A 55,782-nucleotide genomic window follows, 5' to 3' on the forward strand; every position below is an offset into this window, starting at 1 on the left:
GGTCAACGTGGCGTGTCCGAGAGTGACCGAGCGGATCTTCGGCGGGTCGGCCGAGGGCGAGGGCGCCCCCGAGTCCGCCGAGGAGATCGTCGACGCGGCGTTGGCCTATCGTGCGATCGCGTTGTGAGCCCGGACCTGCGGTTCGGTTCGGCTCGGCTCGGGTCGGAACATCGTGTTGTCGTTCGCGGCGGTTTCCCGGATCGGCCGGATGACGTCCCGAACCCGTGGCTCGCGCGGCTGGTCGACGTCGCGACGCAGGTGGCGGCGGGGACGGAGGCCCGGGGGCTCGGTGGGGGCGGGTCTTCCCGTGGGCCGACCCGGGTAGGGCGCGACGTCAGCCGGTTCGGGGCGGCGATGCGCCGGCGGCCAGGAGCGCGGCCACGGTTTCCGGATAGGGGCCCCGCATCGCCCAGTCGATCGGGGCGTGACCCGTGCCGTGGTCCTCGCGCAGATGGGGATCGGCGCCGTGTGCGAGCAGTTCGCGGACGGTCTCGGTGTGGCCCCAGCAGGCCGCCGCGCACAGCGGGGTGCCCTCGGAGCCGGATCCGCTCTCGGTGTCGGGGGCCGCGCCGGCCCGCAACAGGAGTGCGACCACGTCCGCGGCCCCGTGGACCGAGGCCGCGTACAACGGCGTGGTCCCGTACTGGTCCGGCTGTTCGGGATCGGCCCCGGCCCGAAGTGCCGCGGCCGTCTCGGCGAGGCGGCCCAGGCCGGCCGCGCCCACGAGCAGCCTCGACAGTCGTTTGCGCTCACGATGGTTCACGCCGCAGAGGGTAGTGGGCCGGTCGCGAACGTGCGCGGGGATTTGCGGGCGGTACGCGTCGAGGGCGGGGCGGCGGCCGGTCGCGCCGCCGGCCGGTGGAGCGGGAGTGGGCCGGGGAGGGGCCGGCGGCGGGCGCGGCGGACCGGGCGGGCGCGGTGCCTCGGGTGTACGGGTCAGTAGGTCGTGTCGGCCGCGCCGCCGGGTTGGTTTCGGCGGGCGGCGCGGGCGGCGGTGATCCTGGCCGAGACGTCCACCCACGTGCTCCCGTAGTCGCGGTCGAGGCGGTCGCGCTCCTCCGGGGAGAGGTGCTCCAGGGCGGGCAGCAGGTCGCGTTGCTCGTGGACCAGCAGGCCGTCCATCGCGGACGCGGCGTCCTGCGCCTCGTCCTGGAAGCCCGGGCCGTCCGGGCCGAGCCGCTCGGCCGAGTCCAGGAAGCCCTCGATCCGGCGCGCCTGCGCGATGGCGTCGTCGACATGTCCGCTGCGGTGCACGTCGGCGTCCCGGACCGCCGGATACAACACCCGTTCCTTGGTCGCGATGGTCGCCCGGATCGCGTTGTCTGCCTCGTCGAACAGGGCGACGGTGGTCTGCGGGGTGGCCCGCCACCGGCGGATCAGCTCACGAAGGTTGCGGTTGTCCAGCACGGCTGTCTCCTTGCGCGTCGACTCGGCTCACGCGGCCGCTCGGCGCGGACCGGCCACGACCACACCCCGTGCCACTGCCCTTTTCGGGACGGATCATCCCTTGGTCGACATCCGCAAGGCGGGCCCGTACGAGGCGGTCGGGACCACGAAGTCGGGGCCTGCCGGGGGTTGCCGCGGCGGCCGGCCGCGGGCGGGGCCGAGTGCACCGGGAGCGGCTCGACCCGTTCGGCGGGATGCGCGGCGGTCCCGGGTGAAGTGCCGGCCGATCTCCGCCCCGCGCCGATCAGCGAGCCGGCATCGTGGGGCGGGTGACTGAGCCCTCGCGCACCCGACTCGCCCGAACCTTCCTCGCGACGGCCGCGGCGGCCGTATTGCTGACCGCGGCGGGCTGTTCATCGGACGACCCGGTCCGGTTCAAGGACGGCGACCGGTCCGATTCCGTCGACGGGGTGCTCGGCCGGGACTTCGCCGATGTCACATTGACCCCGGAAGGTCCGTTGGACGCACGGCAGTTGTCCGCCTCGGCGGACATCATGCGCAAACGCGCGGCGACGAGCGGCCTGTCGGTGAAGGACGTGACGGTGCGGGACGGCACGTTGGTGCTGCGGGTCTCGCTGACCGAGTACGGCGCCGAGACGAAGCAGCGGATCGCGGCGATCGCCCGAACCGGGCAACTGACGGTGCGTTCGGTGACCAGCGCGACGCCGTTCCAGGCGACCGCACCCGGGCAGCCGGGAGCGTCGGCGCCCGCGGGTCCACCCGAGTGCGCGGACCCGGCGACGCCTCGGGCGGACGTACCCGGCTCGCAACTGGTGGCCTGCGACGCCAAGTCGATGGAGAAGTACGTCCTGGCGCCCGCCGTGATCACCGGCACCGACGTTTCCGGGGCCGAGGCCCAACCGCCCCGGAACGGCTCGCCGAGCTGGGACGTGGAGATCGAGTGGACGGCCAAGGGCCAGGACGCCTTCACCCGGGTCACCTCCGAGGCCGCCGGCGGCCGACTGCCCACCAACCGGATCGCGATCGTCTGCGACGGCCGACTGCTGATCGCACCGACCGTGCAGTCCGCGATCCCGGGCGCCGCGGTGATCAACGGGACCTACAACGAGGCCGAGGCCCGACAACTGGCCGCGACGATCGGCGCGGGAACGCTGCCGGCGGGATTCACGGTCGGCGCGTACGTCGAGGGCAGGTAGCGGGAGCGGCGCCACCGCCGGCGCGCATGTCGACGGCACGTGGTGAAAGCGGCGCGTGAACGCCCGGCGGGGGATTGAAGACACGCCCTAGGCCCACAGGCTCGCCCAGGCGTGGGCGGCGTGGGCGAGGGCTTCCGCGCCCCAGACGCCGTCGGCCGCTTCCTCGTCCCAGCGGCGGGCCTCGGCCAGCGTGAAGGCGCGTACGCCGTCCGGGGTCGCGTCGCGCCATCCCGGGGCCCGGGACACCCAGGCGCGGGCCTGTTCGGGAGTGTGGCCACCGGCGGAGACCAGGCGCAGGCCCCATAAGGCCGCGTCGATCCACGCCGGGCCGAGCGCGGGCCAGGCCCAGTCGACCAGGCGGGCCCGGGCGCCGTCGACGAGCACGTTGCAGGCCGCCGGATCGGTGTGCAGCAGGCACGTCCCGGTCAGCAGGTGCCGTTGGGTCGGGTTGCACCAGTACCCCCAGCGATCCCACGCGCTCGGCAACCGCAGTCCCGGCACCGGGCACCCGCCCAACTCGGCGAGCGCGTCCACCACCAGGGCCAGGTCCGGCGACCCGGGAGCGTAGTCCGCATGCCGACCGTCGACGCCCTCGAACGCCAACAGGTGCCACCCCGCGACCTCCAGCCGCCACAACACACGCGGAGCGCTCGCGGGAAGGAACGCGTTCACCCGTTCCTCCTGGTCGAGTTCGTCGACCGGCTCCCAATGTGATCCCCACCATCCGGACACCTCGCCGGCGGGGGCGCCGACGAGCACGGGAGCGGGCACGCGTTCGCGCTCGCGCTGTGCCTTGACGAAGACGGTCCGCCCGTCGGGAAGCGTCAACAGCGCCGAGGCGCCGCAGTTCGCGCCGCCCACGGTGTCCGCCACCGCGGGTTGCGCGCCCAGCCGGCCGCGCACCGCCTCGCGCACCCGCACCGGAAGTCGATCCCACGCCACGTGGGCGATCGCCACGTCAGGGCGCCGGCGGCGGCGGATGCTCCGGCGGCGCCGGCGGGTTCTTGTCCGGCGACCTGGGCCCGGGCGGACGCCCCGGGTTGTCCGGCGTCGACGGCCCTCGCGGAGACGTACGCCCCTGACGCATCATGCGTCGCAGCGTAGACCCGGGTGCCGACCCGCGAACAGTGCCCGGGCACGGTGATCGTCACCTCGGTCCACAGGAAACCGCCTGGCGCGGAGGTTGCCGTCCCGGCATGCTGGGGCGATGTTGATCAGGGAAGCAGGCGCGGCCGACTGGGCGGGCATCTGGCCGTTCTTCCACGAGATCGTCGCCGCCGGTGAGACGTTCACCTACCCGCTCGATCTCGGTGTGGACGAGGCCCGCGAGTGGTGGCTCCTGGCCGCGCCGTTTCGGACCGTGGTGGCGGTCGACGAGGACGGGGCGATTCTCGGTACGGCGAAGATGAATCGCAACCACATGGGCAACGGTTCGCACATCGCCAGTGCGAGCTACATGGTCGATCCCGCACGCTCGGGCCGGGGCGTCGGCCGGGCGTTGTGCGAGTACTCGATCGCGTGGGCCCGGGCCGAGGGGTATCGGGCGATGCAGTTCAACGCGGTCGTCGAGACGAACGTGAACGCGGTACGGCTCTACCGCAACCTCGGCTTCGAGGTGATCGGGACGCTGCCGGAGGGCTTTCGGCATCCCGAGCACGGATACGTCGGGCTGCACATCATGCATCTCGCGCTCTGAGCGGGCTTCGTGCGCCGGTCGGGGTCGGTTCCCGACCGGCTCCCCATCGGCCCCTCACCGGCCCCTCACCGGCTCGCGGTCGGTTCGGGGCGCGGTCCGCGGCAGGCGACGGGCGCGCCCCGCAAGGCACCTGATCGGCCGTCAGGCCCGGAGAGCGGTGCGGAGCCAGGACAGGCGCAGGCCGTCCTGGAAGGCGCCACCGCCCTCGTGGCCGTTGAACGGATAGACCTCCATGCGCTTCGCCGCCGGGTAGTGGTTGTAGGCGGCGAACACCGTGGACGGGGGACAGGTGGTGTCCATCAGGGCCACGCTGAACAGGGCCGGCGCGGTCGCGCGGGCGACGTGGTTGACCGCGTCGAAGTAGCCGAGCGTACGGAACGCCGCGTCGACGTGGTCGCGGTGCGCCGCGAGGTAGCGGGTGAGTTCGCCGAACGGGCCGGTCGTGGCGATCTCGGCGCCGCGGCGAAATTGGCACAGGAACGGCACCTCGGCCACCACGGCGGTCAGGTCGGGAATCAGGCCGGACATCGCGAGCGCGATGCCGCCGCCCTGGCTCTCGCCGACCATCGCGATCCGGGTCGGGTCGACGGCCGGGTGGCTGCGGGCCGTCGCGACGGCGCGGACCGCGTCCACGAACACGCGGCGGTAGAAGTACAGGTCCGGATCGGTGATGCCGCGGGTCATGAAACCCGGGTGGGTGGGGCCACCGCCCGCCGGGGCGTCGTCGCCGGTGCCGCCGCTGCGCCACACGCTGCCCTGGCCGCGCACGTCCACCACGAGATGCGCGAACCCGGCTGCGGCGTACAGGAGTTGCTCGTGCGGGAGGCCGCGCCCGCCACCGTATCCGGGGAACTCGACCACGCACGGCAGCGGGCCGTCGCGGTGGGCGGGCAGGACCAGCCAGGCGTGCACGCGCTGACCGGCGTACCCGGCGAAGGACACGTCGAGGACGTCCACCGCGGTCAGCGGGCCGGCCTCGGGCGCGAAGGTCGGGTCGAGCGGGTGCGCGGCGGCCTCGGCGAGCGTACGCGCCCAGAAAGCGTCGAAATCATCCGGCTCGGCGCGGATCGGTCGAAAGCCTTCCAATTCCGCCAACGGCAGGTCGCTCAAGGGCATGCCATGCTCCTCGTTCCTGTTCGGGTGTGGTCGATCGAGTGCCCGGGGATCGAGTGCCGGCGATCGTTTCGTCGGCCAATTCTGCACACCGGCGGATCGGTGTGGTCAATTGGGGCGACGCGGCCGACGCGAGTGCCCGGACGTCCCCGAACCCCCGCCGTCCCCTCGGGCTTGACACTCCGCCCGCGGTCGATCGAGGATCGTGCGCGGCATCGAACGTCGGCACCGATCGGGTGCGGCGCACGAGGTGCCGGGGTAATGCCTTGGAGGCATGCCACCGTGTCCATTCGCTTGAACCACACCATCGTCCTGTCCCGTGACCGGCGGATCTCCGCCGAGTTCACCGCCGGGATCCTCGGCCTCGAAGTCGGCTCACCACTGGGGCCCTTTCTGCCGGTCACCGTCGCCAACGGCGTGACATTGGACTTCGCGACCGTCGACCCCGAGACGATCTCCCCGCAGCACTACGCGTTCCTGGTCTCCGAGGCCGAGTTCGACACGATCTTCGAACGACTGCTCGCCGCCGGCGTCCGCTACCACGCCGATCCGCGACTGAGCGAACCGGACGCGATCAACCGGCACGACGGTGGTCGGGGCGCCTACTTCCTCGACCCGAGCGGCCACTACCTGGAGATCATCACGCGCCCCTACGGCGGCGGCGGGGCGGACGCGGAGGGCTGAGCGGCCGAGCATGTCGCGTCCGCGCGCGCTGCGTTCGGTCGGCGGCGTCCCCGACCCGAACCCTGAGGCGCAACGCTTCCCATAGGCGTACGTATCCGTCGGGGTAGGCGCGAGGGCGTACTTTCGTCCTCCTGTTCGTGCGCCGTCGGGAGTAGTACCCCTAGGGGCGGGTCCTCCCAAAGCAGTAACGGCAGTACCTACACACGACTGATTCGCAACCTGTTGATCGCCCCTAGATTCTGACGAAGACGAGGATTCGGCCGCAGGGTCGCAGAGTCGAAGATGAGAAATCGGGGACACCATGAGCGCCGCAACCAGGTCGGGGACAGTAGCCGCGTTCATGCGCTTCGTCTTCTTCGGCGGTGGTACCGGACTGGCGTCGAGCGCCGCGCTCGTGGCCCTGTCCGATCACCTGTCGATCGCCGTCGCCAACGCCGTGGTCACCGTGGTCTTCACGCTGCTGGCCACCGAGTTGCACAGCCGGTTCACCTTCGGCGCGGGTCGGGCCCGCGGCCGGGTCCACGTCCAGTCGGCGCTGTCGGCCGCGGTCTCCTACCTGTTCACCACCGGCGCGATGCTCGCGCTGCACGCGGTGCAGTCGACTCCGGGGGTGCTCAAGGAGCAGGCGGTGTACCTGACCGCCTCCGGCGCGGCCGGGATCGCCCGCTTCCTGTTCCTGCGGTTCGTCGTGACGGGCAAGGAGGCGAGTGCCCCGGGCGTCGCGAAGGGCGCGCCGACGACGGTGGCCGTTTCCGTTCCGACCGCCGTCGCCGCGCCCGCCGTCGCCGTTCCCGCCGTCGTCGCGGTTCCGGTGCCGGCCCCGGCCCGGGTCGTGCTTCCCGCCTGGTCGGCCATCGTCACGGTGGCCCTGCCGGCTGCCGCGGCACGGTCCGTGCCCACCCGCGCGTCACTCGTCGCGACGGCCTAGCAAGATGTTCCTGCCGACAGGAGTACCCGGATGACCCGCGCCGCCGCCGAGCACTACGAGCGACTCCTCGCCGAGAACTACACCTGGATGCTGGGCGGCGACCTGGCGCCGATCGTGGCTCGGCAGGCCGAGTTGCTCACCGGGTTGGGTGTCGCCCCGACCGAGACGTCCGCGACCTCGGTGGATCTGGGCTGCGGGCCGGGCAATCAGAGCCTGGCCCTGGCCGGACTGGGCTTCGACCGGGTCCTCGCGGTCGACACGAGCCGAACACTGCTGGACGAACTCGCCGGACACGCCGCCGATCTGCCGGCGATCGAGCCGGTGCACGCGGACATCCGCACCGTCCTGCCGGGGCTGGTCGCGCCGGAGGAGGTCGCGGCCGTGGTGTGCATGGGCGACACCCTCACCCACCTGCCCACGAAGGACGACGTGAGCGCGCTGCTCGCGGACGTCGCCCGGGCTCTCGCACCCGGCGGCCGGCTCGTCGTCACCTACCGCGACCTCACCGAAACCCTGCACGGTATCGACCGGTTCATCCCGGTACGCAGCACCCGTGACCGGGTGTTCACGTGCTTCCTGGAGTACCCGGACGAGGACACGGTCCTGGTTCACGACCTGCTGCACATCCACGACGGCAGCACCTGGACCCAGCACGTCGGCAGCTACCCCAAGCTCCGGATCGCGTCGACCTGGCTTGCCGACCGCTGCGACGACGTCGGCCTGAAGGTCGAACACAACGAACCCGGACCACGCGGCATCCAGGTCCTGGCGGCGCACAAGGGGTGACGGCCGCACGGGGGTCACGGCGGCTGCACGGGGGTCACGGCCCGGCGGTCCGAGGATATTCGCGTGCGGTTCGCACGTTCGCCGTGATACCCCAGGCTCCCATGGAAGATCTCGAAACCGAGCGCCTGGTGCTGCATCCACTGACCGTCGCGGAGGTGGAGCGCGTGGTGGCCGGCACCCCCGGTGAGGACGCGCTCTGGGCGCCGGGGTATCCGACGCGGGGCGATGTGGTCGGAGGCCGACGCTTCCTGGACACGTGCGCGGGCAGCGGCGATCCGGGTGTGTTCGGCAATTACGAGATCCGGCGCCGGGAGGACGGGCGGGCCGTCGGTGGGCTCGGTTTTCACGGGGCGCCGGACGCCGACGGGACGGTCACCATCGGCTACGGCCTGATCCCGGACGCCCGGGGCCACGGCTACGCGACCGAGGCCCTGCGCGAACTCCTGCGCTTCGCCCGGGCGGCGGGCGCCACCCGCGTGCTGGGTGACACCGCGTCGGACAACATCGCGTCCCAGCGGGTGATGGCGGCCGTCGGCATGCGGCTCACCAAGGAGGACGCCGACCTGAAGCACTACGCGATCACGTGGCCGAAGCACCACGAGGACCCCGACGACCCCGGCCGGCACCCCGACGCCACGCGACCTCGGGCCACCACGGAGTTTTGAGACCAGCCGCCGTGCCGGACCCGCCTATCGGGTTCGGGCGACGCGCGCCGCCACGGGCGGTCGGTCGTGGTGCGGGCGTGGGGTGACGCGTCAGGTGCCGGGGACCGCGGTGCGGCGGTAGGCGTCCGGGGTTTGGCCGGTCCAGCGTTGGAAGGCGCGGCGCAGGGCGCGGGCGTCGGTGTAGCCCAGCCGGCCGGCTATCGATTGCACCGGCAGTTCGGTCTCGCGCAGCAGCGCGGCGGCGCGCTCGTGGCGCACGGACTCGATCTCGTCGCGCCAGGTGGTCTCCAGGTCGCTCAGCCGGCGCTGCAGGGTGCGCGGGCTCATCGTCATGCGCTGCGCGACCAGTTCCAGGCTGAGCTCCTCGCCCAGCGCGCCGGCGACCACGGATCGGAACGTGCCGTGCCAGCCCGCCGCGGGTCGGGCGTTCTCCAGCAGGTTGTCCGCGTACCGGCGCAGGATCAGCGCGAGTTCGTCGTCCGGGCCGGGCGGGCGGCGCGGTTGTGCGTCCAGGTCGAGGAAGGTCATCGAGTTCGCGCGGGCGCCGAAGTCGATGGCCCGCGTACCGAACGCCTCGATCAGGTGCCGGTGATCCTTGGGCGCCTCGTGCGCGAGGGCGACGTGCACCGGGACCACCGACGGCCCCCTCGCGTCCCGCGCCCGCCTGAGCATGAGCGCCATCGCGAACTCGTCGATCGCGGTCACCGCCGCCGGTGAGTACTTCGCGATGCCGTAGGTGATGGTCAGCCGTCGGTCGTCCTCGACCACCGTCATGTCGACCCCGGGGTCGGTCATGGTGGGGAGGTAGCGGGCGGCGTCGCGGCAGCCGTCGGCGAACGTACCGGCGGTGGTGAACAGGTAGTCCCACACGTGCAGCCGCCCCTGTGCGGCCGTCTCCGCGGCCCGGATGCCGGCACCCGTCGGGCCGGCGTGCGTGATCAGTTCCCATACCCGGATCAGGCTCGCGGTGGGTACCCGCAGCAGCGGGTCCGCCAGCGTCTCCGGTTCGAAGCCCGGCAGAAACGCGAGTTCGCTCCGGGCCACCCCGGCCCGCAGGGCGGCATCCCGCACCACGCGCGCCATGTGTGAGGAAACCGTGTAGTCGATCACTGCCGGAGCATATCCGGGCGGTCAATCGCAATGCCGATCCGGGATCTGTCGCGGATGGTCCCCTGGTCGGCGCGAAGTGTCCCCCTTCCCGGCGTGGAGTGTCCCCCTCGCCGGCACGGGGTGCCCCCCTCCCGGGCGTGGAGTGTCCTGTCCCCCTTCCCGGCACGGGGGTGCCCCCGGTTCGGGCAGCCGGGTACGACTCGGCGGCGGTCGGAATCCGTGTGCGGGACACGGATCCGGCCGCCGCCGAGGGGAGCCGGCCGTCGTCGGCCGGTGGGTCAGGGGCCGACCGTGCCGTCGATGCCCTCGCGGAGGAGGTCGGCATGGCCGTTGTGCCGGGCGTATTCGTGGATCAGGTGGAACATGACCAGACGCAGCGACACGTCCTCGCCGGATTTGGCGTTGTGGCCGGTGACGTCGAGGGACTCGGCGGCGGTCTCGATCCGGCGCGCGTGCTCGATCTCGGTCTCCCAGGCGGTGAAGGCTTCCGCGCGGGTGGACGTACTCGCGTCGTAGGCCACCTGGAAGTCGCCCCGGTCCGACCACACCAGCGGGATGTCCTCGCCGTTGATCACCCGGCGGAACCAGGCCCGTTCCACCTCGGCCATGTGCCGGACCAGGCCGAGCAGGGAGAGCGTCGAGGGCGGCATGGACCGGCGGCGCAGGTCCTCGTCGGAGAGGTCGTCGCACTTCATCGCGAGCGTGGCCCGGTGGTAGTCGAGGAAGGCGCGGATCATCTCGCGCTCGTCGGCGATCACGGGCGGGGCGGGGCGTTCGGTGGGCATGGTGCTCGCCTTCGATCGGTGGTGGGTGGCGCGTGGGTGTGCGCGCGACCAGCCATCATGCCCCCTTCTCCGGGGCTATCGATCGAAAGCGTTGCGCGTCATCGGGTCGGCCGTCGGCGGGAGCCGGTGGGGCAGCGCGTATCCCTGGCCGAAGTTGCGCAGGACGCGTGCGACGGCGCGGCGGGCGTAGGTGTCGGGGGCGGCTGTGCTCGCGTCGGAACCCGCACCGCCCGCCGGCAGGCCCCGCAGCACTTCGGCCGCCTCCGCTCGCAGGTGCGGGCCGAGCATGCCGAGCGCGGTCGCGGTCCGCCTGGTCGCGGCGGGGGTCGCGGCGGGGTCGGCCAGGAGGGAGCGCAGTTCGGCTGCCGCGTCGTCGATGAACCTGGCGCTGAGCTCACCGAGCTGCCGGGCCGCGCGGGTGCGGGCGTACCGGCTCATGTCGGCCCGGGACAGGGCGGCGCGGACGACCTCGGCGGCTTCCCGGAGGTGGCGGGGGCTCAGGAGGCCCAGCCGTCGGGCGATGTCCACGCGGTCGGCGGCGCCGGCCTCGGCGGAGTGGAGCAGGTCGTGCAGCGCGACGATGCCCTCGGTCCGGTAGCCCTGCCCCAGCTCCGCCAGACATTCCGCCGCGACACCGCGTGCGCAAGGTGGGAAGTCGGGGGCGGCGATCAGGGCGCGCAGGTGCTCGGCGCCCTCGGCGACGTAGCCCGGGCCGAGTTCGCCGAGGGTGCGGGCCGCGAGCGTGCGGACGGCGGGCGTTTCGGCGCGGACGGCCAGGATCGAGCGAAGGATGTCGGCGACGTCGGTGGTGTGGCCGGCATGCACGGTCAGGAGCACGCGGGCCGCGTCCAGGCGTTCCTTCGCGGGTCTGTCGCGTGCGGTGACGATGGCTTCGAGTACGCGCGCGGCCTCGTCGAGGTATCCCGGGCCGACCAGGGCCAGCGTCTGTGCGGCGTCGATGCGGGCGCCGACGGCGGCACGCGTTTCGTCGATCATGGTCCGGAGGAGGGACACGGCATCGGGAGCGTACCCGTCACCGAGGTCGCCGAGGCGGCTCGCGGCGCCTGTCCGGGCGCGCGGATCCGTTCCGGGCGAGGTGGCCAGGGCACGCAGCCGCGTCGCGGCTTCCTCGACGTATCCCTGTCCCAGGTAATCCAGTGCACCGGCCGCCGACACCCGCTCCCGCGCGTTCGCCCCGGCCGAGTCGGCGATCGACCGAAGTGTGGCGGCGACTTCGTCCCGGTATTCCCGGCCCAGATGGGACATGGCGATGGCCGTTCGCGCGCATTCCAAGGCGGTGCCGTCGGGCGCGGCGAGAGCGGCTCGGAACGCCTCGGCCGCCTCACCCGTGAAGTGCCTTCCTTGGAAGGAAAGACAGCGTGCGGCCTCCCCCTTCAGCTCCGCACCGACATCCGGTGCTTCGATGAAGGCGCGCAGGATCGTGCACACCTCGGACTCGTACTCGACACCGAGTCCCTGCAGGGCCTGTGCGGCGCCGAATCGTACGCCGTGCCGGACATCGGGATCGGCGATGATCGATCGAAGCGTGGCCGCGGACGCGGTGGTCCACTCGGCCGAGAGGTGGGCCAGCGCCTGCGCGGCCCTGGTGCGTACGCCGTGGTCGGAGCCGGGATCGTCCCGCGATCGGTGTAGTACCTCGATGGTCTCGACCGGATCTCCCGCCCCGAGCCGGACGAGCGCGCGGGCGGCCGCGACCCCCATGAAGGCGTTCGTATCCGAGGCCGCCAGCACGGCACGCAGCGCGGCCATCGCCGCCGGGACGTGGCCGGGCCCCAGGTCGGCCAGGTTGGTTGCCGCGGTGTATCGGTCACCGGCGTCCGCGTCGGGTGCGTCGAGCGTGGCGCGCAGGACCCGGGCGGCCTCCGCGACGTGGTCGGGACCCAGATTGGCAAGCCTCACGGCGGCGCGATTGCGCCATGAGGGATGCGTCTTCGGGTCGTTCGCCATCGCACGCAGTGCGGCGGCGGCCTCGACGATGTACTTCGGGTCGATCCGGGCCAGCGTTTCGTTGATGGAACAGCGGTTGAAGAGACTGGTGTTCGGCGCGACGAGGAGTCGACGCAGGGCGACGACGGCCTCGACCGCGTATTCCGGGGCGACCTTGGCCAACGCCGCCGCGCATTCCTCCTTGGTGCCGGCCGTGGAGTCGGGGGCGACGAGTTCCGCGCGCAGGATCCGCACGGCCTCCGGTACGAGGTCGGGGCTCAGCTCGGCCAGGATCAGCGCGGCCTGGTAGCGGTCGTAGGGATGGGCGTGCGGTGCGGTGAACTCCGACCGCAACGCCGCTCGGGCGACCGGGAGCAGACCGGGATCGAGTTCGACCAACCGCGGTGCGCCTCTCCGTCGATCGCTGCCGGAGGCGTCCGAGGCGGCGCAGATCGCGCGGAGCGCCCGGGTGGCCTGGGGGATGAACGCCCGGTCGATCTCGCGCAACGCCAGGGCGGCCTGCCCGCGATCGTCGATGTCGGCGTCCTCGGCGGTGAGAATCGCCACCAGGGCCTCGACACCCGGCGCCGTGTGTTCCCCGCCCAGCCGGACGCGGATCGACGCCGCGTCCGCGCGTACGTGGGCGGGAGCGCGGTCGCAGGACAGCACGGCGCGCGTGAGGTCGGCGACCTCGCCCGCGTGTTGTGGTCCGAGGTCGGCGAGTGCGCGGATCGCCGCGACGCGGGTCGCCGAAGGACCGCTCTCGGCGCTCAGCACGCCGCGCAGGATGCCGAGCGCGGCATCGGGATCGTGGATGGCGAGCGCCTGCGCGATTTCCACGCGCAGGTCGTCGCGGCGGTGGCAACCGCCCACGTACTCCTCGAGCGCGGCGCGGACGCTCGGCTGCGGGGCCAGGATCGCGGCGTCCCGGATGGCGTGTTGCAAGGACTTCGGCCTGTCCTCGTTGGACAGCGTCAACAGCAGGTGCGCCACGAACGAGTCGGTATGTGCTGCCGAGGCCGGAATCCCGCCGGCGAGCAACACCCCGGCGAGCGCCGTGTAGTCGCCGGTGCCCCGATTCAACCAGCCCAGGATCGTGTCCCCCGTGCCATGCAGATGGGCGTGGTGGGCGAGCACGGCGTGGGCGAACAGGTCACCGTCGATCGCGCGATGCACGACGTACGCCCAGTCGGCCTCGGCGGCGTCGAAGTGCCTGGGCAACTCGTTCGCGCGGGCGCTCGCCGCGATGTGTTCGGCGAAGCTGTAGTGGGTGAAGCGCAGGAAGTCGGCGTGGTGGGTGAAGACGCCGGCCGTGCCGAGGACCGAGGTGACCAGGCTGCTCCATTCCGGGACGCCGCGGCGGGTGGGTCGGCAGCCGTGTTCGTCGAGCCGGTCGAGGGCGAGGTCCAGGAGGGTTCGGGTGGCGGCGGCCGGGTCGGTGACCACGGTGACGGCCAGGTGCTCCACGAGTTCGTCCCGGTGTTCGAACAGGAAGGCCACGCTTGCCCGGTGGGCGGCCGAGCGTGGCAGCCAGCGGTGCAGGACGGTTTGTTGCTGCTCGTGTACCTCCTCCAGGTGCGCGTCGGCCAGCAGCGTGAAGTAGTCGCAGTAGAGGGTGAATCGACTCCCGGGCAGCGGGGTGCCGGGTTGCTTGCGGTAGACGAGCGCGGCGACGGTGGCCAGGAGCGGGACCCGGACCAGGTCGCGGATCCCGGCCGCCTCGGTGTGTCGCAGGAAGCCGTCGGCCAACTCCGGCCCGTCCGCGTGGTCGTGGAACCAGCGGTGGGCGAATTCGCGCAACTGCTCGCGGTCGAACGGTTCCAGCGTGTACGTCCCGGTCGCCGCGTGCTGGAGCGGGGCCAGTTCGTCGTTGGGCAACGGGCGGGTGGTGATCAGCAGTCGGAACCGCCCGTCCGGATTGCGGACCCGGCCGGCCAACTCGGCGACCAGGCCGCGCCGCCGCTCGGGATCGGTGATCTCGTCGAGACCGTCGACGATCAGCAGGCACGTGGTGCCCTCGGGCAGGTGGTCGAGCAGGTCGTTTGGGAGGGGGTGGTCCAGATGCGGGGCCAGTTCGGCGGAGAGGATGCGGACCAGGCGGGGGACGAGCGCGCCGCGGTCGGCGGCGAGGCGCCCGGCAGTGACGCGGAGCGGCAACAGGCGTTCGGGGTAGGCGTCTTGGCCCGATCGAGCTTGGTAGGTGGTGGACAGGGACGCGGCCAGTTGCAGGCTCAGCGTGGACTTGCCCTGGCCCGCGCCGCCGGTGATCAGGACGTGGCGGTGCAGGTCGAGGGTCTCCTCGGCGGCGCGCGCGGGGGCCACCGGTTGCACCGTCGACTCCATGGTCGAGTCCACGGGCACGAAGTGCCGCTTGCGCCGCTCCTCGTCGTGTCGGTGCCGGTGCGGGTGCCGCTCGTGGTCGCGGAACTCCTCGCGTGGCTCGGCCGGTTTCGTGGTCGGCGCGCCGCGCGCCTGTTGGCGGACGTACACGGTGGCCAGGCCGTCGAGCGGCGCGTCGTACAGGCGATAGGTGAAGTTGCGCGCAGCGACGGTCTGGGCGTGCAGCAACTCCCTTAGGTGCGGGGATAATGAGGGTGTGGTGTCGACGGCCGAGGGATGCCGGTTCCAGCCGAGGACGATGCGCGCGCCGTGGTCGTCGATGCGCTGTTGCGGTGGTGGGAAGCCCAGTTCGGGCAGGACGCGGTGCAGGTGGGTGTGTACGGTGGCCAGATCCAATGCCTTCGGGCCACCGGGGACGCCGTGTTCCAGGATGTCGATCAACCGACCGGTGAAGGCGGTGTATCGGCCGCCGATGGGTGCGACCGCTTGTCGGGTGGCGGAGGCCGCGGCGAGGACGTAGGTGCCTTCCACGCGGGACATCTCGGCGAGTCGGCCGTCTTGGGGCACGTGCGGGGCGCTCGGGCTCGGAGGTCGCGATCTCGGGTCGGTCGTGTCCGGACTCATCGCGTCGGACCCCACGGCGTCGGACCCCATGGCGTCGGGTCCTGTCGCGTCCGATCCCATCGCGCCGGCGAGGGCTCGGCCGGCGAAACAGCAGTCCAGGAGTACGGCCTTGGCGGGGACTCGACGGGCCGAGCGCAGCACGTGGCGGACGTCCTGGAAGGGCAGCGCGGTGTACGCCCGGTCGGGTCGGCACCGGGGGAGGGACAGGAGCAGGTCCTCGGTGTCCGGCGAGATCAGGCCGTGACCGGCGTAGTACAGGAGTACCAGGTCGGTCGCGGCGCCGGCCGCGCTCAGCGCGTCGAGGACCTGGTCCCGGTGCTCGGGCTGCTCGATCACCACGCAGTTTCGCGCGGGCAGGCCCCACACCCGCGGATCGGTCAGCAACTCCCGTAAACGCACCAGGTTTCGGGCCACGGCCGGGAGCGGCGCGAGATGCTCGAAGTCGTACGCGCCGACCAGGACCACGCGCGATCCCTGCGGGTCGTGCGGCCCGGCGCTCGTGCCACTCACGTCGCTCCGTCTCGGGTCGCCGGCTCGCCGACGAACTGCACACGCATCCATCCCCCTTGGCCTGCCGAGCAGTTCAGCGTAGTGGGGTCGGGGGGCGGGGGAGGAGCGCTCGGGTGTGTGGGCTCGCCGGACGGCTTCGTGGGTCGGCCTCGTCGTTCGGCCTCGTCGTTCGGCTCGGTGGTTCACTCGTGTGGGTGATCCCTCCACGAGTCGGTCGCACGTCGGAACGCATCCGGGAGAGGGTGACTGCGGCCGGCCCGGATGGGGTGCGGAAAGCCGGCCGACCGGTGCCTTCGCGGGCCCGTCGCGGGTGTGTCCCAGGCGTGCTGCGGGCGGGTCACAGGCATGACCGAGGCGTGACGTGCGTTCGGCGGCGGTCGTTTCTCCCATCGAACGCGGAGCCGCGAGAGGCTCTTGTCCCCGTTCGAGTTGGAGGCCGTCGTGTGTGGTTCCCAGGTACCCGGACCCCGCCCGTTCGCCGCGTCGACGTGGCCGGAACGGTACGCACATCCGGACCCGAAGGCGAGCTGTCCGATGTGCCGCAAGGATTTCACCGCACCCGACATCGGGTGGGGATTGTTGCTCAAGCGCGGTGTGTACGGCAACGCGTACCTGTGGCGCGCCGGCCGGGTGCGTGGATACATCGTGGTGGTGTGGACCGGTGGACACGTCGCTCGGCTGACGGCGCTGTCCCCCCGTCAACTCGCGGGCTTCATGGCCGAGGTGATCTCGGCGGGGCGCGCGATCGAGGCGCACTATCGGCCGGTACCCAAGCTCAACGTGTCCCTGTTGGAGAACGACATCCCGCACCTGCACGCACATCTGATCCCACGTCACCCCACCGAACCCACACCGGAGCACCCGCCGCCCTTCGCCCACCTCGACCACGGCCACCAGGACGAGACCCGCATCCAATCCGACGCCGCGGCCCTGCGTGCCCTCCTCGCCTACACGGGCGCGACCTACGCCGCGGAAACGGGCGAGGGCGGCCCATGAGCGCCGCTCCGAGAAACGACAACCAGCCACAACCGAAGGAGTGCCGGCGGGGCGTCCGGGACGGGGTGCGCGGTCCTTGGGAGGCGGGTGGCCGAGGTTGGGTGTCGCGCCGGCGGGTGGGGTGGGAAATGCGTTGGGTGGTGCTTCGGGGGCCGGCATCATCGGCGGATGTCGGGTTCGTTGATCGGTTCGTTGTTCGGTTCGTTTCTCGGTTCGTCGTCCGATTCGGTGTCGTCGGCCGGGTTCGGGCCGACGGAGGATGTGGTGCGTGGGCTCGTCGACGCCGTGCTCGGTCGGGACGGGGCGCGGGTTGTTCGGCCGATCGACGAGGGTGGTGAGCATTCCTCGTGGTGGATCGGCACGGACCAGGTGCTGCGGCTCGCGCGGGACGAGGACACGTCGCGGCGTCAACGGCGGGAACTCGCGTTGCGCGATCTCGTCCGTCCCTTCGTCGGCGTCGCGCTGCCGATGAGCGTGGCGGCCGGGGAATGGGCCGACGGCCTCGCGTTCACCGTCGACACCCGACTGCGCGGGGTGTCCGCCGAGTTGCGCACACTCTCGCGGCGCGGCGAACTGGACCTGGCCGAGACGATGGCCGGTCTGCGGAACCTCCCACCGGCCGACGCGATCGCGCTCGGCCTGCCGGTGACCGAGCCCAGGTCGATGGCGGAACTGCGCGCGTCCGCCGCAGCCGCCGCCGCGCGGCTCACCGCCGACGGTGAGTTCGACGGCGCGCCGCTGCGTGGCCCGAGCGCCGACCCCGCGTCGCGCGTGGTGCTGCACAACGACCTCAAGGGGGAGCACCTCCTGGTCGGCAGCGGAGGTCGGCTCCGTGGCGTGCTCGACTGGACGGACGCGGTGATCGGTGATCCGGCCGAGGACATCGCCGGGATCGTCATCGCCGTGGGTGCCGCAGCGGCCGTCCGCGTGGCCGCCGCCGCGGGCTACGGCCCCGAAGCATGGGCCCGTGGCGTCGCGCTCGCCCGACACGACACGTTGATCCGCCTCGGCCGACCGCCTCTACGGCACCGACGACAGTCCGCTTCCATTGCTGCGCGCCCAACGAGACCGCGCCTGGCAACCATCCGCACCGGACCACCGACCCGAGGAGACCTGGACCTCGACCTCGCACGCGCCCGACACACCCGGCGAACCCACCGAAGCCGCACCCCCCGAGGGCGTCCCTCGACGCCGAGGGCTTCCTCGTACGGATCAGCCGCGGTCCCGCCCCTGAGCACCTCTCGACGCGTGCACCGCACGGGACCGTTCGGAGTCGTGATCTCGTGGCCGGGAAATGATTGGACGGGGTGATAGTCGGGCTTGTAGCTTGCAGTCGACCTTGACACCACCCGAGGAGGTGAGACCCATGAACGCAGTAGCGATGTGGGTGCTCCCCCTTCCCGTCAGGGTCGGGCGATTGATGTAGGTGTCGCCGGGAGCGCCTCGCCAACCAGGCACTCCCGAAAGGCAACACCGATGCAACCTACGCATTTCACCGCCGAGCCGTCGTCGAACGATACGGCCGAGCGCGACTCCACCGTGGGCGACGTCCCCGGACTCCGGTCGCAGCCCTCCGGCGGCGATCGCGTGCCCCTCGCGTTCGACGTGATCATCGCCGGGTGCGGGCCGACCGGCGCGATGCTGGCCGCCGAACTGCGGCTGCACGACGTGCGGGTACTCGTGGTGGAGAAGGAAACCGAGCCCGTGTCGTTCGTCCGCATCGTCGGTCTGCATATTCGCAGTATCGAGTTGATGGCAATGCGCGGACTGCTGGAGCGCATCCTCGAACACGGAAGACAACGTCCGGCTGCCGGATTCTTCGCCGCCATCACCAAACCCGTGCCCCAGGGCCTGGATTCCGCGCACGCCTATCTGCTGGGCATCCCACAGCCGGTCATCGTCCGCCTGCTCGAAGAACACGCGATCGCACTGGGCGCGCAGGTCCGACACGGTTGTGCAATCGCCGATTTCGAGCAGGACGACGAGGGTGTGACCGTCGAACTGGCCGACGGCGAACGGCTGCGTTCGCGCTTTCTCGTCGGCTGTGACGGCGCGCGCAGTACGGTGCGCAAGCTGCTCGGCGTCGGCTTCCCCGGCGAGCCCTCGCGAACCGACACGCTGATGGGCGAGATGGAAGTGGGTGTGCCACAGGAGGAGATCACCGCCGCGGTGGCCGAAATCAACAAGGCCGACAAGCGATTCGGCATCCAGCCCTTCGGCGCAGGGATCCATCGCGTCGTAGTCCCCGGCGCGGCGGTCGGCGATCGCGCGGAACCGCCCACCCTCGAGGATTTCAAACAACAGCTGCGCACCATCGCCGGCACCGATTTCGGCGTGCATTCCCCGCGCTGGTTGTCCCGCTTCGGGGATGCCACCCGGCTGGCCGAACGCTATCGGGTCGGGCGGGTGTTGCTGGCCGGCGACGCGGCACACATCCATCCACCCATCGGCGGGCAAGGCCTCAACCTGGGCGTTCAGGACGCATTCAACCTCGGCTGGAAACTGGCCGCACAGATCCGCGGCTGGGCGCCGGAAACACTCCTGGACACCTATCAGGCCGAACGCCATCCCGTCGCAGAGGACGTGCTGGACAACACCCGCGCCCAGATGGAACTGCTGTCCGCCGAACCGGGCCCGCAGGCCGTGCGCAGGCTGCTCACCGAACTGATGGACTTCGACGAGGTGAACCGCCATCTGATCGAGAAGATCTCCGCGATCGGCATCCGCTACGACTTCGGTGCGGGCCCCGACCTGCTCGGCCACCGCCTGCGCGACATCGACACGAAGCACGGCCACCTCTACGGTCTGCTGCATCGCGGCCGCGCCCTGCTCCTGGACCGCACCGAACGCCTGACCGTCGGCGGCTGGTCGGACCGCGTCGACCACCTCGCGGATCCCACCGCGGCACTGGACGCCCCGTGCGTCCTGCTACGCCCCGACGGCCACGTCGCCTGGATCGGCGACGATCAACAGGACTTGGACGGCCACCTCTCCCGCTGGTTCGGCAAGCCCGCCGACTGATTTCGCCCGGGCAACCGACAAGGCCCGTGGGAAGGATCGGAACGGCCGGTGGCGACCGACCACCGGAAGACCGGAGGCAACATCAGCCGCGGTGCTCTGACGCCGGGGTCGGCGTGCTCGCAGGGTTGGCCTCCGAGCGACGACCGGAAGTCGGCGGAAGAGCACCGCGGGGTGGATCGGCGCGGACGTCCGCGCGATGCATGGAAGGGGTGTCACCGAGATACGTCGGAACGCGGCCATGGTGATCCTGGTCGCCGTTCGGCGCGGGAATCTTGGAGGTGGTCTCCCATCCGCCGAGGCCGTGGGGGCTACGCGGCCGGCGTCGCGTTCGCCGGGATCTCGAAGATGATCTCGAATCCGTCGCGTTCGTTTCCCCGTTCGCCGACGCGCGTGAAACCGAAGCCCGCGATGGTGGCGAGGGACGCGTCGTTGTCGGACCTGATGGTGGCCCGCACGGTCCGGACATCGGGTTCCGCGGCGGCCCTGGCGAGTAGCTCCGTCAGCATGGCGCGGGCGTAGCCCTGGCGGCGGTACCCGGGCGCGACGGTGTAGCCGATCTCGACCATGCCGGCCTCGTCCGGCGGCCCGTGGAACCCGCCGTCGCCGACGACGGACCCGTCCGGCTCGGACACCGCGGCTCGGGTGATCCAGGGTGCGGCGGCCGGATCCTTGGCGAGCTGGTCGGCGCGATAGCCGAAGATCCAGCGGGCCCGGTCGCCGACGAAGTACTCGTCGAGAGGGACCCCGGCTTCGGCGCTGCCGCCGGCGAGGTCTCCGTCGGCAAGCGCGCGCAGCGCTTTTGCGCCGAGCTCGACGAAGCGGACGCGTTTGGGGGTGGAGGGAGGTTCGTTGTTCATCGCGGAGATGCTGGCGTGGAACCGGAAAGTTGTCCACCGCTTTAGGTCTCGGTGGAAGGCTGCGTCGAGTCCCCGCCAGGGTGTGCGGGCTGTGCGCGACCATCAACCCGCGACCCGCGACCCGCGACCGGCCCCGCTGTCCGGTGCCCGGGGTGCGGACGTGCGGCCGACCGTGCACACCCGGCAACTCGCCGCGATGGTGGGCGGGCTGCGCGTATTCGCCGGGCGGGCTGCCGGTTCCGGGACCGGACCCGCCCATGGCGTCGTCACCGCGGATACCGATACTCTCGCCGCCGGATTCGAGTCGCGCGGCGCACGAGGATGGCGACCTGCGGGCGCGGCTGGTCCGACCGCTCGGATCACCCGGATTCGGTCGTGGCCCTCGCTTCCGTCGTCGCGAACCACCTGATCACGCGACTGGAGTGCGGGCAGTGGGCGATCGATTCAACAGGTTCCGCTTCCGGATGACGCGCAAGGCGCGAGCAGCGCCGGAGCCCGAGGGCGCCGGCGGCGGGGCGGAGAACCATCCATGGGTGCGGTCCGCGGCTCGGATGCCCGTGGCGGACTATCCGCCCATGCCCACCACCGCGCCGCTCCTGGGTGGAGCGCAGGCTCCCGTCGGCACATCCGAGGGGCCCAGGTCGGGTGTCACGCCAGAGGACGCCACATACCGGGAAATCAAGGAGGCCACCTCCTTGGAGGCGGTCGGCGAGTCACCCGCGTGGGATCACTCATTGCCTATCGGTCGTGCCGGCGCCTTTCCGCTCCCCGCGCCGACCTCGCCGCCGCTCCGAACCTCGCTCCGATCCCCGCCCCGATCCCCGCCCCGGTCCCCGTTTCGAGGAGCCGCGCCCGTACCGGCGGTGCGCACGAGGCCACGCACCATGGCGATGCCCACCGCCACCGCGAGCGCGTGCAGGACCGCCGCGAACGCGAGGTCCTCCGGCAGCGTGGTCCCGGCCGGCTGCGCGAGCGCGACGTAGAGCGTGAGCGGCAACTTCCAACCGCTCCACGCGAACAGCGAGCCCGACCCGATCCAGCCGAGGGCCGCCGGGAGCCAACGCGGCAGCCGGGCCGGCCGGCCCCACCCGAGCAGCCGGCCGGCGATCGCCGCCACGAGGGCCCAACCGCCCCAGATACCGGTCAGGATCCGCCAATGGGCGTCGCGTGCCTCCGGGTGCGCGACGCCCAGCGTGCCGCCGATCGCCCAGTACAGCCACACTGCCCCGAGCACGGCGCCGCCGACCGCCGACCACGGGACCCGACGGTGATCGGGCCCCATGGCCGTGCTTCGATCACCGACGCGTCCGGCGAACACGTCCGGCCGACGCCGCAACAGGTACGCGGGCAGCGCGAGGGCCAGACCCAGCCCCATCCCGACGAAGCCGATCTGGACCAGCGCCGCCTCCCAACCCGGCATCGACGCGTCCTCCGCGCCCGTGCCGCCGCCGGTCGCCTCCGCGCCCGCATCCCCACCCGCCTCGGCGCCCGAATCCGACTCGCCGCCCGATGTCCACACCGAACTCAGCACCGCGTAGGGCAACATCGGCACCAGGAACCCGGTGCCCACCCACGCGCAGAACGCCACAGGAGTGCCGGGAATCCGCATCCCCCACGGCCGGACGAGGGCGAGCGCGACGGCGATCCCGATGGCCGCCATACCCACCGTCGCCGTGTTGAGCACCACCCACTCGGTCAGCCCGAAGCCCGAGCCGATCGGCAACACCCCGACGAGGGAACCGACCACCCACGACACCTTGATCAGCAGATACGGCGTCAACGCGAGCGCCGCCCCGTACGCACCGACCCGGCCCGATCGATCCCACCAGCGCACCGGAACTCCCCTTTCATCGCCAGGAGTTCCAGCCTTCGTCGACGCCCCGCCACGCACATCGGTCGAGCGGCGGGGCGCCCGTCCCCCGATCGGGGGACGGGAAGGGTGAACCCGGGAGCGAGAGGGGCCGAGGAGCGAGCCCGCGGACCGACGAGCAGGACCGGCCCGTGCGTCGGCTACGTCCGGGGCGCGCCGTACCAGCGCCACGTGGTGCGGCGCGCCCGGCCCGGGAGTGCGGCGCGCCCGGTGGCCCACAGCAGCGTCGGCCACGGGTCCGTGTCCTGGGGTACGTCGGGGAAGAGCCGGGCGAGGACGCGTGCGCACAGGTCGGCGGGCGGCGTCCAGGGCAGTGCGAGGCCCTCGGCCAGGTCGTGGGTGTGCACCAGGGTTTCCACGATGCCCATCGCGGCGAAGCCCTCGGGGTCCGAGGCACCGTGGCCGTGGTGGGCACGCACGCTCGACGGCGTGGTTCGGGCCATCGCGACGAGGAGTGCGCCGCTCGCCTCCAACACCTGCAACAGGCCGTCCGCGCCCGCCGCACGATCCGCGTGGATCACGTTCTTCGGTCCGCCGGGCCGTCGACTCCACCACACGAACGGCACCTCGCCCGCCATGGGCGGGACGGCGGGGCCCAGTTGCGCGGCGTAGGCGAAGAGGTCGTCGCTCAGGTGCTCGACCGTTTCCCAACAGTCCCACTCCAGCGAACCGGCCTTCGCGTCCCAGGCCTCGGTGGGCACTCCCCGGAGCGCGGCCACCGCGAGTCGTACGGCCAGATGCAGGTCGTCCGGCGTTACCGGCCCCGGCGTCACGGGCCCCGGTGTCACCGGCCCCGCTGACGCGGACGCGGCGTCCGAGGAGGGTTGGGCCGTGGCCTCTTCAGGTGATTGGCGCATGGATCGACCGTATCGCCACACCTTCGCGAACCCGAGGAGCACCCTGCCGCGCCCCGGCGCCGGTCGGCCGGGCAGGCACCCGCGTCGGCCACGCCGGCGACCGTGCGGCCGAAAACGCCGCCATCCGCTACCGACGCGCCTCGAACCACGTGATCGTGACGTCGTTGGAAAACGACTCGCGGGTGGTCACGGCGAACCGCGTAGGGTCGAACTCCCCGTCGAACAGCGGGGTTCCGCCTCCCGCCACGACGGGGTAGCTCTTGATGATCAGCTCGTCGAGCTCGGGCAGCAACACACCCGCGAGCCGGCCCCCGCCGCACAACCAGATGTCCCGACCGGCCTCTCGCTTGAGTTCGCGGACCAGTGCGAGCGGGTCGCCGTCGACCACGGTGACGGCCGGATCGGGGGATTGCGCGAGGCTGCGGGCGACCACGTACTGGCGCAGGTGCGCGTACGGGCTCGGCAGGCCGTGTTCGAGGGCGGGGCGATAGGTGCCGTGGCCCAGAACGACCGTGTCGAAGCGCAGATTCGGCGCGTCCGCGAGGCCCGCCCCCGCGCGCATGGCGGTGGGCACGGTCTCCGGGTATCGCGCGTTGACCCACGCGGCGTAGTCGGCGGCCTGCCCCTCGTCGCCCACGGGGTAGAAGTCGACCTGCCCCGCCGGGCCGGCGATGTAGCCGTCGATGGAGACTCCGATGTAGTAGACGAGCTTCCGCATGCAATGAACTCCAGGCGTAGTACTATTCTTGAAGTGGTCAGAACGTAGTACTACGACTGGAGTGGTGTCAATGGTTCGCAGGAACGCCGAGCGTCGGGCGGCGCTTGTCGATGCCGCCATCGAGGTGCTGGCGAAGGAAGGCGCCCGTGGGCTGACCTTTCGGGCGGTGGACGTCGAGGCGGGGGTGCCGACGGGCACGGCCTCCAACTACTTCGCCAGTCGCGACGAGCTGCTCACCCAGGCGGGCGCCCGGGTCTACGAACGGCTCCAGCCCGACGAGGCACTGATCGCGCGACAGCGGGCGAGTACGCCGGAGAAGGAGGCGTACACGGTGCTGATGCGGGAGGTGGTCGGTCGGGTCAGCGCCTTTCGGACCGGCTATCTGGCCCTGCTCGAACTGCGCCTGGAGGCCACCCGGCGGCCGGAGCTGCGCTCGGTGCTCACCGAGCGGGTCCGTGCCGACGTGGCCGCCAACGTCGCCTACCACGAGCAGTCCGGGCTGCCCGGCGACGCGACCGCCGTCCGCCTGCTCTACCTGGCGTTCAACTGGCTCATCGTCGAACAGCTCACGCTGCCGGGGGTGTTCCCGGAGGCCGAGCGCGAACACCTCATTGCCGCGGCGGTCGAGCGCATCGTGAACCCCTGACCGACCCGGACGGCGCGGACCGCGCCGGGAGCGGCCGTTCGGGTACGGCGCGGAGCCGCGGCGGCGTGTCGGCCGCCGTGCACCCGACCGCCGTCCGGGCCGGGTTCGGGCGTGACGTCCCTCCGCTGCCGGTCGTTGGTCCGGACAAAGGTGCGTCCCGGCGCGCACGGGTCGGGTCCCAGTGCCCGGTGTGCGGTGGCCGCGGACGCCACCGCGTACCGGGGGCCGACGCCCGAAGCTCCCGGATCGACCATGGGGAGAGCGACACTTGAGCGACCACCGCCACAACGCCATCGCCTACGCCGCCATCATCCTCGAACGCGCCGACGGGGCCGTGCTGTTCATGGAGCGCAAGGACACCGGCTTCGCCGACGGCCTGCTCGCCCTGCCGGGCGGCCTGGCCGACCCGGGCGAACTCCTCATCGAGGCGTGCGCCCGGGAGGCCAAGGAGGAGATCGCCACCGACGTGGCCACGGCGGACCTGCGCACGGCGTACGTGTCCCAGGTCCTCGGCGAGAACGGTGCTCCGGTGATCGGGTGGTACTTCCACACCACCGCCTGGTCGGGCGTCCCGAGCAACGCCGAACCCGACCAGTGCGCCCGGCTGGCCTGGCTCGACCCGGCCGACCTCCCGGCCGACGTCGAGGCCACCGACGCGACGGCGGTCACCGCGTGGCACCGCGGCAACACCCCGGTCCGCTGGGCCTGACCGTCCCGCCGACCGCGCGGGTGGGCTATCCCGCCTCGCGGTCGGGCCAGATCACCCGGCCGTCCCGGAACACCAGCGGTACGGGATCGATGTCCTCCAGGAAGCGCAACCGCCCGAGCTCGACCGACCCGTCCGGGCTCGTGTGCGCGTCGTCGGCCCGGGCGGCCGCCCAGGTCAACAGGTCGCCGACCGCGTCGAACTCGTCCGGATGCAACTCCTGACGCACGCTCAGGACCCACCCGCCGGCGGTCGGCGTCACGTCGGCCGTCGACTCGCCACCGCCCCTCAGCGCCATCCCGGTACGACCCAGCACGGGACGCGGATCGTCCTCCACCGTCGGCACACCGAAATCGTCCACCACGACCACCGGAAACGCGGTCACGACGCGGCGGGCGCCCGGCGCCGGGAGAACCCCGCCGGCGAGACCGGCGTGCCACCGCAACTCGGCGACCTCGGCGTCGGAGAGCGGCCCGCGTATCGCCAAGGCCATCGTCAACTCGTAGAGATCACTCACACGTCGGCACCTTAGGGGGTGGTGTCGACGGACGGCGACCCGACCGAAGCCTGTCCGCGCGTGTCCGCCGCCGAGTGCGGCCGAGTGCGGCTCGGTGCGGTCGACCGCGGCCGGGTGCGGCCCGGCGCGGCCGGGTGCCCATGGTCCCCTGCAAGGGGTTCCCTTGTCGCCCCCGTGCAGCTCGCCATGCAGATTCCCATGCACTCCACCGTGCATCCCATCATGCAGCCTGCCATGCAACTCGCCATGCAAGTACCTGGTCAGAGACCATTTCAGGCCTCTCGACGGTGGCCCTGTCCGGATCTACACCCGTCGTCGGCGACCGCGTCGATCAGCGTGCTCATCGCGGGTTCTGTCCACGGAGCCCGGCGCGCGGTCCGCGCGCGTCCTGCCGGTGAGGGCGCGGAGGACGTCGTCGGGGTCGGGGGTGTGCACGGTGAGTGCCTCGGTCCGGATGGCCGCGTCGTCGAGGGCGTCGAGGACGGTGCGCAGCGCCGCGGCGGTGTCGTCGCCGGGGACGCTCACCGTGAGGATCCCACCGTCGCGGCTGGTGGCGCGGAAGAGATCGGCGGCGGCGTCGAGTCGGTCCTGGTCGGCGAACCGGATCCGGATCCGGGCGCCGGGAGTGCGGCGCTCGAGTTCCTCGGCGGTGCCCTCGGCGACCAGCCTGCCGTAGTCCAGGACGGCGACCCGGTCGGCGAGCCGGGCGGCCTCCTCCAGGTACCGCGTGGTCAGCAGGAGGGTCACGCCGCGGTCGGCGACCAGGCCGCGGAGGATGTCCCAGACGATCCGGCGGCTGCGCGGGTCCAGGCCGGTGGTGGGTTCGTCGAGGAGGATCACGCGCGGTTCGCCGATCAGGGCCATCGCCAGGTCGAGCCTGCGGCGCACGCCCCCGCCGAGGGAGCGCGCGGATGTGTGGGCGTCCCCGGCGAGGTCGAACCGGGCGAGGAGTTCGTCGGCCCGTCGGTGGCCCTCGGCCCGGCCCAGGTGCTGCAGGTCCGCCATCAGGATCAGGTTCTCCCGGGCGGTGAGCAGGTTGTCCGCGGTGGTGAGCAGGCCGGCGACACCGATCGCGCGGCGCACCTCGTCGGCGTCGCGGGTGACATCGTGACCCGCCACTCGAATGTGCCCGGCGTCCGCGCCGATGAGCGTGGACAGGATCCGCACGGTCGTGGTCTTGCCCGCGCCGTCGGGGCCGAGCAGTGCGAAGACGGTGCCCTCGGGGATGTGCAGGTCGATGCCGTCCAGCACCACCTTGTCGCCGTAGGACTTGGCCAGGCCGACGGCGCTGATCGCCGGTGCGCGGACGCGGGGCGCGGAAGTCGTGGTCATGGCAGTCGCATTCCTCGAATCGTGGCTCTGCGGTCGCGTCCCGGCCGCGCGCCGGGATCAGGCGCGGTGGATCACGATGTGGCCGAGGTCGGTGCGGGCGCGGACCTCGACGGTCTGCTTGGAGGAGTCGGGACTCCCGGTCGAGCCGAGCGAGTTGCGCACGTCGCCCATCCGGGTCCGTACGTCGAGCCGGGCCGCGGTGGACTCGCGGACACCGACCTCCAGATTGCCGGTGCCGGTCCGCAGCCGTACCCGGCCGCGGGCCACCTCCTCGATCCGGATCCCGCCGTTGGCACACGTGGCGTCCACGTCGGCGTGTGCGACGCCGATCGCGATCCGGCCGTCGGACGAACAGACCCGCAGATCGCCGCCGACCTCGCTGATGGTGCTTTCGCCGTCGGCGTTCCTGATCGTCGCCGTGCCGGTGACGGTGCCGATCGCGATCCGGCCCGCCGCGATGATCTCGGCGTCTCCGATCACGTGCCCCACCCGGATGTCGCCGTGGCCGGTCCGGGCGTACATGGTCCGTGCCTCGTCGATGCGGATCGTGCCGACCGAGGTCTCCAGCCGGCAGCCGCCCAGCGCCCCCAGGCAGGTGAAGTCCGCCAGCGGCGTGGTGGCTTGGACATCGGAACCGGCCGGCAACTCCATGGCTATCTCCACCGAACCGCTCCTGCCGAGCAGCGACTGTTTCCCGGGCCCCCTGACCACCAGTCGACCGCCGGTGCAGGTGACCGAGATCTGCCGCGCGGCCCGCACGTCGAGTTCGTCCGCGCCGTCGCCGGGTAACACCTCGACGACCGTGTCGGTGCGCTTGCTCGCGATGATCCGGACCGAGCCGACGTCGAATTCGAGGTCGACGGAGATCGGCTCGGGGGTGTCGAATTTGGGCATGGCGGTGCTCTCCTCGTGGCTGGTGGAGTTCCCGCCGGTGGGGCGGGGCGGGAGAACAGTGGAGCGTCGTCGGGTGGTCGGCGCGGTGGGCGGGTGCGGGCGCCCTGCGGCTAGCGGACCCAGCCGGTGTAGCGCCGTCGGCCCCGACCCCGGGTGGGGTCGCGGGGTGCGCCGTCGCGGGGCGCCTCGGGTTCGAGCGAGCCGGCGGCTGCGCGGACCAGCCAGGCGTTGACCGACAGGCCCTCGTGCGCGGCGGCGTCCTCGACCCGGGATTTGAGGTGGGCGGGCAGGCGGAAGTTGATCCGCGCCATGCCGCCGTCGTCGCCGTGCGCCGGGGCGGTCGGTGCCGTGGTCGGCGGCGCGGGTGCCCCGCTCGGCTTGCGCTCGGACGTCCGGGGATCCGCGTACGCCTCCCGCGCCGAGGGCGGCGTCACCACGAACTCGGGGTCGAGACCGCGCAGTCGCATGTCCACCGAGCCCGGCGCCAGGTCGCGGGTGACCTCGGCCATCGCGGCGGACAGCACGCCGAGGAGAACGAGTCGGGCGGCCGAGTCCAACGGGGCAAGGAGGCGCTCGGCCAGGCGTCGGGCGTCGGCGCCACCCACGTCCGCAGCGACCGCGAGTTCGTTGCGGAGACTGTCGACGTATGGCGTGAGATCCATAACGCCATCATGGCACGAAGATGGCGCCATGACGAGTCATTGTGACATCATTTCTGGAATGCTGATGTGTCATTTGTGGCGCATGGCTTGGTGGCGGCAGTCTGCGAGAGTCGGCTTCATGGTGCGGATGCGCAGGTCGGGAGGGGTCTCCTTGCCGGCGTGCGACATTGGCCCGTGGCCCTCGGTGGTGCCACGATACCGAAGCGGACCGGCAGTATGCACCGTGCCGCCGCCGAAGACCAGAGCGGTTGCCGATGCCTCGGCAGCACGCTCACGACGGCGACGCACGACGGCGAGCGGGCGATCGCGAGCGCACGACAGCGCATGGCCGACGGCGCACGGGCGACGGCCGCACGATGGCGAAACCGGCGATGGCGAGCGCATTGCGGTGGAGGTCCAACGGGTTGTCACGGGACCGCGCCACGCGCCGAGTCGTCCGGAATGCCCAAGCCGCAACCACCCCCGCGGCCACCCGACTTCCGCACCCGGCCGCCTCGCTCCGCTCGGCGGTGCCGCCACGGTGCCGCCGCGATGCCGCCGGGGGCCACCGCGGTTACGCCGCCGGGGGATTCGCGGGGTCGTAAAGTGATCATGTCGGGGTGGCGAGGCACGGTTGGCGAGGGGGCCTGAAGACGTGGCGATACGGGATCAACTGCGGGGCATCGGCGGGGCGGTGGGCTCCGCGGCGGCGTCGGGACGCGCGGCGGTGGGGAATCGGATCGGGGCCGGTCGGGCCCGGGTCGCGTCGGGGGACTGGGTGCGCGGGACGCTGGACGCGTTGCCCGCGCCGGCCGCACCCGCCACCGTGGCCTGGGAGTTCTCGCTGGGCGCGCTGGTGTGTCGGCACCCGAAGGTCCCGGCGATCACCGCGCGACCGCTGCGGATGCTCGACGGGTTGGGCGCGGTGCGGTTCGGACCGGAGAGCGTCGGCTTCGACGGGGAGGACATCCCGTGGGAGAAGGTGATCCGGCTGACCGTGCACGACGCGTTCGCGTCGATGACCACGGCCGCGCTCGACGCCGAGGTCGACCGCGTCCGTGAGGTGTTGCCGCCGCTGCCCGGCCGCAAGTGGGCGGTCACCAAGGTGGTGGAGGGCCTGCTCACGGTCGTGCTCGCGTCGCTGGAACAGGCCGACGACCGGCGACTGGACAGCGCGGAGGTGGCCTGCGAGATCACCTACCGCGGCCTGCTCGGCCGAGAGAAGACGCTGCGCGCGAGCCTGTTCGCCACCGCCCTGTTGGCCCGACAGGCCGCGGTCGCGGACAGCCTGGTGGCCACTGCCCGGGCGCACGGCGTCGAGGTGGTCGTGGCCGTCCCCGAGGGCGGCGCCGGCGACGCGGCGGCGGCCGAGCGTACCCGCGTCCTGCGTGCCCGCACCGACGCGGTCTCCGCGCGACTGCGCGCCCAGCGCGAGCAGGCCGCGGATGTCGTCCCGCCCACCGAGCCGGTGGCGGCCGTCGGCGGTGCGCCGGGTGCCACGTCCGCTCCGTCGGCGCCGCCGTCCGGCCCGAGCAACCCGGCCCACCCCAGCGACGCGACGGACCCGACCGACCCGTTCTCCTGCTGACCGCCCGGGCCCGACCCGCCTCGCGGCGTACCCCCTCGGCCGGATCCGCCTTGTGGCGTTCCCACTCGGCCCGATCCGCTTCGCGGCCCGCCTCCCCGGTCCGGCCCGGCCGGGGGCGCGGACGTCGGAGGCGCGTTACGCGTGGGCCTCGATGCCGTAGGGGCGCAGGCCGCGACTGCGGTAGTTGAGCAGGGCGTTGGGGTGGTCCTCGGAGGACGTGTGCAGCCACACCCGGCGGACCGGCTCGGTCGGAGCGTAGGGGGAGGTGCGCCACGCCTGACGGAGCAGCAGGGTCAGCGCACAGCCGCCCAGGCCCATGCCGACGAACTCGGGGAGCAGGCCGAACGTGACCACCTCCACGTTCCCGTCGGGCTGCGGCTCCAGGTTGCCGATGCCCGCCCGCTCGCCCGCGTGCGTGATCAGCCAGGCCTGCCGCAGCGGGTGCGCGGCCTCGAGTTCCGCCCAATCACGCTCGGTTCGGGACGCGCTGCGCCAGCCGTAGGGGGCGCCGACCCGAGCCTGGAGCGCGTACACCTCGGGCGTGATCGGGTCGAGGCGCCGCAACGCGAGCTCGGGGACGGAACGGGACGGCCGAAGCTCGTCGGCCGAGGTCATCTCCAGGTACATCACGGTCTTCCCCATCGGTGCAGGCTATCGCCGCCTCCTCCGACACGTCCGCCGCGCCGTGCTCCGGGACCGACGGGGCGTCCGGCGGGGCACCGCGGTGGGCGGGACGGAGCACAGCGGTCCTGCTCTCCCGCAGCGCCTGCGGCACGCCGCCACCATGTCGAAGTGTGCGGTGTGCGGTGCGTGGCTTGCGGTGCGTGGCTTGCGGTGCGTGGCTTGCGGTGTGCGACGCACGGTGCCGGGTGCTCGGGCCGCGGCATGATCCATTCGACTTCTTGTGGGTGTCACGTCATGGCCATACCGGCGCAACACGGGACGGCGAGACTGTGGGCATGCGAAAGTTCAGCACACCGGAGATGCCTGTGACCCCATCGAACGACCTGCTCGACCCGAAGCACCACCAGGGACGCGAGCGCGGCATCGCGCTCGTCGCGCACGACCGATGCAAGCCGGAAATGCTTGCCTGGGCCCGGACCCACCGCGAGATCCTGGCCGCCCACCGCCTGTACGCGACCGGGACCACCGGCGGCATCATCGCCGACGAACTCGACCTCCGGGTCACCCGATTCCGCAGCGGCCCGCTCGGCGGCGACCAGCAGATCGGCTCGCGGATCGCCGAAGGCGACGTGGATCTGCTGGTGTTCTTCTGGGACCCGCTGAGCCCCCAGCCGCACGAACCCGATGTGCGCGCGCTGCTGCGGCTCGCGGTCCTGGCGAACATCCCGGTGGCCTGCAACCGGGCGACCGCCGACTTCGTGATCACCTCGCCGCTGCTGGCGACGGCCGACGATCCGGACCGCCCCGGCTCGCCGGTGTTCGAGCCGCTGGCGGCGTAACGCGCCTCGGCGCACGGCGCGAGCGCGCCGGGCGGGTGCGCGCGGGCGGGTACGGCCGGCGCCGCGCTCAGGGTCGGGACAGGCCCCGGCTGTCGGCGTAGCGCACCGCGTCCGCCCGATTGCGCGCGTTGATCTTGGCGAAGGCGTTGTTGATGTGCGTCTTGACGGTCGCCTCGCCGATCGACAGGGCGGCGGCGATGCCGGCGTTGTTCAACCCGTCGACGATCAGCCTCAGTACCTCCACCTCGCGATCGGTGAGCCGATCGGGATGCACGGCGCGCGGTGCGGACCGCGCCGGCTCCGCCGACTCCGCCGACTCCGCCGAGGCGGTTTCGGGCGCGGCGACGGTCGGATGTGGGGTGCGCGGTCGCGGTGTCGCGACCGGCTTCGGGTGCGCTGTCGGCTCGGGCCCGTCCGTCACGTCGGTCAACCTTTCGAGCACTGAGGCCTGTGCGGTGATTCGGGCCGTGTTCCGGCGAGTTCCGCGCATTGGGGCCGTTCCGTACCCCGTCTCGCGCCGTACAACCTACCGGGACCGACACCGCCTTCCCGACCGCCGCACCGCCGGTGCCCGGGATCCTCCGTCGGCGTCTTCGTCGACACGGCGTCCCGGGCGGGTGCGGTCGTCTCAGCCGCCGGCCGGCGGCGTCGGTGCGGGGTTGGACCAGTGGGTGAGGACCTCGGTGTACGGGTTGGCGGCGAGCCACGAGATCGCGTCCCGAGCGCTGCGCTCGTAGCTCTCGGCCAGGGCCCGGGCCTCGACCCGGGCTCCGGTGGTCTCGACCAGGGTGCGCATCCGGGCCAGCGCGGTCTCGGGATTGGTCTCGTGCAGGAGGGCATGTCGGATCGCGGCGCGCTGCTCGGCGCTGCCGCGTTCGTGGGCGAGCAGTACCGGCAGCGTCGGGCGATGGTTGCACACGTCACTGTCGGCGGGCTTGCCCATCGTGGCGGCCGACGCGTCGTCGTAGGGAAGCAGGTCGTCGCGGATCTGGAAGGCCAGGCCCACATGCCGCCCGAACGCGCCGAGTGCCTCCACCGCCGCGTCGTTGCCGCCGCCCAGGATCGCCCCGACCCGGCAGGACGCGGACAACAACGCGCCGGTCTTGCGCGTGGCCATCGCGAGATAGTCCTCGACCGGGCAGTCCAGGTCTCCGGCGAAGCCCAGTTCGTCGAACACGCCCTGGCACATCGCGTATCCACCCTCGGCCTGGGCCGCCATCGCCCTTGCGATCCGCTCGCCCGGCACCCCGTGGCGCGCGCACTCCGCGAGCGCGCCGAACCACGCGAAGTACAGGCTGCTGCCCGCGATGATGGCGCGTTCGGGGCCGTAGGCGACGTGTACCGCCGGTCGGCCGCGCCGCTCCTCGTCGGCGTCGATGATGTCGTCGTGGAGCAGGCTCCCGGTGTGCACACACTCCATCCCGACGGCGGCCGGCAGCGCGTGCTCGACCTCGCCGCCGACCGCGAGCGCCGCGTACATCACCAACGCGGGTCGCAGCAGCTTGCCGGTCGGCAGGAGCGCGTACCGGTGCACCGCGTCCATGCCCTCGGCGTCCTGCGGCCAGCGGCGGGCGAACTCGGCGGCAAGGACGGTCGGTACGTCCACGATCGGCCGATCGCACAACTCGTACGGGGTGGGCGCGACCGTCGCGCGCGCCCGCTTGGTCGATCGACGTTTGTGGGCCGTCGTGGAAACCCGCGGTGTCTCGGTCACGGCTTGCGAACCCCCTGTGTCGCCCCCTGAGCGCGGCCCCGCCGCGCCGGAGCGCATGGGGGCGACGCATGATGCGGACGCTCTCCGGCGCCCGGATCAACCCAACAGACCGCGGGGGCTCGGCGACAGCCGGGTACGGAAGCATCGCTCCGGCGTACGCTCACCCGAACGGGAATCCACGCCTCCACACCCCACCATCGCGTGGTTTCGCGCCGGGCCACCCGGATCGTGGGACCTGCCGGCGCTCGGGTCGAACCCCCGGGCGGGCCGCGGTCGTCAGTGGTAGCCGCTCAGCCCGTCCGCCAACTCCGCGCGGTCGCCGTCCCGGAGCGCGGCCAGCGCCTGCTGCAGCGCGAACGTGCCGCGGATCGCGGCGACGCGCTCGCGGCCGGCGGCCTCGGGTATGCCCATCAGGTCGAGTACCTCGTCGAGCAGGTCGTCACCATGGGTCGCGGCGATCGCCGCCAGATCCTCCGCCGGATCGCCGAGCGAGACGTCGTCCCAGTCCAGCACGCCGCTCAACCGAGGCACGCCGTCGACGGTGGTCCACAACACGTTCGCACCGCCCAGGTCGCCGTGCACCACGGCGGTCGCGACGGGCGACAGGGCCAGTACGGCCGCCAGTTCGAGATCTGCGCGGCGGCGGCCGGCCGCGGACATGAGCGGGTACAGCTCCGCACGCACGTCGCGGACGAACCCGGTCCACGCGCCCCCGGAGCCCGGGTCCGCGCGGCGCAGCCCGGCACGCACGTCGGGGTCGGCCGCGGCGCCGGCCAGGGCGGTCAGCAACTCGGCGTACCGCGCCGCCGCTTCCGCCGGGACGGGCGCGTCCGGATCCAACGGCTCGCCCGGGAGCCGGCCCAGGAGCAGATATCCGGGATCGTGTCCCGCCCCGAGCGGTTCGGGGGTGCGCACGCCGAGCGACAACCCGGCGAGCAGCCGCAGTTGCGCGGCTCGACGCGGCAGTCGGCGCTCGGCCGCGTCGGTCCGCGCAAAACACACCACCCGCGTCGCCCCGAGCACGACATCGTGGAACTGACCCCGCCGTACCGTCAACGCGGCGGGATCGTCGTTGGGCAGGAGCCGGGCGAGCAACCCGGCGTGCCTGATGAGCACGTCCTCGTCGGCATCCGGTGGCCCGGACCGCGCGCGTTCACTGGTCACTTCGCGATCATGCCGGCAGGCCCGAACGACCCTGACGGGGCCACCCGCCGCCTCGGCGAACGCGAACGCGCACCCGCGCGCCTGTTCGGGCCGGCCGCGTGGGTCGTCACGATCCCGCCGCTTCCCGGTTTCCGCGGCCCCCTCCTCGAACAGCCCGACACGGCGGGTGCCGGACGGCGCTCACGACCGCGTGTCCGCGTGGAGACGCCCCCGATTCCCGGCGCGGCGCTCAGACCGCCATGGCGCGTTCCGCGCGCAGCGCCGCGGCGATCTCGACGCAGCGGCGGGTCTGGATTCGGACCAGGTCGAGGGATGTGAGGGTGGGGTCGCCGGTGCCGCCCTCCAGGTTCGTCGCAGGGGGGAGTGTGGCCACCGAGCACTCCGGCTCGCGTGCGTGGCCGCCGGGCGCGGGCCGGTGGACGATGCCGAAGCTGCGCATCAGCCCGCCGTGCAACGTGCCGGGCGCCGGCGTGGTCACGAACACGCCGAACACCTGCTCCTCGGTGCGGCGCTCCCACGCGCCGCGCATCTCGCGTGCGGCCGACGCGGTGGCCGGCGCGGTCGCGGAGTCCGAGAGTCGGCGCAACGACGCGACCACGTCGCGATCCCGCGCCGGAGCACCGAGCACGACGACGTCGGCCCAGCTCAGATCGCGCGCGGTCGCGGGTGGATCCGCTCTCGGGTCCGCCGGTTTCGGGTCCGACTCGGCCTCCGGAAGCCGGCGCAACCGGACGTCGGCGCCGGTGTTCCAGGCGACCGCCGCCACCGCGTCGGCGAGCGCCCGAACGCACTCGGCGGTGTCGTGGTAGACCACTGTGACCTTGATCGTCATGTTGCCGTCTCCTTTGCCGATCCTGCGGCGCGCGGCCGCCTCCCCGAAACCGGGACTTCTTCACGCTAGGCGTGGACCGCCTTCCCGGAGATGGCCGTACGCGCCACGAAGAGGACTCCGCGCGCCGGCCGGCGGTCGATGGTGGTCGAACGAGTCGGTAGTGCCAGTCGATACCAGGCCGCACCGACATCGGCGCCCGAATCGCGGCGAGGCCCACCCCGCCCGCGCGGCACACCTCGTCGGAACGCGGCACATCCCCGTCCGGACCGCCGGAGGCAGGCGAAACGGCGAGGCAACGCCTCGAATGCGCCGATTCCGGAGCGCGACCGGTCGCCGGCCCCGGGTCCACCCTCGATTAACGCGTACCGGCGCGTCCGCGAAATGAACCCCCGGAGAACGGAAGGTACTTACCGTCGGACAACCGCCCGCGGACACCGGCGCAGCCGCCCGCCACCGGCCGTAGCGACCTCGGCGACCGACGCGAGCGCGTGTGAATCGGGTACCGATGCCGCGGTGGGCTACCGTCACTGTGCCCCCTCGCCCGAACCACCCGTCCGAGCCCCCACCCCCGTCGCCACCCCGCCCGACCCGTACCCAGGAGACCCGACCGATGGCGCTGGACCCGCTGGACAGCCGGATCATCACCGCGCTCATCGACGACGCGCGTTCGACCTACGCCGAGATCGGCGCCCTGGTCGGTCTGTCCGCGTCCGCCGTCAAACGTCGGGTGGACCGGCTGCTGGCCGCCGGTGTGATCACCGGCTTCTCCGCGTCGGTGGAGCCGGCCGCGCTGGGGTGGAGCACCGAGGCGTTCGTCGAGTTGTACTGCGTCGGGCGCACCTCGCCGAGCGCGATCGGACGGGCGCTGGCGAAGTTCCCCGAAGTGGTCTCGGCGAGCACCGTCACCGGCGACGCGGACGCGGTGATCCACCTGCTCGCCGAGGACGTCCAGCACTTCGAACGCATCCTGGAGCGCATCAACGCGGAGCCGTTCGTGGTCCGCACCAAGAGCTCTGTCGTGCTTTCCCGGCTGGTCAGGCGCAATGGAACGACTTGGCAGGGAGTGGAGACGCAATAGATCGGCGTCGACGCGCAAGATCGACCTCTTGGCCCGATCGCACACCCGTACGTAGGGTTTGAGGTGCCGGTGCGGACCAACCCGGCGCCCCACGGTTTTCGTTTGGAACACCGACCCGCGCGGGATACGCCACCGCGGGAAACCCACCCTGCGCGGGAAACGCCGCCCGAACGCGCCGAGAGATTGTCGAGCCCCGTCATGCGCATGCACCGGTACGACCCCGCCCTCGCCGACCTGGTCTTCGACTACATGCGCGAGCGGCTCGCACTGGACCCGGTCCCGCTGGACCACCCCGGGCGCAAGGACAAGCTCGACCGCGCGCTCGACGGCCTGATCGGCGCGCGGGGCAACGACCCGGGCGACGTGCTGGCGATCTACGCCGACCAGCTCGCGCCGGCGGTCATCTCCTGCGACAGCCCGCGCTTCCTCTCCTTCATCCCGGCCGCGCCGACCAAGGCCGCGCTGCTGTTCGACATGGTCGTCTCGTGCGCGTCCCTCCAGGGCATCTCGTGGCTGGAGGCGGCCGGCGCGGTGGCCGCCGAGAACCAGGTGCTGCGGCTGATCGCGGACCTGGCCGGGCTGCCCGCGAGCGCCGGCGGCTGCTTCGTCAGCGGCGGCTCGGCCGGCAACCTGTCCGCGCTCGTGGTCGCCCGGGACATGGGCCGGCGGCGTACCGGTGCCACCGCCCGGGACCGCCTGCGGATCGCGGTCAGCGACCAGGCGCACTCCTCGATCGGCAACACGCTGCACATCATCGGCATGGACGCGCTCGTGGTGAAGACCACCGACCACCGCCTGACCGGCGAGGCGCTGCGCGCCGCACTGGACGCCGACCCGGACGTGGCCGACGTGGTGGGCGTGGTCGCCACCGCCGGCACCACCAACGCGGGCATCATCGACGACCTGGCCGGGATCGGCGCGGTCGCCCGCGAGCGCGACCTGTGGTTCCACGTGGACGGCGCCTACGGCGGCGCCGGCCTGCTCGCGCCCAGCGTGCGCGCCCGCTACGACGGGATCGAGCTGGCCGACTCGTTCGTGATCGACCCGCACAAGTGGCTGTTCGCGCCGTTCGACTGCGCCGCGCTGGTGTACCGCGACCCGGCCCTGGCCCGCGGCGTGCACACCCAGGACGCGTCCTACCTGGACGTCCTGCACACCGACGCGCCCGAAGAGTGGAACCCGACCGACTACGCGTACCACCTCACCCGCCGTGCCCGCGGCCTGCCGCTGTGGTTCTCGCTGGCCGTGCACGGCACCGACGCGTACACCGAGGCGATCGAGACCGCGCTCACGCTGGCCCGGGACACCGCCGAGCTGATCCGGGCCACCCCGCACCTGGAGCTGATCCGCGACCCCGAGCTGTCCGCGGTGCTCTTCCGGCGGGTCGGCTGGAGTGCGGACGACTACCTGCGGTGGTCGCACCGGCTGCTGGCCGGCCAGGTGGGCTTCGTCACGCCGACCGGTTGGGAGGGTGAGACGGTGGCTCGCTTCGCCTTCCTGCATCCGGGTACGACCATGGCGATGGTCGAGGAGATCATGGCCACGATGGTGTAACGCCCTACGGCCTGCCGCTCGCGCGTTCGGGTCGCCGTGGCCCAGACTGGAAGCCGATGGACGGCTTCCGGGGGCCGGGCGCCTCACGGGACCCGGGGCTGGAGAGGACAGGCGTGGCGCTGGACGAGTACGCGGACCCGCCGATGATGGTGCCGGAGGTCGACGCCGTGACCGGCGCGGTCGCGCGCCTGGTCGGGGTCGAGGGCGACGATGTGCGCGAGGCCGGCGCCTACGCGGTCTTGCAGGGTCTGCTCGACGGCACGCCCGCCGCGGTCGCGGTGATGAGCCCGAGCCTGCGCTACCTGTACGTCAATCCGGCGCTGGCCCGGATGAACGGTGTCTCGGCCGAGCAGCACCTGGGCCGGAGCATCGGCGAGGTGCTCCCGGAGGTGGACGCCAAGGACGACATCCTGCGGGCGGTGCTCAGCGACGGCGTGGCCCGCGAGGCCACCTCCACCGGCATCACGCACGCGGGTCCGCCCGAGCGCCGCTGGTGGCACGGCGCCTACCACCGCCTGGAGCACGAGGGCGTGGTGGTCGGTCTGGCGGGCGTGATACTCGAGGTCTCCGAGTCCCGCCGCACCCAGATGGAACTGGACGCGGCCCGCCGCCGGCTGGCGTTCCTGGACGCCGCCGCGACCCGGGTCGGCACCACCCTGGACCTGGTGGAGACCTGCGAGGAACTGGCCGAACTGTTCGTCGCCGAGCTCGGCGACGTGGCCGCGGTAGACGTGTTCGCGGTCGAGGGCGCCAACGGCACACCGCACGCGCCGCAGGACATGGTCCGGATGTGGCGGGCCGCGCTGTCGCACCGGCCGGGGATGGCCGAACAGGCCGCGATCCTGCGCCGGCCCGGCGAGAACGTGGACTACCAACAGGGCTCGATGGTGCCGCGCGCCCTGAGCGAGCGCAGCCCCGTGGTGGTCAACCGGGCGAGCGACGAGGAACTGGCCCGCGAGGTCTCCAGCCCGGACCGACTCGCGGTCTTCCGCTCGGTCGGCCTGCACTCGGTGGTCGCGCTGCCCTTGGTCGCCCGCGGCAGCGCGATCGGCATGGTCACCCTGGCCCGGCACGGCGCCGTACCGGCCTTCTCCACCGAGGACGTGGTGCTGGCCCGGGACCTGGCCCGGCGCGGGGCGATCAGCGTGGACAACGCACGCCGCTACGCGCACGAGCACGACATCGCGCTGGCCCTGCAGCACGCGCTGCTGGCCGCGCCGGACGCACCGCACCCGGACATCGAACTGGCCTCGCGCTACCGCCCGGCGGGCAGCAGCGTGGAGGTGGGCGGCGACTGGTACGACGCGGTCGCGCTCAGCGGCGGGCGCACCCTGCTCGCGGTCGGCGACGTGATGGGCCACGGCGTGCAGGCCGCCGTGGAGATGAGCCAGTTCCGGGCCCTGCTGCGGGTGCAGGCGCGCTCCGATCTGGAGCCACACGAGATCCTGGCCGCGGTGGACCGCACCAGCACCAAGGCGGGCATCGAGCGGGTGGCCAGTTGCCTGCTGGTGCTGGTGGACCCGGAGGCGGGCACGGTCACCTTCGCCAGCGCCGGCCATCTGCCGCCGCTCCTGGTCGGGCCCGGCGACGCGGCCGAACTCGTGGACGTCCCGGTCGGACCGCCGCTGGGCACCGGATTCGGCGGCTACACCTCGGTGCGCCGGCGCAGCCAGCCGGAGCGGGTCCTGGTGATGTACACCGACGGCCTGGTCGAGCGCCGGGGCGAGGACATCGGCGAATCGCTCCAGCGGCTGATCCACGTGGGACTGACCGCCGAGACGCCGCTGGTGCGCCTGGTGGACACGCTGATCGCGCGGATGATCACCGACAAGCCGGAGGACGACATCGCGGTCCTGGCCGCCCGCCAACACCCGCCCGGCGAAGCGGCGGGACCGGCCGCGGGCCGGTGACCCGGGTGCTCGCCGAGAGGCGACGGGCGGCACGAGCAGGTGATGGGGGCTCAGCGGATTCCGACGATGGTGACGGTGACGCAGCGGTCCTCGATGACGAAGGTGGCCTCACCCTCGACGCAGAACGCGTACCTGCGGGTGTTGGGGCGCTTCGTTCGCCGACGCCCACGCGCCACGGGTCCGACGCCGGACTGCGGATCATGTCGGCGTAGGCGCTCTGTACGTGCGGCTTGGCGTTCCGGATCCAGCTCTGCGGTTGCGAGAGGGACTCCACCCGGTAGGCCATGATTCACTCGTCCCACTCGGGTGGAAGCGCCGGCACGGTGTCGACCGGCAGGCCGGCATTGATCCGCCGGATGGCCTCGGCCATCTCCGGCCAGTCGGGCAGTCGCCGGTGGTACAGAGTGACCTGCCCTTGCGGAAGCATCTCGGCGAGCGGCGCCAAGTCTCCGGTGGCCTTCGCGTGGTCGAGGACGCGGATGTACTCCTCCTCGAACCGGGCCCGTAGGTCTTCGGGGAGCTCGGCCCGGAGTTCCGCAGGCGTCGGATGGTGGTCGCCGCCGAAGCCGATGACGCGTTCGGGGGCCCGGGGACCGCGCGGTGTCTCGTCCATGCCGTCAGCCTGGCAGGGCGTGTGCGGGCGCAACCAGACGGCGCGCGACGCGAAGCGGTCGATCGGGCGCGTCGGCGGGCGCCAGGCTCGGTTCCGTCAGTCGGTGCGCGGGGTCGGCCGGCTCAGCGTGTGGCGCGTGCCCACGACTCGGGGACGCGGGTGTGCGGGCGGTGCCGGTGCCGGCGGCGACGCGACCAGGCTGCCGGCGATGGTGTCCTCGAAGCGGCGGCGGATCGGGCGCCAGCGGGCGTCGTGGCGTGCGGCGCGGGCGGTGGCGCGACGCAGCTTGTGCGGCTTGTCGTGGTAGCGCCGCCTGGCCCACGGCGACCCCGGCCGGGCCAGCCGGATCGCCGCGACGATGTTGACGAACGGGACGAAAATGCCGATCACCCCGGTGGCGACCTTGCCCTTGGCGAACGTGATCGCCGCCATCGCCACGTCGAGCAGCAGCACGATCAGCCACGCCACCCGGTCGTCGACGGTGTCGCCCTCGGGGGTCGCGTCGAAGGGCACGAACCCGCTCGCCGCCAGACCGGCCGCGGCGGTGGCCAGCACGGTGGCCTCGATCGAGATCCGGCCCTGCTCGGTCCAGTACACGTCGGCCAGATGCACGATCATCCCGAACTCGTCCAGCACCAGCCCCGCGCCGATCCCGAGCAACACCCCCGCGACCGACCGGCCGACCAGGTACTCGCCGGCGCCGACCGCGAGGAAGCCGCCGAGCAGGGCGAGCACGATGCCGGGCACCACGTGGTGGATGTGCACACCGCCGCTGCCGATGTTGTGGAACGGCCCCCGGCCGGCCCGGATCAACCGGGTGATCGTCCGCGTCACCAGGAAGGTGATCAGCAGCGACGCGAACGCCAGGCTCATCGGCAACCGGCCGTCGCGGATCATCGTGTCGTGCCACCAGCCGGCCGACTCCAGGTGCTCCGGCGCCATCGGTACCCCTTTCCGCGTTCGTGCTCGTGTTCCCGATCGGGGGCGGCGCACGAACGCCGAACAGGTGAACCGGGCCGAGTCCTCGGGCGCCGCGGTGACCAAGCGGTCGTGCTCTCGTTGGGCGGGACATGATCAAGCGCATCGCAGCCGCCGCCCTGGCCGGCACCGCACTCGCGGTCCTCGCCGCGTCCGCCGCCCACGCGCAGGAGCCGACGCCGAACACCGGCAAGGTCGCCGGTGTCCCCTCCGCCGTCTACCCGGACGGCCTCAACAACCTGAACCACGTCAACCAGGTCGCGAGCACCCTGCCGCTGTAGGGCATCCGCGCCACGGACGGGCGTGGTGTCCCGGTCCGGCCCCGAGCGGGGACACCACGTCCCGGGCACCGCACCCGCGCGGACCGCACGCCCGGGTCACTCGTCGTCGAGCGCCCGGCGCAGTTCCTCGGTCTCGCGGTTGGCGGCGGCGAGGTCGTCCGTCATCCGACGGGTGCCCTCGGCCACCCCCGCGTCCCAGATCCGTTGCACGAGGGCGCTCGCCCGATCCTGCGGCAGGTCGGTCTCGCGCATCAGCAGCTCGGTCAGCTCGATGATCGGGTGTTTGGGATGCATAGCCCCAGCAGACCCGCCGACGGGCCCGGCCGCACCCGGGGCACGGCCGGTCGGGGGAGCGAGCGCGCCGGCCGCGCGTGGGAGGCCGGCTACGCCTTGAGGTGCTCCCACGCCCGCGGGTGGGTGGTCAGGTAGCCGGCCAGGTTCTGCGCCGGCCGGCCGGTCAGGTTCGGGACCGCGGTGGACACCTCGCTCATCTCGCCGGTCGCGATCGCCTCGTACGAGGTCACCCAGCCGGCCATCTCCCACGCGGGCGCGTTGTACTGCGCGCGCGAGGCGTACGCCTGATTCCGGGTCTCCGCGATGTAGCGGATCGGCCGCCCGGCGAAGCGGGTCAGTTCGGCCGCCGCCTCGGCGAGCGTGATCGCCTCGGGGCCGGTGAGGTCGTAGCGGAGGCCGTCGTGCGCGTCGCCGCCGAGCAGGACGGCCGCCGCCGAGTCGGCGACGTCGTCGTGGGCCACCGCCGAGACCCGCCCCTCCCCGGCCGGGCCGCGGATGATCCCGTCCGCGCCGACCATGGCCGGCAGCCCGGCCAGGTAGAGGCTGTCGCGCAGGAACGTGTACCGCAGCCCGGTGGCCCGGATGTGCTGCTCGGTGTGCCAGTGGTCGCGGGCGAACGTGAAGGTCGCGTCCGGCGCCGCGCCCAGGAAGGACACGTACACGATCCGCCCGACCCCCGCCGCCACCGCCGCGTCCACGGCGGTGATGTGCTCGCGGACCCGATCGGCGCTCTCCCGCGCGGACACCAGGAACAGCGTGTCCGCCCCCGCCAGGGCCCGTCGCATCGCCGCGTCGTCGCCGTAGGACGCCGGCGGCGCCTTGACCGCGCCCTCGAACTCCGGCAGCCGGGACGGGTCCCGCCCCAACAGGCGCTGCGCCGCGCCGGCCTCGGCCAGCCGCCGGGCGACCCGGCCGCCGACCTGCCCGCCCGCTCCGGTGACCGCGATGACTGGACCCATGACGACGTCCTCTCCCGACGGGGACGGCCCGACAGCACCCGGCCGCTCGGCCACCGACCCTACTGCGCGGTTGTCCGACATCCGCCGAACCACGCCCGCACGGCGCGCCCTTGCCGCCGGCCCGGGTGCGCCGGGCGGCGACGGGGCGAGTCAGCGGGGGTCGTCGATCGTGCCGAGTACCCGGTCCACCAGCGGACGCGCCCGGTCGACCAACTCGTGTGCCTGGTCGGGGTACTTCGCGGCCAGGACCACCGCGCCGATCACCAACAGCAGCAGGAGCAGGCCGGAACCGCGCGAACGGCCGCCGCGCCGGCGCCGCCGGTCGGCGGCTGCCGCCTGCTCCGCGAAGACGCGCCGGTTGACGCCGTCCTGGAACGCCTGAGCCTGTCGTGCCGCCTGCATTCCCGGATCGATGGGCATCCGGGCCCCCTTCCCCCCTGCCCGCGCGATCGCGGGTCATCGGTGGGGACGGGCCGGGTGGTCGCCGTGGTTCGCCGTATGCGGGGCTGTCACCGCGTCGGAACCGATCCGTGACGGTGGCGGTCCGGGCCGGCGGGCGCGGCGCGCGCACGAGTTCGCGATCGGACCGGGCTACTCGTCCCACCAGCGGTCGCCCTGCTCGCGGCGGTTGGCCACGATCGCGGCGAACGGCGGGATCGCCATCGCGACGACGGTCATGCCCGCGGCCGCGGCGACCGACCAGCGGTAGACCACCGTGCCGGCCAGCAGGAACAGCAGCAGACAGACGCCCATCATCACGAAATAGCGCTTGCGGCGCCGCCGCTGGGACGGGACCGGCCCGGATGGAGTGGCACCCCCTCGACCGGGGCCGCCCGGATCGTTGGAGTTCATGTGTTCACGGTACGACTTCGCACCGCCGGACGGGCCCGCCCCGCACGCGCGGTCGCGCCATCCCAAGGAGTCACTCCCGGATGACAATATTGGTATAGACCTTTCGCGTCGGACGGTGTTGACTGGCGTCGAGGCGGGGCCGTGGGTCCGTGCCGATCGCCGGAAAGGAATCAGTCGCCATGACGACCGTCTCCCCTCCGTACGCCGGCGCGCCCGTCGCCTATCTCAGGTGCTATCCGCGCGACCCGTGGGAGATGGCCGCGCATCGCAACGCGCTGACCGCCTACGCGCACGGGCTCGGTCTGAATCAGCCCGTGGTGTGCCTGGACAACGGCGTGTCCTCGCGGGAACAGGCGCCGGAGCTGGAGAACCTGCTGGCCCAAGTGGCCGCCGGCGCGGTGCGCACCGTGCTGATACCGGGCCTGTGGGTGTTCGCCCTGGACCCCGAACGGGCCCGGGCCACCGCCGACCGGTTCCGCGCCGCCGGCGCCGAGATCATCGACCTTCCGGGCCGCTGGCACGAGCGCGACGGCCGCCGCGTGTCCCGGTGGTGACCTCCCGCCGCGTGACAGGGCGCTGATTTCCTCCCGGGCCGGGGCGATTGCGCGCGACCCGGGAGCCGGGCGATCCCCGGCCGAGTGGTCCCGAGCCGAGTGATCACAAGGCGAGTGACCCCGAGTCGAGTGGTCCCAAGCCGAGTGGTCCCGAGTCGAGTGATCACAAGGCGAGTGATCCGAGCGACCCGGGAGCCGGGCGATCGCGCGCGGTCAGGCCGAGGCCGCCGCGCGCACCGTGTGACTCAGGAGCAGGGCGGTCGTCACCGGCCCCACACCGCCCGGCACCGGGGTGAGCGCGCCGGCCATCGGCGCGACGGACGCCGCGTCCACGTCGCCGACCAGACCGCCGTCGGCGGTGGGGTTGGTGCCCACGTCGACCACGACCGCGCCGGGCGCGACGTGTTCGGCGGTGATCAGCCCGGCGCGGCCGACGGCGGCGACCAGGACATCGGCGGTCGAGGTGAACCGGGCCAGGTCCTTGGTCCGGGAATGGCAGATGGTGACCGTCGCGTCGCGGTCGAGCAGCAGGTGCGCGGCGGGCTTGCCGACCACCGTCGAGCGGCCGACCACCACGACGTGCCGGCCGCGGAGTTCGACGCCGTGGTGGTCCAGGATCGTCACCACCGCCTCGGCCGTGGCGGGCGCGAAGGCGGGCAGACCGGCGGCGAGCCGGCCGAGCGAGAGCGGGTTCGCGCCGTCCACGTCCTTGCCGAACACGATCGCGCCGGCCAGGTCGGCCGGCACCGCGCCGTCCGGCAGCGGGGTCTGCAGGATGATCCCGTGCACCGCGTCGTCCGCGCTCAGCGCCGCCAACGTGCCCCGGATCGTCTCGGGGGCCGCGTCCGGACCGAGGTCGACCACGTCGCAGGTGATGCCCACCTTCGCCGCCGCCGCGGCGATCGAGCGCACGTACCACGCACCGGCCTCGTCGGCTGTGGCCACCACGACCGCGAGGGTGACCGGGGTGCCGGCCCCGGCGAGCAGCGCGGCCCGGGTCGCGGTCTCGGCGCGGATCGCGGCGGCCGCATCCTTGCCGGAGAGCACCCGCGCGGTCATCGGTTGACCTCCTTGCGGACGGCCGCGGTGACCTGGTCGGCGCGCACCGCGATGTCGTCCACCCGACCGGCCTGCGTACGCAGTTCGGCGCGGGCCGTCTCGTCCTTGATCCCGCGGAGGTTGATCTCGATGTTCACCCGCGCCGTGGTGGCCGCCGCGCGGGCCGCCTCCGCGGCCGCGGCCACGTCGGTGACCACGTTGGGATTGCCGATCGGCAGCAGCTTCTCGGCCAGTTCGACGCACGCGGCGGCCAGTACGACCACCTCCGCCGGCGGCTTGGCCGCGCCGACCAGCGCGGCGGCGATCGTGGCCGAGCGCTCGGCCGAGGCCTCGTCGGTGTCCGCGGGCAGCCGGTAGGCCTCCGTCACCGCGGTGAACGCGGCCGCGTCCTCCCCGGCCAACCGCAATGCCACGTCCCGCAGTTCGTCGGTGAGCGCGATCACCTGGGCGATCGAGGAGGCGTGCTCGGCGTACCTGTCGCCGGTGGTGTAGCGCGCGACCATGCCGAGCAGCGCCGCGGCCTGGGCGGCGTGCAGCGCGGCGGCCGCACCACCACCCGGCGCCGGTACCCGGTCGGCGAGGTGCTTCAGGTATTCGCTGATCTTCTCGTCGCGCATGGGTGCCCGTCCTTCGGTCGGTGGGGCCGCGACGGGTCCTGGACCCCCCGACCGGCACCACGACGGGGCATCGAGCACACACGCCTCGGCGCACGTCCGGAAATCCTCGCACGACGCGGCCGAAAGCCCGGAAAACCGGAGGTGGCAGGCCCCCGCCCCGCACCGACGACTCAGCCCGACGCGCCCTGGGCGGGCCGGTCCTCGCGGTGGTCCACGCACCACACGACCGCGGTCGCGTTGTCGTGGCCGCCCGCGTCCAGGGTCGCCTTCAGCAACCGGGCGACGATCTCGGTCGGCGCGTCGGGTGCGGCCAGCAGCGCCGCCAGCGGGTGGTAGGCGATCTGCTCGGCGACGCCGTCGGTGCACAGCAGGTACACGTCGCCCGGCCGCAGGCTCACGTTGAGCACGTCCGGCTCGGGGCGACCGGGGTGTCCCACGTAGCGGCTGAGCCGGTAGCGCGCGGCGGCGGCCTGTGGCGACTCGTTCGGGTACCAGCCGTACAGCGCGCCCAGCCACGCCTCGGTGTGATCGACCGTCAACAGGTCCAACCGACCGGCCCGCAGCCGGTACGCGCGCGAGTCGCCGATCTGGACCAGCCAGGCCGCGGCCTCGACGGTCCCGACCGGTGGCGGTGCCGGAGCCGGTGCCGATGCCTGGTCCGGGTCCGGCTCGGCGACCAGTGCGGTGAGGGTGCAGCCGGTGAAGCCGGGCAGGCTCGCGGCCTCGGCCAGTACCAGGTCCTGGATCCGGGCGACGCTCGCTCGCAGGTCCGCCGGGCCCGTCCCGTGCCCGGCGGACGCGGCCCGGCGGATCGACGCGGTGAACTCGGTCATGGTGATCCGCCCGGCCGCCGTGCTGCCGGGCCCGTCGCCCATGCCGTCGGCGACGGCGGCGAGCCGCAGGTCCGGCTCCAGGCCGAGCACGTCGAAGTTGGCCCGGTACTTGTTGCCCACCACCGTGCCCGCGGCCGCGCGCACCCGCACCGGACCCACCGCGAAGCCGGCCGCGGCCTTCGTCCCCGTGTCCTGCCGGCGTCGTCCGAACATCCGCGGCCCCCTTCGCTCCGTTGGGCATACCAGCGGCACGCTATCGGGGGATCAGGCCACCGTGCGGAAATGTGTGGTCAACCGACCCTCGTCGTCGAGCCGGTGGAACGCGAGTGCCGGGGGAATGTCCGGGTTCACGAACGGGGCGTCGTCGTCGACGCGTTCCCACGGCAGGTTGATGGTGGACACCACTCCGGGCGCGACGATCAGTGGCTTGCCGGCGAACGTGGTGGCCGCCGGGGTGTGCGCGTGCCCGCACAACAGGCCCATCACGTTGGGCCGGTCCGCGACGACGGCGGCGAGGCGGTCCGCGCCGAACTGGCGGATCCGGTCGATCTCCGGGCTGCCCAGTTCCACCGGCGGGTGGTGGAAGGCGACGAACACCGGTGCGGAGGAGGGTGCTTCGTCCAGGACGTCAGCCAACCAGGCGAGCGTCTCGTCGGCGAGGAGGCCGTCCGCGCGGCCCGGGATGGACGAGTCGCACAGCGCGAACACCGCGCCGCCGGCCGTGTGGTGCACCCGGTTGATCGGCTCGTCGCCGGCGGGTTCGTCGAACAGTCCCGCGCGAAAGGGCCCGCGCACGTCGTGGTTGCCCGGCAGGATCAGCACCGGGTGCCGGGACGCGAGCAGCGCACGCGCCTCGTCGTACTCGGCGGGCTTGCCGGAGTCCACGATGTCGCCGGTGACCAACACCACGTCCAGGTCGTACGGGAGCGCGTCGAGATGGGCCATGGTCGCCCGGGTGCGCTCGGCCGCGTGCGGCCCGCCGTCGAGGTGGGTGTCACTGAGGTGCGCGAATACGATCATGCGGGCGTCCTTGGGGGAGGGGAAGCGGTGATTCCGGTGTAGTGGGCCGCGATGACGCCGACGCTACGGGGATGACCGGACCAGGGTTAAGATCCAGTGAAATGTTCGAGGATTGGACCAGTTCCCCGATCGACGCGCTCGATCTGCACGTCGAGGTCGACAGCGCCGCCGGTCGCCGCGTCGGCCTGGAGCGCGCGCTGCGCGCGGCGGTGCGGGCCGGGCGGCTGGCACCGGGCACGCCGCTGCCGTCCACCCGCGGCCTGGCCGCCGAATTGGGCTTCGCGCGCGGGACGGTGACCGCGGCGTACGACCAACTGGTCGCCGAGGGGTACCTGATCGCGCGTCAGGGCGCCGCCACCCGGGTCGCGGACCTGCCCCGCCCACCCGCGCGGGACGCGGCGGACACCGGGTCTGCACCGCAGGCGCCGCGCTTCGACCTGCGACCGGGCATGCCGGACGTGTCCGCGTTCCCGACCGCCGCGTGGCTGCGCTCCACCCGCCGAGTGCTGACCACCGCGCGGCCCGCCGACGTGCACGGCGCGGGCGACCCGCAGGGTCGCGTCGAACTGCGCACTGCGCTGGCCGAGCACCTCGGGCGCACCCGCGGCGTGTCGACCACACCCGATCGCATCGTGATCACCTCGGGCTTCTACCAGTCGGCCGGTTTGCTCGCGAGCGTGCTGGCCGAGGCCGGAGTGGCGGCGGTGGGGATGGAGGACCCCGGACACCACGTCTACCGCGACGTGTTCCGGCACGCCGGACGAGTGGTGCTGCCGCTGCCGGTGGACGCCGACGGCGCGCGCCTGGACCGGCCGCTCGATCCGGCGCTGGGCGCGGTGGTGTTGACACCGGCGCACCAGTATCCGACGGGTGTACCGCTGCGACCGGGGCGACGGCACGAGGTGTGCGCGTGGGCGCGCGCGAGCGGCGGCCTGATCGTGGAGGACGACTACGACGGCGAGTTCCGCTACGACCGGCAGCCGGTCGGCGCGCTCCAGGGGATGGCGCCCGAACACGTCGCGTACTGCGGATCGGTGTCCAAGACGCTGGGGCCCGGCCTGCGGCTGGCCTGGATGGCGCTGCCCAAACACCTGGTCGAACCGGTGGTGCGGGCCAAGTACCGGGCCGACTGGCACACCCAGGGGCTGAGCCAACTCGTCCTCGCGGACCTGCTCGCCCGGCACGACTACGACCGGCACGTGCGGGCCGCGCGGCTGAGCTATCGGCGGCGGCGGGAGTACCTGGTGCGCCGGTTCGAGGCGGAACGCCGGGCCGGCGCACTGCGGTTGTGGGGCGTCCCGGCCGGGTTGCACGTGCTGATGACACTGCCGGCGGACGGGCCGACCGAGGAGCGGGTGCTGGCGCGCGCCGCCGAGCGCGGGATGGCGCTGCGCGGGCTGGGCGAGTTGTGGCACCGGGAGGCCCCGGAGCAGGGGATCCTGGTGGGCTTCGCGGCACCGGCGGCGCACGCGTGGACGGGCACGATCGAGGCGCTCGCGGCGGTGCTGCGCGAGCGGTGAACCGCGCCGCGCGCGGCCGGCCGGATCGGGCCCGATCCGGTTCGGCACGTGTGCTCAGGGCGTCCGGATCACCCGGAAGTACAGATGCGTGACCCGCCGGCCCTCGATCACCCTGGTCGCCTCCAACTCGATCGGGGTGTTCGCGAGGTGGTCGAAGAACCGGATGCCCACACCGAGCAGGACCGGCACCAGGTTGACCACCATCTCGTCGATCAGGCCCGCGTTCAGGCACTGGCGCACGACGTCCGCGCCGCCGACACCCACCGTCAGGTCGCCCGCCACCGTCCGCGCCTGCGCGACGGCGCTCTCCACGCCGGTGGTGACGAAGGTGAACGGCGCCCGGGGGTGCGCGGTGACCCAGTCCTCGGGCACGTGATGCGTCACCACGAACACCGGCACACCGAGCGGGTGGCTGCCGTTCCACCCGTCGGTGTGGTCGAACAGGCGGCGCCCGGTCACCATCGCCCCCGCGTTGACCACCAGCTCGCGCAGGTGCCGGGCGCTCGCCTCGGAGGTGCGGAACGTCATCGCCCCACCCGGTGCGGGCGTCTCCACGTTCCCGTTCGAGTACCAGTCGAACAACTCCGCCACGCCGTCCGACGGGTCGGCGATGAACCCGTCCAGCGACATCGTCTTCTCCGCCACCACGATCGCCATCCGGCTGCCCTCCTCGGCCGTAGGCCCCGGCCGGCGCACGCGGCGCGGGCCGGGTCGTCCTTCCAGTCTCGGTGAGGGGGGCCGCGAGCGCTTGCGAAGCCCGTGCCCGTGGGCTTCCGGGGGCGGGAACCCGGCCTTTCGCGGGCGGAACCGGCGGCCTTCACGGGTGGGAACGGGCGCCTTCGCGGGTGGGAACCGGCGGTTTTCCGGATCGGCCACGACAAACGGTGACGGATTGTATCGTCACGACTACCACGTCGATCCGTGAGAGAGGGCCACTCATGTCGGACGCACCCCGGATGTCGGATCACACCGAGCGTTTCCCCGGCGCCGGCTCCCTCACCTGGCGCTACCTCGGACAGTGGCGGCTGCTGACCACCATCGGTCGGGCGATCGTGCTGGAGACGGCGCACCCGGTGGTCGGCGCCGGTGTGGTGGAGTTCTCCACGTACCGGCGGCACCCGTGGCGTCGGGTCGAGCAGACCCTGCTCAGCCTGCAACGGCTGCTCTATCAGGACGAGGCGGACCGCGAGCGCGAGGCGGCCCGACTGCGCCGGCTGCACGGGCACATCAAGGGAGTCGACGCGCAGGGCCGGGCCTTCTCGGCGCTCGACCCGCAGGCGCAGGCGTGGGTGCACCTGACCGTGTTCGACGCGATGGTGCTGATGTGCGAGCTCGGCGGCGATCCGCTCGACGACGAGCGACAGGCCGAGCTGTACGCGGAATGGCTGGTGGTGGGACGGCAGTCGGGGGTGCCGGCGAGCGAGATGCCGGCCACGCTGGAGGAGTACCGCGTCTACTTCGACGAGACCGTGCGCGAGCGGCTGACGACGGGGCACGGGGTCGAGCAACTCCTCGACGCGCTCGGGAGGTTGCCCGCGCCCGCGCAACTGTCCTTCGTACCGGACGCGGTGTGGTCGGCCGGGTGCTCCGTGCTGGGCAGCGGGATCCGCGCGCTCGTGGCCGCCACGCTGCCGCCGAGCTATCGGGAGCGGTTGGGCGAGCGCGGGAAGGTGCCGTTCGGTACCGAGGCGGTGTTGTCGCTCGCCTGTCGGACGGCCGCGGTGGCCGGCGACCTGCTGCCGACGAGGTGGGTGTACATGCCGCTCGCGGCGACCTACATCGCGGCCAAGCGGGAAGCCGGGCGCGGGTTGCGTCGGTTCGGGTCGCGCGATCGTTCGGCCGACCCGGCGGCGCAACTCGCGGACGCCTTCGTGCGCATTCTCGACCAGACCGGCGACGGGGTGTTGTCCTGGCCCGATCTGGCCGCCCTCGCCCGGGTGTTCAGCGATCGACTCGACCTGGCGGCGGTGGACGAGGAGGTGATGTACGCGGCCTTCCACGCCTGGTGGGACGAGCTGCGCGCGACGGCGGACGCGAACCACGACGGTGTGGTCGACGCCGACGAGTATCGAGTGCTCGCCGAGGCCGCGCCGGGGGCGGCGATGGCCGCGTTGATGGTGCGGGTGGCCACCGCCGTGGACCGTGACGGGGACGGCCGGATCGATCAGGCCGACTACGCGCGCCTGATCGGCTCGGACCTCGGACCGACGCGCCGGATCGGCTGGTTGCACGCGGTGGACACGGACGGCGACGGAACGGTCACCGTCGAGGAGTTCGCCGAGGCGCTGCGGGAGAGCGTGCTCGGGCGGGCCCGATCGGACACGCTGGACTACGTGCTCGGCCGGGCCTGAGGGGTGCCGGTCGGCCGAAGGCCGGGTTCGGGACGAGTTGCCCCGATGGCCGGGTTGCCTCGGTCTCCCGGCCGCCTCGGTGACGGGTTTCCTCGGCGGTGGGGCGAGAGGGCCTGCGGGCGGCGGTGTTCGGGCCGCGCGGGAAGTGATGAGCTTGGGGAGTAGGTGAGCCCGAGCGGACTCGGCCATGGCGGGCCGGGTCCGGGGCGGTCGGTTCGGCGGCCCGCTTGTACGAGATCGGTCTCGGCGCGTGGGCCGTCGGCGTATCGGCGGGTCCCGGGGCCGGGGTTCGGGGTTCGACGCGTGTGTGAGGGAACGCGGTTCGCGCTCGACGCGCGCTCGACGTACGCCCTGCGTGCGCCCGGCGGGCAAAGGTGACGCGGGAGATCCGCGAGGTAACTGTGGGTGTCGTACGCATGGAGGAAACCACCCGCCGACTGATACCGTGAACGACGAGGATAAGCATGCGGGTTTGTTCATAACGTGCCTTTCTCATCCCCGTGTTCACGCCGGCCGGGCCGGTCGTTCCGCGACTTCGTACCGGGCGCCCGGTGTCTTGTGGCCGTTCGTCGTGCTCGATGTATCCATCCGTGTTCGGTTCATGCTCGACTTGTGCGCGGCCTCTTTCGGTTCGGTCCTCTGGTTCGACGTGCGGTTCGGCTTGCGGTTCGAGACATGCGACAGCAGGAGGCGGCTCGATGAGCATTTCCGGCGAGGAACGGCGCACGTTCACCGAGCGCGACCTGTGGACGCTGTCGGGTGCCGACGACGCCGTTGATCCGCGGACCGAGGGGCGGGCCTGGGTCCGGCTGGGCGACGCGATCAGCCGCGCGCTGTACGAGTTCGAACGCGGTGTCTCGGCGAGTCCGGAACCGCGGGTCGTGCCCCGCCGGGGCCCGATCGAGACCGCGATCGTGGTGCGCGCGCGAACACGGGACATCCGCGAGCGGGCACTGGCACACCGGGAGGCCGCGCGCCGCGCGTTGCGGATCCTCGACGCGTCGCCTCGGGACGGCTCGGGATCGCGCCGGCTCGAGGTGCTGATCTCCCTGTCCCTGGCCGCCGGGCAGGCACGCTGCCTGGGCAGGCGGCTCACCCGTCTGCCCCCTCCCGCGTCCCCACGCGCGATCGCGCTGGTCGAAGCGCTCGGGACGGCCCTGGCGGAGAGCGGTCGCGCATTGGAGGCCGTCCAGGGCGGATTGCGCGAGATGCCCGTGTCGGACGGGCCGGCACGGTGCGATCCGCCCGTCGCTGTACCGGAGGCCGTCGCGGCGGCGGTTCGGCTCGCGATCCGCCTGGAGGAGGAGGTCCGGGCCGAGCCGGTCGACGCGTCCGGGGTGGACCTGTCCCGACTGGACCTGGTCGACACGGCCCCACTCGCGGGCGTGGTGTGGTCCCGAACGACCGTGTGGCCGGCCCGCCTCGCACCCATGGTCCGGGCTCGTTCCAACCGGGTGGCGCCAGGCGTGTACCGGGTGCGGCGGACGTACGGCAACTGAGGGACGTATTTGGCTACCTGGCCATCCTCACCCTCGGTATGGACCCCACCGGGCCCACCCCCACCGACCACGCCGACCCCGACGGCCAACCCCCGGCCCGGCAGCGCCTGGGGAACAGGCGGGAGCCCGCGGGTGCGGGTGTTACGAGGTCCAGTGGGTGGGGTGGGTGAGGGGTGCGGGGAGTTTGGTGTGGGGGTCGCCCTTGGCGGCGTCGAGTTGGGATTGGACGAGGTACAGGGCGTCCGTGAGGTCCGCGCCGCGCAGGTCCGCGTCGCGGAAATCGGCGCCGATCAGGTCGGCGAGGCGCAGGTCCGCGCCCCGCAGGTCGGCACCGATCAGGTACGCCCCGCGCAGATTCGCGCCGCGCAGGTTCGCGCCGCGCAGCCTGGCGCCGATCAGGTCGGCGCCGCGGCGCTCCTTCTTCTTGCCCGGGACCCCCGCGCGGGTCAGTTCGCTCGCACGCACGAGCAGTGGGTTCAGGCGCTGCCGCAGCGCCCCGATGTCGATCCGGAGCAGCTCGGCGGGCTCGCCCAGGGTGAGGCGCTCGGTGTCCTCGTACGCGCCGCGCAACTCGCCGTGGATCGGCCGCGCGGCCGCGAGCGAGCGCGCCTCGCGCAGGTACCGGAGCAGCTCGTGCAGGTCCCGCATGATCGGGAACACCCGGAACATCTGCTGCGCGGTGTGCGGCGCCCGGCGCCAGTCCCGCCCCGCGTAGGTGACCTGGGCGACCTTTTGTCCCGCACCGAAGCAGTCGTAGACGGTGCAGCCCGAGAAGCCGATGTCGCGCAGGCGCGGGTGCACGCCGCAGCCGAAGTCGTCCGCCCGGAGGTTGGGGCAGGCCCGACCGGCGGGCTTGTCGATGGCGAAGTCCGCCGAGGCGGCGAAGGCGGGCGCGACGCAGCACAGCGCGAAGCAGTTCGCACAGTCGGCGCGGAGGCTGTCGGCCCGTTCCTCGACGAGGCCCGGGTCTCGGCCGGGTACGGCGGGTTCGCGCTGGTCGGACACGGTGTGGGGGCTCCTGCCGGATCGGGGCTGTCGCGAGCCGCCGCTCCGTCGCGCGCTCGGGATGATTCGTCCATTGTCCCCGATCGGACGGGGGCCCTTCACGGGGCGGGCCATTCGCAGGGCGGATCCTTCGCGGGGCGGATCCTTCGTGGAGCGGGGCCGGGCCGCGTGGGAGGCCGGGGTGGCGCCTTCCCCTTCGGTACGGTCCCGCCTTTCGGTGCGTCGGACCTCAGCGGCCGGACCTCAGCGGCCGGACCTCAGCGGCCGGGTGTCGGCGGGTGGGACCTCGGCGCGGGCGTGCCGACCCGGCCGAGCCACAGGGTGTCCCGGGCCCGGACCATCGCGACGAACACCCTGCGCCGGGCCAGTTCGGCCCGCTCGCGTGCCGCGTCGCCGCCGCGGGTGCCGCCGGCGGGCGGGGCCGGGTCGTACCTCGGCAGCAGTACGTGCTTGAAGTCCAACCCCTTGGCGCGCACGTAGCCGCCGATCTTGACCCCCGCCGTCGGCCGGCCCTCGTAATGTGCCAGGGGACACACCGGGATCCCGGCCCGCTCGATCAGGTCCGTGTAGTGGCCGACCTCGGCGCGGGAGCGGCACAGTACGGCGGTGTCCGGCCACGCGCGGGGGTCGGCCCGCAACGCGGCGAGAAGCGCGTCGTCGTGCGCGGCCACCGTCGCGCGGTGTACCCGGACCACTTCGCGCGCCGGTTCGCCCGGTTCGCCCGGTTCGCCCGCACCGCTCGTCTCGCCGTCGAGTTCCAGGGGACGGGGGCCGGTGACGCGGCCGTGTTCGAGGTCCTCGAAGCCGTCCGCGCCGACCACCGCGAGCGCGGCGCGCACGATGCCGGGCGCGTTGCGGTAGTTGCGGCGCAGGACGTGGGTGCGCTCCCGGGGGATCGTGATACCGGCCTCGGCGAGCCGGAAACCGCCCGGATACACGGCCTGTTGGCCGTCCCCGATGAGCAGCAGACCGTTCGCGGCGTCGCCGACGAGCGCGTGCAGCAGGCGTACGCCCACCAACGAGAGGTCCTGCACCTCGTCGACGATGACCGAGGCGTAGGCCGGCTGCCGCCCGCCCCGCAGCACTTCGCGGAGCGCGGCGGCCAGTACGTCGTTGAAGTCGCACACCTGCTCCGTGCGCAGCAGCCGTTCGTAGCGCTCGTACAACCGCCACACCGCCTCGTGGTCGCCCGCGCGGG

The 55,782-nt window shown here is 72.8% G+C and carries 54 protein-coding genes and 1 pseudogene (2 of these 55 only partly in view); 22 read left to right on the plus strand and 33 right to left on the minus strand.

Features of this window, described 5'->3' with window-relative positions:
• A protein-coding gene (locus ACWCPW_RS04460) for a hypothetical protein (RefSeq protein WP_449760083.1) crosses the window boundary here: on the plus strand, window positions 1-127 show its 3' end. 341 nt of this gene lie to the left of the window's left edge; the window shows 127 of its 468 coding nt (coding positions 342-468); the start codon falls outside the window, past its left edge; its stop codon occupies window positions 125-127.
• A gap of 207 nt (window positions 128-334) precedes the next feature.
• Here ACWCPW_RS04460 and ACWCPW_RS04465 read toward each other — a convergent pair whose 3' ends face one another.
• Together ACWCPW_RS04465 and ACWCPW_RS04470 are read right to left on the minus strand one after the other, a co-directional pair.
• Complete coding sequence (locus tag ACWCPW_RS04465) at window positions 335-763, minus strand: ankyrin repeat domain-containing protein (RefSeq protein ID WP_449760084.1); 429 nt, start codon at window positions 761-763, stop codon at window positions 335-337.
• A 173-nt stretch (window positions 764-936) separates the two neighbouring features.
• Entirely contained in the window at window positions 937-1,407 is a 471-nt protein-coding gene (locus ACWCPW_RS04470; protein WP_449760085.1) for a hypothetical protein, read from the minus strand.
• Window positions 1,408-1,715: 308 nt separating this feature from the next.
• Here ACWCPW_RS04470 and ACWCPW_RS04475 point away from each other — a divergent pair, with 308 nt between their 5' ends.
• The gene (locus ACWCPW_RS04475; protein ID WP_449760086.1) at window positions 1,716-2,603 is read left to right on the plus strand and encodes a SecDF P1 head subdomain-containing protein; all 888 of its coding nucleotides are present in this window, start codon (window positions 1,716-1,718) and stop codon (window positions 2,601-2,603) included.
• Between the two features lie 87 nt (window positions 2,604-2,690).
• On the opposite strand, the gene ACWCPW_RS04480 is transcribed toward ACWCPW_RS04475, so the two are convergent.
• The gene (locus tag ACWCPW_RS04480; RefSeq protein WP_449760087.1) at window positions 2,691-3,560 is read right to left on the minus strand and encodes an aminoglycoside phosphotransferase; all 870 of its coding nucleotides are present in this window, start codon (window positions 3,558-3,560) and stop codon (window positions 2,691-2,693) included.
• Window positions 3,561-3,810: 250 nt separating this feature from the next.
• On the opposite strand from ACWCPW_RS04480, the gene ACWCPW_RS04485 reads away from it, so the two are divergent.
• Entirely contained in the window at window positions 3,811-4,299 is a 489-nt protein-coding gene (locus ACWCPW_RS04485) for an N-acetyltransferase family protein (RefSeq protein WP_449760088.1), read from the plus strand.
• Between the two features lie 141 nt (window positions 4,300-4,440).
• Here the strand turns inward: ACWCPW_RS04485 and ACWCPW_RS04490 are convergent, their stop codons facing one another.
• Entirely contained in the window at window positions 4,441-5,415 is a 975-nt protein-coding gene (locus ACWCPW_RS04490) for an acetylxylan esterase (protein WP_449760089.1), read from the minus strand.
• Between the two features lie 279 nt (window positions 5,416-5,694).
• Between ACWCPW_RS04490 and ACWCPW_RS04495 the strand changes: the two genes are divergently transcribed.
• From ACWCPW_RS04495 to ACWCPW_RS04510, 4 genes are all read left to right on the plus strand, one after another.
• On the plus strand, window positions 5,695-6,096 hold the full coding sequence (locus ACWCPW_RS04495; protein ID WP_449760090.1) for a VOC family protein: 402 nt from the start codon (window positions 5,695-5,697) through the stop codon (window positions 6,094-6,096).
• A gap of 301 nt (window positions 6,097-6,397) precedes the next feature.
• Complete coding sequence (locus tag ACWCPW_RS04500) at window positions 6,398-7,024, plus strand: hypothetical protein (RefSeq protein WP_449760091.1); 627 nt, start codon at window positions 6,398-6,400, stop codon at window positions 7,022-7,024.
• Between the two features lie 30 nt (window positions 7,025-7,054).
• Window positions 7,055-7,810 carry a class I SAM-dependent methyltransferase gene (locus tag ACWCPW_RS04505; protein WP_449760092.1) on the plus strand — a complete coding sequence of 252 codons (756 nt, stop codon included), beginning with the start codon at window positions 7,055-7,057 and terminating at the stop codon, window positions 7,808-7,810.
• A 101-nt stretch (window positions 7,811-7,911) separates the two neighbouring features.
• Complete coding sequence (locus ACWCPW_RS04510) at window positions 7,912-8,475, plus strand: GNAT family N-acetyltransferase (RefSeq protein WP_449760093.1); 564 nt, start codon at window positions 7,912-7,914, stop codon at window positions 8,473-8,475.
• A 90-nt stretch (window positions 8,476-8,565) separates the two neighbouring features.
• On the opposite strand, the gene ACWCPW_RS04515 is transcribed toward ACWCPW_RS04510, so the two are convergent.
• The 3 genes from ACWCPW_RS04515 to ACWCPW_RS04525 form a co-directional block, all read right to left on the minus strand.
• Complete coding sequence (locus tag ACWCPW_RS04515) at window positions 8,566-9,585, minus strand: helix-turn-helix domain-containing protein (RefSeq protein WP_449760094.1); 1,020 nt, start codon at window positions 9,583-9,585, stop codon at window positions 8,566-8,568.
• A 278-nt stretch (window positions 9,586-9,863) separates the two neighbouring features.
• Entirely contained in the window at window positions 9,864-10,370 is a 507-nt protein-coding gene (locus tag ACWCPW_RS04520) for a DinB family protein (RefSeq protein ID WP_449760095.1), read from the minus strand.
• Window positions 10,371-10,445: 75 nt separating this feature from the next.
• Window positions 10,446-15,791: a caspase, EACC1-associated type gene (locus ACWCPW_RS04525; RefSeq protein WP_449760096.1), complete on the minus strand. Its 5,346-nt coding sequence runs from the start codon at window positions 15,789-15,791 to the stop codon at window positions 10,446-10,448.
• 534 nt (window positions 15,792-16,325) lie between these two features.
• Between ACWCPW_RS04525 and ACWCPW_RS04530 the strand changes: the two genes are divergently transcribed.
• The 3 genes from ACWCPW_RS04530 to rox all read left to right on the plus strand — a co-directional run bounded on the left by ACWCPW_RS04530 (window position 16,326) and on the right by rox (window position 19,808).
• The gene (locus ACWCPW_RS04530) at window positions 16,326-16,787 is read left to right on the plus strand and encodes an HIT family protein (RefSeq protein WP_449760097.1); all 462 of its coding nucleotides are present in this window, start codon (window positions 16,326-16,328) and stop codon (window positions 16,785-16,787) included.
• Between the two features lie 264 nt (window positions 16,788-17,051).
• The gene (locus ACWCPW_RS04535) at window positions 17,052-18,098 is read left to right on the plus strand and encodes an aminoglycoside phosphotransferase family protein (protein WP_449760098.1); all 1,047 of its coding nucleotides are present in this window, start codon (window positions 17,052-17,054) and stop codon (window positions 18,096-18,098) included.
• Between the two features lie 165 nt (window positions 18,099-18,263).
• Window positions 18,264-19,808, plus strand: coding sequence for a rifampin monooxygenase (gene rox / locus ACWCPW_RS04540; RefSeq protein WP_449760099.1), 1,545 nt, complete (start codon window positions 18,264-18,266; stop codon window positions 19,806-19,808).
• Window positions 19,809-20,116: 308 nt separating this feature from the next.
• On the opposite strand, the gene ACWCPW_RS04545 is transcribed toward rox, so the two are convergent.
• The 4 genes from ACWCPW_RS04545 to ACWCPW_RS04560 form a co-directional block, all read right to left on the minus strand.
• Window positions 20,117-20,665 (minus strand): GNAT family N-acetyltransferase, encoded by a 549-nt coding sequence (locus ACWCPW_RS04545; RefSeq protein ID WP_449760100.1) that lies wholly within the window; start codon window positions 20,663-20,665, stop codon window positions 20,117-20,119.
• A 727-nt stretch (window positions 20,666-21,392) separates the two neighbouring features.
• Window positions 21,393-22,499 carry a hypothetical protein gene (locus ACWCPW_RS04550; protein WP_449760101.1) on the minus strand — a complete coding sequence of 369 codons (1,107 nt, stop codon included), beginning with the start codon at window positions 22,497-22,499 and terminating at the stop codon, window positions 21,393-21,395.
• Window positions 22,500-22,675: 176 nt separating this feature from the next.
• Window positions 22,676-23,392, minus strand: coding sequence for a hypothetical protein (locus ACWCPW_RS04555; protein WP_449760102.1), 717 nt, complete (start codon window positions 23,390-23,392; stop codon window positions 22,676-22,678).
• Between the two features lie 127 nt (window positions 23,393-23,519).
• Complete coding sequence (locus tag ACWCPW_RS04560; RefSeq protein ID WP_449760103.1) at window positions 23,520-24,110, minus strand: dihydrofolate reductase family protein; 591 nt, start codon at window positions 24,108-24,110, stop codon at window positions 23,520-23,522.
• Between the two features lie 70 nt (window positions 24,111-24,180).
• Between ACWCPW_RS04560 and ACWCPW_RS04565 the strand changes: the two genes are divergently transcribed.
• Window positions 24,181-24,756, plus strand: coding sequence for a TetR/AcrR family transcriptional regulator (locus tag ACWCPW_RS04565; RefSeq protein ID WP_449760104.1), 576 nt, complete (start codon window positions 24,181-24,183; stop codon window positions 24,754-24,756).
• A 268-nt stretch (window positions 24,757-25,024) separates the two neighbouring features.
• The gene (locus tag ACWCPW_RS04570; RefSeq protein WP_449760105.1) at window positions 25,025-25,465 is read left to right on the plus strand and encodes an NUDIX domain-containing protein; all 441 of its coding nucleotides are present in this window, start codon (window positions 25,025-25,027) and stop codon (window positions 25,463-25,465) included.
• A gap of 25 nt (window positions 25,466-25,490) precedes the next feature.
• Here ACWCPW_RS04570 and ACWCPW_RS04575 read toward each other — a convergent pair whose 3' ends face one another.
• The 4 genes from ACWCPW_RS04575 to ACWCPW_RS04590 form a co-directional block, all read right to left on the minus strand.
• Window positions 25,491-25,979: a hypothetical protein gene (locus ACWCPW_RS04575; protein ID WP_449760106.1), complete on the minus strand. Its 489-nt coding sequence runs from the start codon at window positions 25,977-25,979 to the stop codon at window positions 25,491-25,493.
• 303 nt (window positions 25,980-26,282) lie between these two features.
• On the minus strand, window positions 26,283-27,311 hold the full coding sequence (locus tag ACWCPW_RS04580) for an ABC transporter ATP-binding protein (RefSeq protein ID WP_449760107.1): 1,029 nt from the start codon (window positions 27,309-27,311) through the stop codon (window positions 26,283-26,285).
• 57 nt (window positions 27,312-27,368) lie between these two features.
• Entirely contained in the window at window positions 27,369-28,205 is an 837-nt protein-coding gene (locus ACWCPW_RS04585; protein ID WP_449760108.1) for a DUF4097 family beta strand repeat-containing protein, read from the minus strand.
• 110 nt (window positions 28,206-28,315) lie between these two features.
• Window positions 28,316-28,867, minus strand: coding sequence for a hypothetical protein (locus tag ACWCPW_RS04590; RefSeq protein ID WP_449760109.1), 552 nt, complete (start codon window positions 28,865-28,867; stop codon window positions 28,316-28,318).
• Between the two features lie 634 nt (window positions 28,868-29,501).
• On the opposite strand from ACWCPW_RS04590, the gene ACWCPW_RS04595 reads away from it, so the two are divergent.
• The gene (locus tag ACWCPW_RS04595) at window positions 29,502-30,434 is read left to right on the plus strand and encodes a hypothetical protein (RefSeq protein ID WP_449760110.1); all 933 of its coding nucleotides are present in this window, start codon (window positions 29,502-29,504) and stop codon (window positions 30,432-30,434) included.
• Window positions 30,435-30,569: 135 nt separating this feature from the next.
• On the opposite strand, the gene ACWCPW_RS04600 is transcribed toward ACWCPW_RS04595, so the two are convergent.
• Window positions 30,570-31,076, minus strand: a complete 507-nt coding sequence (locus ACWCPW_RS04600) for a GNAT family N-acetyltransferase (RefSeq protein ID WP_449760111.1) — start codon at window positions 31,074-31,076, stop codon at window positions 30,570-30,572.
• A 317-nt stretch (window positions 31,077-31,393) separates the two neighbouring features.
• On the opposite strand from ACWCPW_RS04600, the gene ACWCPW_RS04605 reads away from it, so the two are divergent.
• Window positions 31,394-31,897, plus strand: coding sequence for a methylglyoxal synthase (locus ACWCPW_RS04605; RefSeq protein ID WP_449760112.1), 504 nt, complete (start codon window positions 31,394-31,396; stop codon window positions 31,895-31,897).
• Window positions 31,898-31,964: 67 nt separating this feature from the next.
• Here the strand turns inward: ACWCPW_RS04605 and ACWCPW_RS04610 are convergent, their stop codons facing one another.
• The 4 genes from ACWCPW_RS04610 to ACWCPW_RS04625 form a co-directional block, all read right to left on the minus strand.
• On the minus strand, window positions 31,965-32,318 hold the full coding sequence (locus ACWCPW_RS04610) for a helix-turn-helix domain-containing protein (RefSeq protein WP_449760113.1): 354 nt from the start codon (window positions 32,316-32,318) through the stop codon (window positions 31,965-31,967).
• A gap of 207 nt (window positions 32,319-32,525) precedes the next feature.
• Window positions 32,526-33,611 carry a polyprenyl synthetase family protein gene (locus tag ACWCPW_RS04615; protein WP_449760114.1) on the minus strand — a complete coding sequence of 362 codons (1,086 nt, stop codon included), beginning with the start codon at window positions 33,609-33,611 and terminating at the stop codon, window positions 32,526-32,528.
• Between the two features lie 276 nt (window positions 33,612-33,887).
• Complete coding sequence (locus ACWCPW_RS04620; RefSeq protein WP_449760215.1) at window positions 33,888-34,727, minus strand: phosphotransferase family protein; 840 nt, start codon at window positions 34,725-34,727, stop codon at window positions 33,888-33,890.
• Between the two features lie 277 nt (window positions 34,728-35,004).
• A complete protein-coding gene (locus ACWCPW_RS04625) occupies window positions 35,005-35,607 on the minus strand; it encodes a hypothetical protein (protein WP_449760115.1) in 603 nt (200 codons plus the stop codon).
• A gap of 610 nt (window positions 35,608-36,217) precedes the next feature.
• On the opposite strand from ACWCPW_RS04625, the gene ACWCPW_RS04630 reads away from it, so the two are divergent.
• The 3 genes from ACWCPW_RS04630 to ACWCPW_RS04640 all read left to right on the plus strand — a co-directional run bounded on the left by ACWCPW_RS04630 (window position 36,218) and on the right by ACWCPW_RS04640 (window position 40,149).
• On the plus strand, window positions 36,218-36,685 hold the full coding sequence (locus tag ACWCPW_RS04630; protein ID WP_449760116.1) for an Lrp/AsnC family transcriptional regulator: 468 nt from the start codon (window positions 36,218-36,220) through the stop codon (window positions 36,683-36,685).
• A gap of 198 nt (window positions 36,686-36,883) precedes the next feature.
• Complete coding sequence (locus tag ACWCPW_RS04635) at window positions 36,884-38,239, plus strand: pyridoxal phosphate-dependent decarboxylase family protein (protein WP_449760117.1); 1,356 nt, start codon at window positions 36,884-36,886, stop codon at window positions 38,237-38,239.
• Between the two features lie 56 nt (window positions 38,240-38,295).
• Window positions 38,296-40,149 carry a SpoIIE family protein phosphatase gene (locus ACWCPW_RS04640; protein ID WP_449760118.1) on the plus strand — a complete coding sequence of 618 codons (1,854 nt, stop codon included), beginning with the start codon at window positions 38,296-38,298 and terminating at the stop codon, window positions 40,147-40,149.
• Window positions 40,150-40,438: 289 nt separating this feature from the next.
• Here ACWCPW_RS04640 and ACWCPW_RS04645 read toward each other — a convergent pair whose 3' ends face one another.
• A complete protein-coding gene (locus ACWCPW_RS04645) occupies window positions 40,439-40,762 on the minus strand; it encodes a DUF6247 family protein (protein WP_449760119.1) in 324 nt (107 codons plus the stop codon).
• A 96-nt stretch (window positions 40,763-40,858) separates the two neighbouring features.
• Complete coding sequence (locus ACWCPW_RS04650) at window positions 40,859-41,704, minus strand: hypothetical protein (protein WP_449760120.1); 846 nt, start codon at window positions 41,702-41,704, stop codon at window positions 40,859-40,861.
• 128 nt (window positions 41,705-41,832) lie between these two features.
• Here ACWCPW_RS04650 and ACWCPW_RS04655 point away from each other — a divergent pair, with 128 nt between their 5' ends.
• A complete protein-coding gene (locus tag ACWCPW_RS04655) occupies window positions 41,833-42,021 on the plus strand; it encodes a hypothetical protein (RefSeq protein ID WP_449760121.1) in 189 nt (62 codons plus the stop codon).
• Window positions 42,022-42,117: 96 nt separating this feature from the next.
• Here ACWCPW_RS04655 and ACWCPW_RS04660 read toward each other — a convergent pair whose 3' ends face one another.
• From ACWCPW_RS04660 to ACWCPW_RS04675, 4 genes and pseudogenes are all read right to left on the minus strand, one after another.
• The gene (locus ACWCPW_RS04660; protein ID WP_331770978.1) at window positions 42,118-42,315 is read right to left on the minus strand and encodes a hypothetical protein; all 198 of its coding nucleotides are present in this window, start codon (window positions 42,313-42,315) and stop codon (window positions 42,118-42,120) included.
• An 89-nt stretch (window positions 42,316-42,404) separates the two neighbouring features.
• Entirely contained in the window at window positions 42,405-43,274 is an 870-nt protein-coding gene (locus ACWCPW_RS04665) for an SDR family oxidoreductase (protein WP_449760122.1), read from the minus strand.
• A 150-nt stretch (window positions 43,275-43,424) separates the two neighbouring features.
• A complete protein-coding gene (locus ACWCPW_RS04670; RefSeq protein WP_449760123.1) occupies window positions 43,425-43,694 on the minus strand; it encodes a hypothetical protein in 270 nt (89 codons plus the stop codon).
• 174 nt (window positions 43,695-43,868) lie between these two features.
• Window positions 43,869-44,126, minus strand: a pseudogene (locus ACWCPW_RS04675) (DUF3099 domain-containing protein); the annotation flags it as partial.
• Between the two features lie 179 nt (window positions 44,127-44,305).
• Here ACWCPW_RS04675 and ACWCPW_RS04680 point away from each other — a divergent pair.
• Window positions 44,306-44,680, plus strand: coding sequence for a hypothetical protein (locus tag ACWCPW_RS04680; protein WP_449760124.1), 375 nt, complete (start codon window positions 44,306-44,308; stop codon window positions 44,678-44,680).
• Between the two features lie 213 nt (window positions 44,681-44,893).
• Here ACWCPW_RS04680 and ACWCPW_RS04685 read toward each other — a convergent pair whose 3' ends face one another.
• The 4 genes from ACWCPW_RS04685 to ACWCPW_RS04700 all read right to left on the minus strand — a co-directional run bounded on the left by ACWCPW_RS04685 (window position 44,894) and on the right by ACWCPW_RS04700 (window position 48,209).
• Window positions 44,894-45,739, minus strand: coding sequence for a bifunctional 5,10-methylenetetrahydrofolate dehydrogenase/5,10-methenyltetrahydrofolate cyclohydrolase (locus tag ACWCPW_RS04685; protein WP_449760125.1), 846 nt, complete (start codon window positions 45,737-45,739; stop codon window positions 44,894-44,896).
• On the minus strand, window positions 45,736-46,356 hold the full coding sequence (locus ACWCPW_RS04690; protein WP_449760126.1) for a cyclodeaminase/cyclohydrolase family protein: 621 nt from the start codon (window positions 46,354-46,356) through the stop codon (window positions 45,736-45,738). The genes ACWCPW_RS04685 and ACWCPW_RS04690 overlap by 4 nt, the downstream gene beginning before the upstream one ends.
• 170 nt (window positions 46,357-46,526) lie before the next feature.
• Window positions 46,527-47,402 carry a PP2C family protein-serine/threonine phosphatase gene (locus ACWCPW_RS04695; RefSeq protein ID WP_449760127.1) on the minus strand — a complete coding sequence of 292 codons (876 nt, stop codon included), beginning with the start codon at window positions 47,400-47,402 and terminating at the stop codon, window positions 46,527-46,529.
• 51 nt (window positions 47,403-47,453) lie between these two features.
• On the minus strand, window positions 47,454-48,209 hold the full coding sequence (locus ACWCPW_RS04700; RefSeq protein ID WP_449760128.1) for a metallophosphoesterase: 756 nt from the start codon (window positions 48,207-48,209) through the stop codon (window positions 47,454-47,456).
• Between the two features lie 101 nt (window positions 48,210-48,310).
• On the opposite strand from ACWCPW_RS04700, the gene pdxR reads away from it, so the two are divergent.
• Window positions 48,311-49,729 (plus strand): MocR-like pyridoxine biosynthesis transcription factor PdxR, encoded by a 1,419-nt coding sequence (pdxR, locus tag ACWCPW_RS04705; protein ID WP_449760129.1) that lies wholly within the window; start codon window positions 48,311-48,313, stop codon window positions 49,727-49,729.
• Window positions 49,730-49,783: 54 nt separating this feature from the next.
• Here the strand turns inward: pdxR and ACWCPW_RS04710 are convergent, their stop codons facing one another.
• Complete coding sequence (locus tag ACWCPW_RS04710; protein ID WP_449760130.1) at window positions 49,784-50,386, minus strand: dihydrofolate reductase family protein; 603 nt, start codon at window positions 50,384-50,386, stop codon at window positions 49,784-49,786.
• Window positions 50,387-50,685: 299 nt separating this feature from the next.
• Here ACWCPW_RS04710 and ACWCPW_RS04715 point away from each other — a divergent pair, with 299 nt between their 5' ends.
• Both ACWCPW_RS04715 and ACWCPW_RS04720 read left to right on the plus strand, forming a co-directional pair.
• Window positions 50,686-52,080 (plus strand): oxygenase MpaB family protein, encoded by a 1,395-nt coding sequence (locus ACWCPW_RS04715; protein WP_449760131.1) that lies wholly within the window; start codon window positions 50,686-50,688, stop codon window positions 52,078-52,080.
• A 698-nt stretch (window positions 52,081-52,778) separates the two neighbouring features.
• Window positions 52,779-53,579 carry a hypothetical protein gene (locus tag ACWCPW_RS04720; protein WP_449760132.1) on the plus strand — a complete coding sequence of 267 codons (801 nt, stop codon included), beginning with the start codon at window positions 52,779-52,781 and terminating at the stop codon, window positions 53,577-53,579.
• A gap of 141 nt (window positions 53,580-53,720) precedes the next feature.
• Here the strand turns inward: ACWCPW_RS04720 and ACWCPW_RS04725 are convergent, their stop codons facing one another.
• Both ACWCPW_RS04725 and ACWCPW_RS04730 read right to left on the minus strand, forming a co-directional pair.
• Window positions 53,721-54,584, minus strand: a complete 864-nt coding sequence (locus ACWCPW_RS04725) for a pentapeptide repeat-containing protein (RefSeq protein WP_449760133.1) — start codon at window positions 54,582-54,584, stop codon at window positions 53,721-53,723.
• Window positions 54,585-54,841: 257 nt separating this feature from the next.
• Window positions 54,842-55,782, minus strand: the final stretch of a protein-coding gene (locus tag ACWCPW_RS04730) for a UvrD-helicase domain-containing protein (RefSeq protein ID WP_449760134.1). 1,342 nt of this gene lie beyond the right edge of the window; the window shows 941 of its 2,283 coding nt (coding positions 1,343-2,283); its start codon lies off the right edge, out of view — the gene reads right to left on this strand; it ends in the stop codon at window positions 54,842-54,844.

It is taken from the genome of Embleya sp. NPDC001921 (assembly GCF_053594475.1).

Bases quoted from the DNA above. Each gene is read 5' to 3' on its own strand.
- ACWCPW_RS04485 (WP_449760088.1), top strand. From the start codon at position 3,811: ATGTTGATCAGGGAAGCAGGCGCGGCCGACTGGGCGGGCATCTGGCCG.
- ACWCPW_RS04490 (WP_449760089.1), bottom strand. From the start codon at position 5,415: ATGCCCTTGAGCGACCTGCCGTTGGCGGAATTGGAAGGCTTTCGACCG.
- ACWCPW_RS04500 (WP_449760091.1), top strand. From the start codon at position 6,398: ATGAGCGCCGCAACCAGGTCGGGGACAGTAGCCGCGTTCATGCGCTTC.
- ACWCPW_RS04505 (WP_449760092.1), top strand. From the start codon at position 7,055: ATGACCCGCGCCGCCGCCGAGCACTACGAGCGACTCCTCGCCGAGAAC.
- ACWCPW_RS04510 (WP_449760093.1), top strand. From the start codon at position 7,912: ATGGAAGATCTCGAAACCGAGCGCCTGGTGCTGCATCCACTGACCGTC.
- ACWCPW_RS04520 (WP_449760095.1), bottom strand. From the start codon at position 10,370: ATGCCCACCGAACGCCCCGCCCCGCCCGTGATCGCCGACGAGCGCGAG.
- ACWCPW_RS04530 (WP_449760097.1), top strand. From the start codon at position 16,326: ATGTGCCGCAAGGATTTCACCGCACCCGACATCGGGTGGGGATTGTTG.
- rox (WP_449760099.1), top strand. From the start codon at position 18,264: ATGCAACCTACGCATTTCACCGCCGAGCCGTCGTCGAACGATACGGCC.
- ACWCPW_RS04545 (WP_449760100.1), bottom strand. From the start codon at position 20,665: ATGAACAACGAACCTCCCTCCACCCCCAAACGCGTCCGCTTCGTCGAG.
- ACWCPW_RS04555 (WP_449760102.1), bottom strand. From the start codon at position 23,392: ATGCGCCAATCACCTGAAGAGGCCACGGCCCAACCCTCCTCGGACGCC.
- ACWCPW_RS04560 (WP_449760103.1), bottom strand. From the start codon at position 24,110: ATGCGGAAGCTCGTCTACTACATCGGAGTCTCCATCGACGGCTACATC.
- ACWCPW_RS04565 (WP_449760104.1), top strand. From the start codon at position 24,181: ATGGTTCGCAGGAACGCCGAGCGTCGGGCGGCGCTTGTCGATGCCGCC.
- ACWCPW_RS04580 (WP_449760107.1), bottom strand. From the start codon at position 27,311: ATGACCACGACTTCCGCGCCCCGCGTCCGCGCACCGGCGATCAGCGCC.
- ACWCPW_RS04585 (WP_449760108.1), bottom strand. From the start codon at position 28,205: ATGCCCAAATTCGACACCCCCGAGCCGATCTCCGTCGACCTCGAATTC.
- ACWCPW_RS04590 (WP_449760109.1), bottom strand. From the start codon at position 28,867: ATGGATCTCACGCCATACGTCGACAGTCTCCGCAACGAACTCGCGGTC.
- ACWCPW_RS04600 (WP_449760111.1), bottom strand. From the start codon at position 31,076: ATGGGGAAGACCGTGATGTACCTGGAGATGACCTCGGCCGACGAGCTT.
- ACWCPW_RS04605 (WP_449760112.1), top strand. From the start codon at position 31,394: ATGCGAAAGTTCAGCACACCGGAGATGCCTGTGACCCCATCGAACGAC.
- ACWCPW_RS04625 (WP_449760115.1), bottom strand. From the start codon at position 35,607: ATGACGATCAAGGTCACAGTGGTCTACCACGACACCGCCGAGTGCGTT.
- ACWCPW_RS04630 (WP_449760116.1), top strand. From the start codon at position 36,218: ATGGCGCTGGACCCGCTGGACAGCCGGATCATCACCGCGCTCATCGAC.
- ACWCPW_RS04635 (WP_449760117.1), top strand. From the start codon at position 36,884: ATGCGCATGCACCGGTACGACCCCGCCCTCGCCGACCTGGTCTTCGAC.
- ACWCPW_RS04640 (WP_449760118.1), top strand. From the start codon at position 38,296: ATGGACGGCTTCCGGGGGCCGGGCGCCTCACGGGACCCGGGGCTGGAG.
- ACWCPW_RS04645 (WP_449760119.1), bottom strand. From the start codon at position 40,762: ATGGACGAGACACCGCGCGGTCCCCGGGCCCCCGAACGCGTCATCGGC.
- ACWCPW_RS04650 (WP_449760120.1), bottom strand. From the start codon at position 41,704: ATGGCGCCGGAGCACCTGGAGTCGGCCGGCTGGTGGCACGACACGATG.
- ACWCPW_RS04655 (WP_449760121.1), top strand. From the start codon at position 41,833: ATGATCAAGCGCATCGCAGCCGCCGCCCTGGCCGGCACCGCACTCGCG.
- ACWCPW_RS04660 (WP_331770978.1), bottom strand. From the start codon at position 42,315: ATGCATCCCAAACACCCGATCATCGAGCTGACCGAGCTGCTGATGCGC.
- ACWCPW_RS04665 (WP_449760122.1), bottom strand. From the start codon at position 43,274: ATGGGTCCAGTCATCGCGGTCACCGGAGCGGGCGGGCAGGTCGGCGGC.
- ACWCPW_RS04670 (WP_449760123.1), bottom strand. From the start codon at position 43,694: ATGCCCATCGATCCGGGAATGCAGGCGGCACGACAGGCTCAGGCGTTC.
- ACWCPW_RS04680 (WP_449760124.1), top strand. From the start codon at position 44,306: ATGACGACCGTCTCCCCTCCGTACGCCGGCGCGCCCGTCGCCTATCTC.
- ACWCPW_RS04685 (WP_449760125.1), bottom strand. From the start codon at position 45,739: ATGACCGCGCGGGTGCTCTCCGGCAAGGATGCGGCCGCCGCGATCCGC.
- ACWCPW_RS04690 (WP_449760126.1), bottom strand. From the start codon at position 46,356: ATGCGCGACGAGAAGATCAGCGAATACCTGAAGCACCTCGCCGACCGG.
- ACWCPW_RS04695 (WP_449760127.1), bottom strand. From the start codon at position 47,402: ATGTTCGGACGACGCCGGCAGGACACGGGGACGAAGGCCGCGGCCGGC.
- ACWCPW_RS04700 (WP_449760128.1), bottom strand. From the start codon at position 48,209: ATGATCGTATTCGCGCACCTCAGTGACACCCACCTCGACGGCGGGCCG.
- pdxR (WP_449760129.1), top strand. From the start codon at position 48,311: ATGTTCGAGGATTGGACCAGTTCCCCGATCGACGCGCTCGATCTGCAC.
- ACWCPW_RS04710 (WP_449760130.1), bottom strand. From the start codon at position 50,386: ATGGCGATCGTGGTGGCGGAGAAGACGATGTCGCTGGACGGGTTCATC.
- ACWCPW_RS04715 (WP_449760131.1), top strand. From the start codon at position 50,686: ATGTCGGATCACACCGAGCGTTTCCCCGGCGCCGGCTCCCTCACCTGG.
- ACWCPW_RS04720 (WP_449760132.1), top strand. From the start codon at position 52,779: ATGAGCATTTCCGGCGAGGAACGGCGCACGTTCACCGAGCGCGACCTG.